Genomic DNA, 57,549 nt, shown 5'->3' with positions numbered 1-57,549 from the left:
CCGGCCGTCCGCGGTCCAGCCGCGGACCTGGGTCTTGATGCTGCCCCAGTGGGTGAGCCGCCGGGTGGGGCCCCCGTCGACGGGCGCGACGTGCACCTCGGGGGCGCCGTCGCGGGTGGAGGTCCAGGCGACGGTGGCGCCGTCCGGGGAGATCCGGGGATGGTTCACCGGGACGTTGTCCGCGCTGACCCGCCAGGCGCGGCCGCCGTCGAGCGGGGCGAGCCACACGTCGTCCTCGGCGGTGAAGGCGACCAACTCGCCGTGCAGGTGCGGGAAACGGAGGTATGCGCTGGATGCGACCGATGCAGGCTGTGTCACCCGATCACCCTATGGGGGGCGCGTGCGGTCCGGCCAGGGGTTCCGATCACTTGCCCTCGACGGGGCGACAGGACGGGTACTGGTCGCACCACACCGTCGTCGTGACGGTCACGGTGACGGTGGGCCGCGGACCGCCGCCCTGCGTCGGTTCGCCCACGCGGGGCGGGCTCTTGGAGTCGCAGTCGCCCAGTCCCTCGACGTGGAACACCTGCCGGCCGTCCACCTTCGCGGTGATGTCCCCGCGCACACAGGCGTTGTTGACGGCATGGGTGACCCGGCCGGTGACGGTGATCTCCTTGCCGCTCTCGGTCTCGCCCTCGCAGTCGACCGAGGCGGCGGTCGCCCGCGAGCGCGGCGAGGCGGAGGAGCCGTCACGGTCGCCGAAGGACGCGTTGCAGGTGAGCCAGCGGACCTTGTCCTTCTGCCGGTTGAGCTCCTTGGTCACGGTCCCGTCGGTGGTGATCGCCACGGCCGCGGACCCGAGACTGCCGCCGTCGCAGGCGGTCACGCCGACGACGGCGGCCACGGCGAAGCCGACGGCGACCACCTGCCGCCGCCGGGCGCGCATCGCGCGCGGGATTCTGTTCAACGCCCCCATGCACGGCAGACTGCCACCGTCGCAGGCGCGACGGTAGAGCGCATACGGCCACTCGCACTACCCTGGCCCGGTGCGCAGCGGACGCGGGGTCAGAAAGCTCGTCATGGACGACGACGCCGTGGGCGGAACGGTCGTCCACCTGTGGTCGGTGCGTCATCGGCACCGGACCGACGGGCCTTGCGCGGAGGTGCTCTCCCTGACCAGGGAGGGGACGACGGCGACGGTCCGTCTGGTGTTCCGGGGCGGCGAGGGGCGCTTCGTCCCCGACGGCTTCCTGCCCTCGGGGGCCGTGGCCCTCGGAGGGAGCGCGGCGCTCAACCTGCACGAGCCCGGCGTCGTACGGGCCTTCGCCGACGAGGCCGGCCGGCGCGGGCTGCTCCACGGACCCGCGGAGCTGGACGGCTGGGACCTGTTCCCGCAGGTCGCCGCCCGCCGTGCGGCGGACGGCTGACCTGGGACGTCAGGACCAGCGGCCCGTGCGGGCCAGGAGTACGGCCGTCGCCGCGGTGCCGGCGGTGGAGGTGCGCAGGACGCTGCGGCCCAGGCGGTAGGGCTTGGCGCCGGCCTGCGCGAAGAGCTCCAACTCGTCCGGGGAGATGCCCCCTTCGGGGCCGACGACCAGCACGATCTCGCCGGAGGCGGGGAGTTCGGCGCTCGCGAGGGGTTCGGTGGCGCTCTCGTGCAGCACCGCCGCGAACTCCGCTTCGGCCAGAAGTGAGGCAACCCCCTTGCTCGTCGCCGCGTCCGCGACGACCGGGAACCGCACCCGGCGCGACTGCTTGCCCGCCTCCCGTGCGGTGGCCCGCCACTTGGCGAGGGACTTGGCGCCCCGCTCACCCTTCCACTGCGTGATGCAGCGCGAGGCGGACCACGGCACGATCGCGTCGACGCCGACCTCGGTCATGGTCTCCACGGCCAGTTCGCCCCGGTCGCCCTTGGGCAGCGCCTGCACGACGGTCAGCCGGGGCGTCTGCGCCGGCTCCTCGACGACCTCGCCGAGCCGGACGATCAGCCGGTCCTTGCCCTCGGTGCCGTCCACCTCGCCGGCGGCCCAGCGGCCCGCGCCGTCGGTGAGGACGACCTCCTCGCCGGCCCGCAGCCGCTTCACGGCGACGGCGTGCCGGCCCTCGGGCCCGTCGAGGACGTGGCGGCCGGTGCCGTGGGTGTCGAAGTGGTCGACGACGAAGACGGGGGCGGTCATCGGGCACCTCCGGCCGACAACGCTGTCCGGGCGGCGGCCAGTTCGGCCATCAGGACCTCCACCAGCTGGCCGGCGGGCAGTTCGCGGGCCATCCGGTGGCCCTGCCCCGCCCACATCGCGAGCCCCTGCGCGTCCCCCGCCTTGGCGGCGGCCTTGCGCAGCGGCGCGGTGAGGTGGTGCACCTCCGGGTAGGCGGCGGGGGCGTACGGGCCGTGCTCGCGCAGGAAGCGGTTGACCAGGGCGCGCGCCGGGCGGCCGGTGAAGGCGCGGGTCAGCTCGGTGCGGGGGTGGAGGGGGCTGGTCAGGGCCTGTTTGTGGAGGGCGTGCGCGCCGGACTCGTGGGCGGCGACGAAGGCGGTGCCGAGCTGGGCCGCGCTCGCGCCGGCCGCGCACACGGCGGCGATCTGGCCGCCGCGCATGATGCCGCCGGCGGCGACGACCGGGATGCCGACGGACTCGCGGACCTGGGCGACCAGGGACAGCAGTCCGACGCCGCCGCCGTCCGTCTCGGGGAGGTCCCGGTGGGTGCCCTGGTGTCCTCCGGCCTCCACACCCTGGGCGATCACCACGTCCGCGCCGGCCCGTTCCACGGCGCGGGCCTCCTCGGCGGTCGTGGCGGTGACGAAGGTGAGGGTGCCGACGCGGTGCAGCGAGTCGATCACCTCGCGGGCGGGCACGCCGAAGTGGAACGACACGACCGGCACGGGGTTGTCGAGCAGCACGGCGAGCTTGGCGTCGTAGCCGTCGTCGCGGCCGCTGTCGGGGTCGCCCAGCTCGGTCTCGTACCAGGAGGCCTCGCCGGCCAGCTGGTGGGCGTAGACGTCGACGGCGGCCGGGTCGGCGGTCTCCGGCTGGGGAAGGAAGAGGTTGACGCCGAAGGGGCGGGAGGTGAGTCCCCGCAGCTGCTTGATCTCCTGGTACATCCCGTCCGCGGTCTTGTACCCGGCGGCCAGGAAACCGAGCCCGCCCGCGTCGGACACGGCGGCGGCGAGCTGCGGCACCGAGACGCCGCCCGCCATGGGCGCCTGCACGATCGGGTGCGGGAAGAGATCGGTCAGTACGGAGGACATGACCGCATGTTGTCACGTCCCCCGACCAACTCCGAATTGGCCCTTCCCCTTGGCATAAGCCACTTTTCGCCGGGCCCGGCGAGCACCCCTCACCGCCCGTTGAACGCGTCCTTCAACCGCGAGAACAGCCCCTGCTGCCCCGGCCGACTGTACCCACCCGGGGGACGACCCCCGGACCCCCAGCAGCAACACCCGGCGCCCGGCAGGCACCCCTCACCGCCCGTTGAACGCGTCCTTCAACCGCGAGAACAGCCCCTGCTGCCCCGGCCGACTGTGCCCACCCGGGGGACGACCCCCGGACCCCCAGCAGCAACACCCAGCGCCCGGCAGGCACCCCTCACCGCCCGTTGAACGCGTCCTTCAACCGCGAGAACAACCCCTGCTGCCCCGGCTGGAACTGCCCCGTGGGCCGTTCCTCGCCGCGGAGCTTGGCCAGCTCGCGGAGCAGGCGTTCCTGCTCCGGGTCCAGCTTGGTCGGGGTCTGCACCTCGACGTGGACGACGAGGTCGCCCCGGCCGCCGCCGCGCAGGTGGGTGACGCCCCGGCCGTGCAGCGGGATCGACTGCCCGGACTGGGTGCCGGGCCGGATGTCGACCTCCTCCATGCCGTCCAGCGTCTCCAGCGGCACCTTGGTGCCGAGCGCCGCCGCGGTCATCGGGAGGGTGACCGTGCAGTGCAGGTCGTCCCCGCGCCGCTGGAACATCGGGTGGGGCAGTTCGTGGATCTCCACGTACAGGTCGCCGGCGGGACCGCCGCCGGGGCCGACCTCGCCCTCGCCGGCCAGCTGGATGCGCGTGCCGTTGTCGACACCGGCCGGGATCTTGACGGTGAGCGTGCGCCGGGAGCGCACCCGGCCGTCGCCCGCGCACTCCGGGCAGGGCGTGGGCACGACCGTGCCGAAGCCCTGGCACTGCGGGCAGGGGCGCGAGGTCATGACCTGGCCCAGGAAGGACCGGGTGACCTGCGAGACCTCACCGCGGCCGCGGCACATGTCGCAGGTCTGCGCGGTCGTGCCGGGCGCGGCGCCCTCGCCGCTGCACGTGGTGCAGACGACCGCCGTGTCGACCTGGATGTCCTTGGTCGTGCCGAACGCGGCCTCGTCCAGCTCCACCTCGATGCGGATCATGGCGTCCTGGCCGCGGCGGGTGCGCGAGCGCGGTCCGCGCTGCGACGCCGTGCCGAAGAACGCGTCCATGATGTCGGAGAAGTTGCCGAAGCCCCCGGCCCCGAAGCCGCCCGCGCCGCCGGCGCCGCCGGACTGCGAGAGGGGGTCGCCGCCGAGGTCGTAGACCTGCTTCTTCTGCGGGTCCGACAGCACCTCGTAGGCGGCGTTGATCTCCTTGAACCGCTCCTGGGTCTTCGGATCCGGATTGACGTCCGGATGCAGCTCGCGGGCGAGCCGCCGGAAGGCCTTCTTGATCTCTTCCTGCGACGCGTCGCGGCGTACGCCGAGTACGGCGTAGTAGTCCGTGGCCACCTATGACTCCGCCAGGATCTGTCCGACGTACCGTGCCACTGCGCGTACCGCTCCCATCGTTCCGGGGTAGTCCATGCGGGTCGGTCCGACCACGCCGAGCTTGGCGACAGCCTCGCCGCCCGAACCGTAGCCGACCGACACGACGGACGTGGAGTTGAGTCCTTCGTGGGCGTTCTCGTGACCGATCCGTACGGTCACACCCGGATCCTTCGCCTCGCCGAGCAGCTTGAGGAGCACGACCTGCTCCTCCAGCGCCTCCAGGACGGGCCGGATCGTGAGGGGGAAGTCGTGGCCGAAGCGGGTGAGGTTGGCGGTACCGCCGATCATCAGCCGCTCCTCGTTCTCCTCGACGAGCGTCTCCAGGAGAGTGGAGAGCACCGTGGAGACCGTACCGCGGTCGTCGGTGTCGAAGGCCTCCGGCAGGTCCTCCACCAGACTCGGCACATCGGCGAACCGGCGGCCCGCGACCCGGCTGTTGAGCCGCGCCCGCAGGTCGGCCAGGGAGGCCTCGCCGAACGGGGCCGGGCAGTCGACCATGCGCTGCTCGACCCGGCCGGTGTCGGTGATCAGCACCAGCATCAGCCGCGCCGGGGCGAGCGACAGCAGCTCCACGTGCCGCACCGTCGAGCGGGTCAGCGAGGGGTACTGCACCACGGCGACCTGCCGGGTGAGCTGCGCGAGCAGCCGCACCGTGCGGGCCACGACGTCGTCGAGGTCGACCGCGCCCTCGAGGAAGTTCTGGATGGCCCGCCGCTCGGGCGGGCTCATCGGCTTGACGCCGGCCAGCTTGTCGACGAACAGCCGGTAGCCCTTGTCGGTGGGGATGCGCCCGGCGCTGGTGTGCGGCTGGGCGATGAAGCCCTCCTCCTCCAGCGCCGCCATGTCGTTGCGCACGGTGGCCGGGGAGACGCCGAGGTTGTGCCGTTCGGTGAGCGCCTTGGAGCCGACGGGCTCCTCGGTGCCCACGTAGTCCTGGACGATCGCGCGCAACACCTGGAGCCTGCGTTCACTGAGCATCGCGCACACCTCCAGCTGTCTTCCGCCCGGTAACGACCCTGGCACTCTTCGCACGCGAGTGCCAGACTTCCCCGGCCCAGTGTACGGCCGGGGGGTACGCCGTCGGCAAGGCCGGTCCGTGCCGTGGTGCCGGGCGCCGTCGTCCCCGCTAGCGTCCCGGTCATGACCGTGACTTGGGAAGAGTCGGGATGGGAGCAACTGGCGCCGGGGGTGGGCCGGCGCCGGCTGCCGGGGTGGGACTGCACGGCGGGGCTCGTGGTGGGCGCGGACGGCGTCCTGGCCGTCGACGCGGGCTCCGGGCTGGCCGAGGGCGCGCGGTTGCGGACCGAGGCGCGGGAGCTGACCGGCCGCCGTGTGACGCATCTCGCGCTCACCCATCCCCACTTCGACCACATCCTCGGGGCGCCGGCGTTCGCGGGCGCGGAGGTGTACGGCGCGGTCGGCCTGGACATGGCGCTCGCCGGGCGGGGGCGGGAGGAACTGCGCGCGGACGCGGTGCGCTGGGGTCTCGACCCGGCGGCGGCCGACGAGGCCGTGGCGGCGCTGGCCCCGCCCCGGCACGCGGTGTCGGGCGAGTGGACGCTGGACCTGGGCGGCGGCCGCCAGGTGCTGCTGGCCAACGTGGGTCCGGGCCACACCGCGTACGACCTGGTGGTGCTGGTGCCCGGCGACCCGGAGGTGGTGTTCTGCGGCGACCTGGTCGAGGAGTCGGACGATCCGCAGGCGGGCCCGGACGCCGTGCCGTCCCGCTGGCCGGACGCGCTGGACCGGCTGCTGCGGCTGGGCGGCGAGGACGCGGTGTACGTCCCCGGTCACGGCGCGGTGGTCGACGCGGCGTTCGTACGGGCCCAACGGGACGCGCTGGCCGCCCGGTTCGGCGTGTCGGAGTGATCACCGCGGGCGCGTTCCTCGTATCGTCGGCAGAATGCGCCAGTACTCCGCCGATCTGACCCCTCCGTGGAAGAAGCCGCAGTCCGTCCCCGAGGTGGCGGCCGAGCCGGGCCTCGTGGTGGAGGAGCCCGGCACCGGTTTCTGCGGCGCCGTGATCCGCTGCGAGGCCGGCACGGTGACCCTGGAGGACCGCTTCGGCAAGCACCGGGTGTTCCCGCTGGAGCCGCGCGGATTCCTGCTGGAGGGCCGCGTGGTCACACTGGTCCGCCCCTCCTCGGGCCCGGCCCGCCCCGCCCGCACGGCGTCCGGCTCGGTCGCCGTCCCCGGCGCGCGGGCCCGGGTCGCCCGCGCGGGGCGCATCTACGTCGAGGGCCGGCACGACGCCGAGCTGGTCGAGAAGGTGTGGGGCGACGACCTGCGCGTCGAGGGCGTGGTGGTGGAGTACCTGGAGGGCGTGGACGACCTCCCGTCGATCGTGGAGTCCTTCGCGCCCGGGCCGGACGCGCGGCTGGGCGTGCTGGTGGACCACCTGGTGCCGGGCACCAAGGAGTGGCGGATCGCGCAGGCGGTGACGAGCGAGCACGCGTTGGTGGTCGGGCATCCGTACATCGACGTCTGGGAGGCCGTGAAGCCGGCGTCGGTGGGGATCGAGGCATGGCCGCGGGTGCCGCGGGGGCGGGACTGGAAGACGGGGGTGTGCGAGGCGCTGGGGTGGCGGGTCGCCAACACGGGGGAGGCGTGGCGGCGGATCCTGGACTCCGTCCACTCGTACAAGGATCTTGAGCCGCAGCTGCTGGGGAGGGTCGAGGAGCTCATCGACTTCGTGACGGCTCCGTCGTAACAGCTGGGGGCTGCGCCCCCAGACCCCCCTTGTCGGCCCTGGCGGGCCTCGTCCTCAAACGCCGGACGGGCTGAAATCAGCCCCTCCGGCGTTTGAGGAGCGGGGTCCGGGGCGGAGCCCCGGGGTCGGGACGGGAAGGGGCGGCGGGGGCGAACCAACTTCCGGTCAGTCGACCAGGTCACGCACGACCGCGTCGGCCAGCAGCCGCCCCCGCAGGGTGAGTGCCGCGCGGCCCTCCGCGAAGGGCTCCGGACGGAGCAACCCGTCCGACAACGCCCGCCGCGCAGCGGCAAGCCCCTCCGCCCGCAGCAACTCCAACGGCACCCCGTCCAGAAGCCGCAGCTCCAGCAGAATCCGCTCGACCCGCCGGTCCTCGTCCGACAGAACCTCCCGCCCCGCCCCCGGCGACCTCCCCTCCGCCAGCGCCCCCGCATACGCCCCCGGATGCTTCACGTTCCACCACCGCACCCCACCCACGTGCGAGTGCGCCCCGGGCCCCGCCCCCCACCAGTCGGCGCCCCGCCAGTACAGCTCGTTGTGCAGACAACGACCCCCCTCCGAGGTCGCCCAGTTGGACACCTCGTACCAGGAGAACCCCGCCTCGGACAGCCGCTCCTCGGCGATCAGGTACCGGTCGGCGTGGACGTCGTCGTCCGTCATCGGCACCTCGCCCCGCCGGATCCGGCGGGCCAGCTGCGTGCCCTCCTCGACGATCAGCGCGTACGCGCTGACATGGTCGGGCCCCGCGCCGATCGCCGCGTCGAGCGAGGCGCGCCAGTCGTCGTCCGACTCCCCCGGCGTGCCGTAGATCAGGTCGAGGTTGACGTGGTCGAAGCCGGCCGCGCGGGCCTCGGCGACGCACGCCTCGGGCCGGCCGGGGGTGTGGGTGCGGTCGAGGACCTTCAGCACGTGCTGCCGGGCGCTCTGCATGCCGAAGGAGATCCGGTTGAAGCCGCCGGCCCGCAGCTCGGCCAGGTAGGCGGGGTCGACGGACTCCGGGTTGGCCTCCGTGGTGACCTCGGCGTCCGGTGCGAGACCGAACTCCTCGCGGATCGCGCCCAGCATCCGCACCAGGTCGCCCGCGGCGAGCAGGGTGGGCGTGCCTCCGCCGACGAACACCGTGCGCACCGGGCGCGGGTCGTCGCCGAGCACCTTGCGGGCCAGCCGGATCTCGTCGACGAGGGTCTCGGCGTAGTTGTCGCGGGAGGCGAGCACGCCTCCGGTGCCGCGCAGCTCGGTCGCGGTGTAGGTGTTGAAGTCGCAGTAGCCGCAGCGGGTGGCGCAGTAGGGGACGTGCAGGTAGAACCCGAGGGGGCGGTCGGCCGCCCCGGCGAGCGCGGACGCGGGCAGCGCGCCGTCGGCGGGGACGGGCTCGCCGTCGGGGAGTGCGGAAGGCATGTGCTCCATTGTCCCGCACGCGGGCCGTATCCCTCCGCGCCGCCCGGGTCCCCGCCGGTTGCCCGTCGGGGGCCCGTCGGCCGCCCCTCGCGTCATTCCGCCTGGAGCACCAGCAGGGCCATGTCGTCCGCCGGGGGCCGTTGATCGAACTCGTGCACGAGCTGCGTGATCCGGTCCGCTATGGCCCCTGCCCCCATCCCGGCGCAGCCCGCCAGCGCCCGGGCCAGCCCGTCACCGTCGTCGAACTGCCGCGACCCGGAGCGCCGCTCGGTGACCCCGTCGGTGACACAGAGCAGGGTGTCGCCGGAGTACATCTCGAAGGTCTCACTGGTGTACCCGGCGTCCTCGACGACCCCCAGCAGCGTCTGCGGCTGGGCGACGGCCCGCACGCCGCCCTCGGGGTCGAGGAGCAGGGGCAGGGGGTGGCCGGCGGAGGCGAGGGTGCAGCGCACGCCGCCCTCGAAGGGCGCCAGCTCGCCGTACAGCAGGGACAGGAAGCGGGTCTGGGGGCCGTCGCCGGGGGCGGTGGGCCGTGCCCCGGCCGCCACCAGCGCGCGGGCCGCCGCGTCCGCCGCCTCGGTGGCGTCGTCGAGGAGGAGCTGGTTGAGCCGGTCGAGGACGTCGGCGACCCGGTGGCCCTCGCGGGCCAGCAGCCGCAGCCAGGGGCGGACCAGGCCGATGACGACGGCCGCCTCGGGGCCCTTGCCCTGGACGTCGCCGATCGCGAAGCACCAGCGTCCGTGGCCGGCCGGGAAGAGGTCGTAGAAGTCGCCGCTGGGGCCGCCCTTGTCGCACGGTTCGTGGACGAGGGCGCTGCGCACGCCGGGGATCTCGGCGACGGCGCTGGGCAGCAGGCCCCGCTGGAGCACGGCGCTGATGGTGGCCTGGCGGGCGTACTGCCGGGCGGCCCCGATGGCGAGCGCGACCCGTCGTCCGAGGTCCTCGACAAGACCGGTGATCTCGTCGGGGAAGTGGTCGATGCCGCCGCGCCCGATCACCAGCGTGCCGAGCGGGCGGCCCCCGGCGACGAGGCGGTACGCGAGCGCGGTCCCGGGCGGTGCGAGGGCGGGCCCGTCCGCCTCCCCGGCCGACGGTGCGCCGGTGTCTCCGGACACGGCGCACGCCTGCCCGTCGACGCCCCCGGACACGGGGTGATCCGACCCGTCGGCGTGCCAGGACACGGCGGCCGCCGTCCCGCCCTCGTCCTCAGCCGAGGTGCCACGCTCGCGCCCAGGCCGGTGCGAGGCGTCCGCGCGCCCCGGCGCATCCGCGCCCTCGCCCTCCGCGCCGATGGCCCGAGGCCACGGATACGGCACCGGCCCGGTGCCGAGCGGGTCGTCGGCCTGGGGCGGCGGGGTGCGTTCGAGCGCCCGGCTCAGGTCCTCCACCAGATGCTCGCTGGCGTGCCAGACGCGGGCGAGACGGCCCCCCGCGCCGGGCCGGCCGCCGTGCGCGGTGGCCTCGTCCTCCAGCCAGACCGCGCACCAGTCGGCGAGCCGCGGCACGATCAGCTGGCCGGTGAGCGAGGCGACGAGGTCCTCGTCCAGCTGTCCGGCGAGCAGGTCGGACGCCTCGGCCAGGAAGGACAGCGCGCCCCGGCCCAGCCAGGCCCCGTCGCGTCCGGGGCGGCGGGCCAGCCAGTCGTCGCCGTAGGAGGCGGCCCGCCAGGCGTCCCGGGGGCCGTCCCGAGGGCCGTCACGGAGACCGGTGCGCGGGGTGAGGGGATCGAGCGGGTCGGACGCGAGGAGGGCGGCGGCGCGCAGGTCCCGCGCCGGGGCGCGCTCCCCCGCGTACGCGGCGGCCGGGTCGGCGGGCGCCTCCCCGCGCGTCGGCAGCCGCGCCCACACGGTCTTGCTGCCGGCGCGGTAGGTGACGCCCCAGGACTCGGCGAGCGCGGCGACCAGGCGCAGGCCGCGCCCGTACTCGGGGGTGTCGTGCGCCGGCGCCTCCGCGGCGTCGTCGCGCGGCGCGCGGGAGGGGTGCCGGTCGGCGACCTCGACGACGAGCGCCCCCGAGTCCTCCTCCAGCCGGCAGGTCAGCCGCACGTCGGTGCCGGCGTGCACGACCGCGTTGGTGACCAGCTCGCTGGCGACCAGGGCGGCGTCGTCGCCGACCCGGCCGGTGAGGAGGTCGGCGCCGTCGGCCGAGGTCTGCGCCCACTCGGTGAGCGTCTTGCGCAGCAGCGCGCGTGCGGAGCCCGGCGCGAGGGGACTTCCGGACAGCGTGGCCTCCACCCGCGTGCTCCCCCGCGGGTCGGGGGCGCACGAGGTGGTCTCCCGTTGGGTCGGAATGGCCCGCATGGGCAGCTCCCCGGGCAGTTCGTACGAATAGAGCCTCGATCGCTTGCCGACAGGGTGACAGAACGAACCCGCCCCTAAGCGTGGAGTCACGAAAGTGGATCGCTTGTCGGGGGAACAGTGCTACAGGTTCGGTCAGGAACCACGTCACAGCCGCTCGTTTTCGGTCATCGCGGGACGCGAAGGGACGGGCCCGCACCGACCCCGGGGCGGGCCCGTCGACAAGCGCCTCAGGAGAAGTCGAGGACCAGCCGCCCGCGCAGACCACCGGCCTCGAGCAGACGGTGCGCCTCGACCGCGTCGGAGGCGGGCAGGACCTTGGCGACGCGCAGGGACAGCACACCCTCCTCGGCCTGCCGCCGCAGGCCGTCCAGCAGGGCGGTGTCGCCCCGGACGCTCGCCACGAAGACCGGGGCCACCGTGACGCCGCCTTCCGCGGGGCCCTGCCAGCCGCGCAGCGCGACGAGGGCGCCGCCGTCCGCGACCGCGGGGACGGCCTCCTCACGCTGGTCGGAGCCGTCCACCAGGCCGGGCACGCCGTCGGGCGCCAGTTCCCGGATGCGGGCGGCCACGTCCGCGCCCCGGTCGACGACGTGATCGGCGCCGAAGCCGCGCACCAGGTCGCGGTCGTGCGGGGCGGCGTCCGCCACGACGGTCAGGCCGTCCGCCTTGGCGAGTTCGACGGTGTAGCCGCCGACGGCGCCCGCCGCGCCGGTCACGGCGACGGTCGCGCCCTTCGGCAGCGCCAGGGTGTCCAGGGCCAGCCGGGCGGTGGCGGCGTTCATCAGGAGGGTGGACGCCTCGGCGTGGCCGGTCCCGGCGGGCGCGGGGACGACGGACTCCGCGGGCACGACGATCTGTTCGGCGTAGGCGCCGCGCGCGCCGGTGGGCACGGCGAGGGCGACGACCCGTTGCCCCACGCTCAGCCGGCCGTCGGCGCCGGGGCCGAGCTGGTCGATCACGCCGGCCGCGTCCATGCCGGGCACGTACGGGGGCGGGACGTCCGTCGTCCGGGCGGCGTAGACGCCGGTGCGGAGCATGGCGTCGGTGGGGTTCACGGCCGCGGCGTGCACCCTGATGCGGACCTCGCCGGGTCCCGCCTCAGGGGTGGGGAGGTCCAGCTCCCGCAGAACGCCGGGACCGCCGTAGGTGCTCAATCCGATTGCCTTCATGGCGGGAGGCAACCGCGCCGGCCCGCGTCCGCATTCCCGGAAACGGCCACGGGAAGCGGAGGGACGGCGTCGGCCGGGGGACGGGGTCTCCCGGCCGACGGGGTGTCACTTCTCGCGCGTGCCCTCGTACATCTCCTCGATGAGGTGCTTGTACTCGCGCTCCACCACCGGGCGCTTGAGCTTCAGGCTCGGGGTGATCTCGCCGTGCTCCACGTCGAGGTCTCGCGGCAGCAGGCGGAACTTCTTGATGGTCTGCCAGCGCTGGAGACCCTCGTTGAGCTGCTTGACGTAGCCGTCGACCATCTCGACCGTGGCGGGCGCGGCGACGATCTCCGCGTACGGCTTGCCCTCCAGGCCGTTCTCGGCCGCCCAGGCGGTGAGGGCGGCCTCGTCGAGGGCGATGAGGGCGGTGCAGTAGTTCCGGTCGGCGCCGTGGACGAGGATGTTGGAGACGTACGGGCAGACCGCCTTGAACTGTCCCTCGACCTCGGCGGGCGCGATGTACTTGCCGCCGGAGGTCTTGATCAGGTCCTTCTTGCGGTCGGTGATGCGCAGGTAGCCGTCGGCGGACAGCTCGCCGATGTCGCCGGTGTGGAACCAGCCGTCCTCCTCCAGGACCTCGGCGGTCTTGTCGGGGAGGTTGTGGTAGCCCTGCATGATGCCGGGGCCGCGCAGCAGGATCTCGCCGTCGTCGGCGATACGGACCTCGGTGCCGGGCAGCGGCTTGCCGACGGTGCCGGTGCGGTAGGCCTCGCCGGGGTTGACGAAGGAGGCCGCGGAGGACTCGGTGAGGCCGTAGCCCTCGAGGATGTGGATGCCGGCGCCGGCGAAGAAGTAGCCGATCTCGGGGGCGAGGGCGGCGGAGCCGGAGACGCAGGCGCGGAGGTTGCCGCCGAAGGCCTCGCGGATCTTGGCGTAGACGAGCTTGTCGGCGAGGGCGTACTTGGTGCGCAGTCCGGCGGGGGCGGTCGCGCTGCCGGTGCGGCGGAAGTTGTCCTGGGTGACCTTGGCGTACTCGCGGGCGACGCCCGCGGCCCACTGGAAGATCTTGTACTTGGCGCCGCCGCCGGCCTTCGCCTTGGCGGCCACGCCGTTGTAGACCTTCTCGAAGATGCGCGGCACGGCGGCCATGTAGGTGGGCCGGACCACCGGCAGATTGTCGATGATCTTGTCGACGCGGCCGTCGACCGCGGTGACGTGGCCGACCTCGATCTGGCCGGAGGTGAGCACCTTGCCGAAGACGTGCGCCAGCGGCAGCCACAGGTACTGCACGTCGTCCCCGCTGACCAGGCCGGTCGCGGCGATCGCCTTGGCCATGTACGACCAGTTGTCGTGCGGCAGGCGCACGCCCTTGGGGCGGCCGGTGGTGCCGGAGGTGTAGATGAGGGTGGCGAGCTGGTCCTTGGTGAGGGCCGCGACCCGCTCCTTGATCAGCTCCGGTTCCTTCAGGAGGCGGGCGGCGCCGCGCATCTCCAGCTCGGCCAGGGTGATGACGAAGTCGTCGGTGTCGACGCCCTCCGCGTCGACCACCACCACGCGGGTCAGCTCGGGCAGCGCGTCACGCTTGGCGACGGCCTTGGCGACCTGCTCGGCGTTCTCCGCGATCAGCACCCGGCTCTGCGAGTCGGAGAGGATGTACGCCGACTCCTCGGCGTTGGTCTGCGGGTAGATCGTGGTGGTGGCGGCGCCTGCGCAGAGGATGCCGAGGTCGGTGAGGATCCACTCGACCCGGGTGGCGGAGGCGAGGGCGACCCGCTCCTCCGGGCGCACGCCCAGTTCGATCAGGCCGGCCGCGATGGAGTGGACGCGCTCGGCGGCCTCGGCCCAGGTCAGCGACTTCCAGTCGTCCGGGCCCTCGCCGGAGGCCGGCGGGACCGGGTAGCGGTAGGCCTCGGCGTCCGGTGTGGCCGCCACACGCTCCAGGAAGAGGCTCGCCACGCTCGGCGGACGGTTCTCGATCAGTGTCTGTGTGTCGCTCACGACATCCTCCGGGGCCCGCGACGGTGCGGCTGGCTCAGTGCGGCTGGGGTTTCCACGCGACGTTGTTTAACTCGCGAGTAACTATCGAGCACGGACAGAGTAAAGGTCGACCGGCCACCGCGTAAGGGGTCACGGCCTGTAACTTCACACAGACGGGCACGTGAGGAACGCGCGAGGCCCGCCGCACACAGGTGCGACGGGCCCCGATTCGCCCGGTTCGCGGAGTGACCCCCGGTAACCTTCGGCTACTTCTTGGCCTTGCCGGAACCCGCGTTCTCGTCGCTGGAGAGGACGGCGATGAAGGCCTCCTGCGGAACCTCCACGGAACCCACCATCTTCATCCGCTTCTTGCCTTCCTTCTGCTTCTCCAGCAGCTTCCGCTTACGGGAGATGTCACCGCCGTAGCACTTGGCGAGGACGTCCTTGCGGATGGCGCGGATGGTCTCGCGGGCGATGACGCGGGAGCCGATGGCCGCCTGGATGGGCACCTCGAAGGCCTGGCGCGGGATGAGTTCGCGCAGCTTGGCGACGAGCCGCACCCCGTACGCGTACGCCGCGTCCTTGTGGGTGATCGCGGAGAACGCGTCCACCTTGTCGCCGTGCAGCAGGATGTCCACCTTGACCAGGCTGGACGTCTGCTCGCCGGTGGGCTCGTAGTCGAGGGAGGCGTAACCGCGGGTCTTGGACTTCAGCTGGTCGAAGAAGTCGAAGACGATCTCGGCGAGCGGCAGGGTGTAGCGGATCTCCACCCGGTCCTCGGAGAGGTAGTCCATGCCGAGCATGACGCCGCGCCGGTTCTGGCACAGCTCCATGATCGAGCCGATGAACTCGCTGGGCGCGAGGATCGTGGCCCGCACGACCGGCTCGTACACCTCGTCGATCTTGCCCTCGGGGAACTCGCTCGGGTTGGTGACGGTGTGCTCGCTGCCGTCCTCCATGACCACGCGGTAGACCACGTTCGGCGCGGTGGCGATCAGGTCGAGCCCGAACTCGCGCTCCAGCCGCTCGCGGATGACGTCCAGGTGCAGCAGGCCGAGGAAGCCGACGCGGAAGCCGAAGCCGAGCGCGGCGGAGGTCTCCGGCTCGTAGACCAGGGCGGCGTCGTTGAGCTGGAGCTTGTCCAGGGCCTCGCGCAGCTCCGGATAGTCCGAGCCGTCCAGCGGGTACAGCCCGGAGAACACCATCGGCTTGGGGTCCTTGTAGCCGCCGAGGGCCTCCGTTGCGCCCTTGGACTGGCTGGTGACCGTGTCGCCGACCTTCGACTGGCGGACGTCCTTCACACCGGTGATCAGGTAGCCCACCTCGCCGACGCCGAGGCCGTCGGCGGAGAGCATCTCCGGCGAGTTGGTGCCGATCTCCAGCAGCTCGTGCGTGGCGCCGGTGGACATCATCCGGATCCGCTCACGCTTGTTGAGCTGCCCGTCGATGACACGGACGTACGTCACGACACCGCGGTAGGAGTCGTAGACCGAGTCGAAGATCATCGCGCGGGCGGGGGCGTCGGCGACGCCGACCGGCGCCGGGATGTCGGCGACCACGCGGTCCAGCAGCGCCTCGACGCCGATACCGGTCTTCGCGGACACCTTCAGCACGTCGTCGGGCTCACAGCCGACCAGGTTCGCCAGCTCCTCGGCGAACTTCTCCGGCTGCGCGGCCGGCAGGTCGATCTTGTTCAGCACCGGGATGATCGTCAGGTCGTTCTCCATCGCCAGGTACAGGTTGGCGAGGGTCTGCGCCTCGATGCCCTGGGCGGCGTCGACGAGGAGGATGGTCCCCTCGCACGCGGCGAGCGACCGGGAGACCTCGTACGTGAAGTCGACGTGCCCCGGGGTGTCGATCATGTTGAGGATGTGCGTCTTGCTCTTGTCGTGGGTCGGGGCCCACGGCAGACGCACCGCCTGGGACTTGATCGTGATGCCGCGCTCGCGCTCGATGTCCATGCGGTCGAGGTACTGAGCGCGCATCTGCCGCTGCTCGACCACACCGGTCAGCTGGAGCATCCGGTCGGCGAGCGTGGACTTGCCGTGGTCGATGTGCGCGATGATGCAGAAATTGCGGATCAGCGCCGGGTCGGTACGGCTCGGCTCGGGCACATGGCTGGGGATCGCGGGCACGCAGGGTCCTGATTCTTGAGGCGTCCGCATACGTGTGCTTGTCCGTCTGCGGTCTCGGGTCGGATCGATACGTAGCCTCCATGGTCCCACGGGTGGCGACCGGGGACGGGTTTGGGCCACGGAATGGCCCGCTGGTAGTGTAGGGGGCTGTGTCTCATGCCCTCTCAGCGCGAGGCACACCCCAAGAAATCACCCGGTGCGAAGCCGTGCGTCAGCGCACGGCCCGTGCCAGAACCTGTAGAGGCTCATTCGTGGCGAACATCAAGTCCCAGATCAAGCGGAACAAGACCAACGAGAAGGCCCGGCTGCGCAACAAGGCCGTCAAGTCCTCTCTGAAGACCGCGATCCGCAAGGCCCGTGAGGCCGCCGCCGCGGGTGACGCCGAGAAGGCCACCGAGTACCAGCGCGCCGCTGCGCGCCAGCTCGACAAGGCCGTCTCGAAGGGCGTCATCCACAAGAACCAGGCCGCCAACAAGAAGTCGGCGCTGGCTCGCAAGGTCGCGGCCGTCAAGGGCTGAACCACCCTGATCTGACCGTCGGCGGGACCCGGGCGGGCCCTCTCTCATCCGCCCCCGGCCGACACACCGGAGCCCGTACGCGGCCTGCGTTCGCCACGCGGGTACGGGCTCGACAGCTTCAACCGAAGGCCCCGTCCTCCTCACCCTTCCCCAGGGTGGGGGGCGGGGCCTTCGCGCACCCGGCGCTACGACCAGAAGTCGTTCACCACGTCGAGGTCCGCGGCGCATTCGTCGAGGTCGGTGATCTTGTCCCCGACGATCCGGAAGACGATGCCTCCGTCCTCGTCCACGTGCCGGCCCCGCCGGTCCGCCGTGAAGTGGTGCAGTGTCACGGCGTGCCCCCTGCCGTCGACGAGGACCTGCCGCAGCTCGACCCTGAACGTCCCGTCGGTCTCCTCACCGAGCCGCCGGTACATGTCGAGGATCGCGTCATGTCCCTTGAAGTCGCCCGACAGGATCCCGGTCCCGGGCACATGGTGCGTGGCGTCGGCCGCCATGAGGCCGCGCAGGGTGTCCATGTCCCCGCGCGTGAAGGCGTCGTACCCCTTGCGGACCAGTTGCGCGTTCGGATGTTCAGCCATGTCGCTCGCCACCTCTCGTACCTGGCGGCCTGGGCTGACAGGTCCGATTGTCCTCTCCGTGCGGCGCGGTGCCACATGGAGCACCGACAGTGGGCGAGCCGATGTCCGGCGGAGGCGGCTGGCGTGCGGCGGGTGGTTACGCCCGTCGTCCGGAGCGGGCCGCGCGGGCGATGGTGACGACCGCCTTCTCCAGGGCGTACTCCGGGTCGTCCCCGCCGCCCTTCACGCCCGCGTCCGCCTCGGCGACCGCGCGCAGCGCCACGGACACGCCGTCCGGGGTCCAGCCGCGCATCTGCTGCCGCACGCGGTCGATCTTCCAGGGCGGCATGCCCAGCTCGCGCGCCAGGTCGGCGGGCCGGCCGCCGCGCGCCGAGGACAGCTTGCCGATGGCCCGCACGCCCTGCGCCAGCGCGCTGGTGATCAGCACCGGGGCCACCCCGGTCGACAGCGACCAGCGCAGCGCCTCCAGGGCCTCCGCCGTACGTCCCTCGACCGCCCGGTCGGCGACCGTGAAGCTCGACGCCTCGGCCCGCCCGGTGTAGTAGCGGCCGACGACGGCCTCGTCGATGGTGCCCTCGACGTCCGCGACGAGCTGCGTCACCGCGGAGGCCAGCTCGCGCAGGTCGGAGCCGATGGCGTCGACGAGCGCCTGGCACGCCTCGGGCGTGGCCGAACGCCCCGCCGTCCGGAACTCGCCCCGCACGAACGCCAGCCGGTCCGCCGGCTTGGTCATCTTCGGGCAGGCCACCTCACGGGCGCCCGCCTTGCGCGCCGCGTCGAGCAGGCCCTTGCCCTTCGCGCCGCCCGCGTGCAGCAGCACGAGGGTGATCTCCTCGGCGGGCGAGGCCAGGTACGCCTTGACGTCCTTGACCGTGTCGGCCGACAGGTCCTGCGCGTTGCGCACGACGACGACCTTGCGCTCGGCGAACAGCGAGGGGCTGACCAGCTCGGCGAGCGTGCCCGGCTGGAGCTGGTCCGGGGTCAGGTCGCGGACGTCCGTGTCGGCGTCGGACGCCTTCGCGGCGACCACCACCTCCCGCACGGCACGGTCGAGCAGCAGCTCCTCCTGGCCCACGGCGAGCGTCACGGGGGCGAGCAGGTCGTCGGATGCGTTCTTCCTGGCCATCGCCGACAAGCATCCCACGGGCCACCGACATCACTCCCCGCCCGGGCTGCGGGGCTACGGCTCCTCGCGCCAGCCGTCCCACCGGGCGACGAACTCGTTCAGCTCGCCGGCGTCCAGCCGGCCCGCCTCGTCCCGCAGAAGGACGAGCCACTGCGCGTCCTCCGCGTCGTCCTCGCCCGCGAGGGCGTCCCGCACGAGCCGCGGCTCCTCGTCCACGCCGAAACGCTCCTCCAGCGCCTCGGCCACCTCCTCGGCCGCGTCCCGGTCGGGCAGCACCAGCACATGTCGCACATCACTCACACGGCTCATTGTCCGGTACCGGCTCAGCCGTCCGTCCGCCCGCCCCGCACCGCCGGCACCGCGTCCAGCGCGATCCCGAACTCGTCCCGGTAGATCGCCAGCACCTCCGCGTCCGACCCGCTCTCGTGCTCCTCCCGCGTGCCGTCCGGGGCGGTGCGGGTCAGCCGGCGGCCGCTCAGCGTGATCCGCCCGCCGTCGGCGGTGACCCGCGAGCACACCAGCGACCGGGTGAAGTGCGAGTGCGGCGAGGTGCGGTGCCACCAGGCCCCGGCCGTGAAGTCGCCGAGCGCCCTGGGCCGCGTCTCCAGCCGGTACACCGGCCGCCCGTCACGCAGCACGTCCAGGTCCGCCGCCTCGTGCCCGCCGCGCACCCCGGCCGCGTCCGCCTCCGCCTCCGCGATCCGGAACACGCCCACCGGATCCCGCTGCTCCCCTCGCTCCGCGAAGACCAGCGGCACATGGAAGTGCGACCCGAACCCGACGTCCGCCAGCCAGTCCCCGCCGTCCTCCGTCCGCACCCGCAGCGCGAGATGGTCGTACGGGATGCCCAGCCGGCCCTCGTCCCCGTACACGCGTGCCGCGAGCAGCGTGACGTCGTAGCCGAGCGCGGTGAGCAACGCCCCGAAGGCGCCGTTGAGTTCGTAGCAGAACCCGCCGCGCCGGGCCGTCACCACCTTGTCCACCAGCCGCTTGCCGTCCAACACGATCTCCTCGCCGAGATGCACGGACAGGTTTTCGAACGGCACGGTCTCCAGATGCCGCAGATGCAGCTCCCGCAGCGCGTCCGGCGTGGGCCGGGCGGGCCGCGACACCCCCAGACGGCGCAGATAGGCGTCGGCGGTCGCGGTGTCGATGGCCTCGGTCATGCCCTCAGTGTCGCGCCACCTCCAGCTCTCCGTCCCCGCCCGCACCGGGCACGACCGCCAGCGCCCCGTCCCGGTCGGTCCGCAGCACCGCCGCTCCCCCGGCCCGCAGGGCGGCGACCGTGCTCGGGGCCGGGTGTCCGTACGTGTTGTCCTCACCGGTGCTGATCAACGCCAGGCGCGGTGCGGCCAGTCGTATGAGGCCGGGGTCCTGGTAGGCCGAACCGTGGTGGGCGACCTTGAGGACGTCGACGCCGGCGAGGCCCCGCGCCGCGGGTGAGCGGGCCAGGGCACGCTGGGCCGGGGGTTCCAGGTCGCCGAGGAGGAGCAGGCGCAGGCCCTCGGTGCGGACCAGCATGGCGACGCTGGCGTCGTTCGGGCCCTCCAAGGCCGGGTGGCCCCCGGGCGGCGGCCACAGCACCTCCCAGGTGAGGTCGCCGGCCCGGCGCCGCTCCCCGGCGACGACCCGGGTCACCGGGACGCCGGCGGCGGCCGCTGCTTTCCGGACGGCCGCCACTTGGTCGGCCGGTTCCTCCAGGGCCGTGGTCCCGATGCCGCCCACCTCGCGCCCGCGCAGCACTCCGGTCAGCCCGGCCACATGGTCGGCGTGGAAGTGGGTCAGGATCACGAGCGGGACCCGGGTGACGCCCAGGGAGCGCAGGCAGTCGTCGACGAGCAGCGGATCGGGTCCGGCGTCCACGACCACGCCGGTGCCCTCGCCCGCGGCCAGCACCAGCGCGTCGCCCTGGCCGACGTCGCACATCACCATGCGCCAGCCGGGCGGCGGCCAGCCCGTGACGGCCCGGGTCAGTGGCCGCGGCTGCACCACCAGCAGTGTCAGCAGCAGCGCGCACGCCGCGCACCACCAGGGGTGCCGCAGCAGCCGGCGTCCCACGAGCAGGACGACCAGGGTGACGGCGCCGAGGGCCGCCGCCCCCGCCCAGCTGCCCGGCCAGTCCACTCCGGAACCGGGCAGCGCCGCCCCGGTTCTGGCGACCTGCGCGATCCACTCCGCGGGCCAGCTCGCGCACCACGCCACCGCCTTGGCCAACGGCATCGCGACCGGCGCGGTGGCCAGGGCGAGGAATCCGAGCACGGTGGCGGGAGCGAGCGCGGCCTCGGCGAGCAGGTTGCAGGGGATCGCCACCAGGCTCACCCGGGCCGACAGCACGGCCACCACCGGGGCGCAGAGCGCCTGCGCGGCACCTGCGGCGGCCAGCGCCTCCGCGAGGCGGGGCGGCACCCCGTGGCGGCGCAGCCCCTCGCTCCAGCGCGGGGCGACGGTGAGCAGCGCACCGGTCGCCAGCACGGAGAGCAGGAAGCCGTAACTGCGGGCCAGCCAGGGGTCGTACAGCACCAGGAGCAGGACCGCCGTCGCCAGCGCCGGGATCAGGGACCTGCGGCGGCCGGTGGCGAGCGCGAGCAGCGCCACGGAGCCGCAGGCGGCGGCCCGCAGCACGCTGGGATCGGGCCGGCAGACGACCACGAATGCCAGGGACAGCGCAGCTCCGAGTACCGCCGTGGTCCGCAGCGAGATGCCGACGCGGGGCGCGAGCCCCCGTCGCTCGGCCCGCTGCGCCAGCCCCGGCGGGCCGAGGAGCAGGGCGAGCAGGATGGTGAAGTTGGACCCGGACACGGCGAGGGTGTGCGTGAGGTCGGTCTCGTGGAACGCCTGGTCCAGCTCCGGCGTCACCCGTGAGATGTCCCCGACGACCAGTCCCGGCAGAAGCGCCCGCGCGTCCTCCGACAGGTCATCGGTCGCCTCCCGCAGCCCGCCCCGCAATTGCCCCGCGAGCCGCTGCGGGGCCGAAGGGCCGCCCACCGCCCGAGGGCCGTCACGCCCGTCCACCCGGAGCACCGCCGCGAACCGGTCGCCGCCCTGCATCGCCGGCGCGAACCTCGCCTCGACCCGCAGCCGGGTGGAGGGGAGCAGGGCCAACCAGGGCGAATCCTGGTGGTCGGCGGACGGGGCCGTGTCCTCCTGGTCGCCGGGGGCGATCATCAGCAGCACGGGTGCCCTGGTCCTGCGGGTCGCCGCACCGGCCCGGTCCACGCGCCGCACATCGGCCTCGATCAGCAAGGACACCGGGGCCATGTGGTTGCCGCTGACCCGGGGCCGGGTGAGCCGTGGATCCGCGGTGACCTCCACCTCCGCGACCGCACGGGCGTACTCCCGGGCCAGCTCGGGGACGGGACCGCGCCGGACGTCCGCGCCGTGCAGGCCCGCCGAGGCGGCGGCAGCAGCGACGCACAGCAGGGTGGCCGCTACGGCATGGGCGGTGATGCGCGCCCGCCCGGTGACGGGCCCCTGCCCGGTGGGGCCGCGGCGAGCCGGGAGCAGGCGGCCGCGTGCCCCGAGCAGGACGGCGGCCAGCAGGGCCGAGGCGATCACGGCGGCCACGGTCCAGCCGGGCGGGGCGTGCAGCATCACCGCCGCCGTGGCCCAGGCGGCGAGGGCGGGCGGGACCAGCCGGAGATCGGTGGGTCCCTCCTGGCGCGGACGGGAGGCGCCCGGACGGTCGGCCGGGACGTCGTGGACGACGGCAGTGCGGGTGCTCATGGCCGCACGAGGTCGCGCAGGTCGGCGAAGCGGCGGTCCCCGATGCCGTTGACCTCCCGCAGCTCGTCCACCGAACGGAAACCGCCGTTGCGGGTGCGGTGGTCGACGATGTGCCGGGCGAGGACGGGACCGACCCCGGGGAGGGTGTCGAGCTGCTCGACGGTGGCGGTGTTGAGGGACACCGGAGCCGTGGGGCCTGCCGCCGTCCCTGCGCCCGCCGGAGCCGCGGGGGCCGCCGCTCCGCCCGGTGCGGGGCCGCCGACCACCAACTGCTCACCGTCGACGAGGAACCGGGCGCGGTTGAGGCCGCCCGTCCTCGTGCCGGGACGTACTCCGCCGGCCGCTTTCAGCGCGTCCTCGACCCGTGAGCCCGCGGGCAGCCGGTGGACGCCCGGGTCCCTCACCTTGCCGCTGACGTCGACCACGATCTCGGGAGCCGCCGGTCCGCCCGCCGGCCCCGGGAAGCCGGACGCGCCAGGAGCGCCCGGCACACTTCCTGGCTCGTCCGCGCTGCTTCCCCGCGCGGCCGGAGCCGCCCGTACCACCTCCGGTGCCTTCACCGGCTGGGTGCGCCCGGTCCAGAAATGCTGCACGGCGAACACCAGGGCGAGCACCAGCAGCGCCGACAACGCCACGACACCGCGCCGCTCCAGCCCGCACCGGGCCTGCACCCACAGCGGCAGCCGCTCCCGCAGCGCGGGGCCCCAACGCCCGGGCGCAGGCCCTGGCGGCGACCACGGCGGCGCCCCCGGCTCGGGCACCCCGTCGGGCGTCTCCCCCTCCGCCGATTCCGGAGGGCCGGCCGCGTCACGGCCATAACGCGACCCAGGCAGGCGTACGGGACAGGTGGCCGGCTCCTCACCCCCCGGCCCGACGCCGAGAAACCGCCCCGGACGGGCCGCGTCCGCGCTCCCGCCCGACCCGGCCGCCGAACGCGTCCCCGTACGGTCCGGCAGCCGCCTCAACTCCAGCGTCCGCTCCACCGTCGCCTCGCGCCGCCGTCCCACACCGACCCGAGGCCTCGTCAGCAGCGCATGCCCCGCCACCCCCTGACGGTCCACCACCACGACCCGGCGACGGGGCAGCGAAGGCACGGAACCCTTCGCACCCGCCAACGCGCCACCCGCCCGCGCCCAACTGGGCGTCCTCCGCGCCGGACGCCCGCCGCGCACCACGGCCTCACCGCCGAACAGCGTCTCGGCGCGACGCCGGATCTCCTCCCCCGGGTCCCGGCGGTCGCCGTCCCGGACCCACGCGCGCGTGCGGCCCGCGCGACCCCGGCGGTGACGGTGGTGACGGTGGCGGTTGTGGGACGTGCGGCCGTCGGACAGCGGCCCGCGCCCCGGACCGCTCGTCGGAACCGCTGTGCGTGTGTGTGATCGAAGTGCCATGCGACGAGGGTCGGGCACAACCCCGCCCCCGCGGTGATCTTGGTCAAAACCCGTGGACGAGCGCCCTCTTGTGGACAACTCCGTCACCCGACCGAGGGAGGGCAGCCCACACCCGGCGGGAGGGCAGCCCACACCCGGGCCCCCACCACCACGCCCCCTACCGCGCCGAGACCACGACCCCCAGCAACCCCGGCCCCGTGTGCGCCCCGATCACCGCGCCCACCTCGCTGACGTGCAGCTCGGACAGTCCCGGCAGCCGCGTGCGGAGCCGGTCCGCCAGCGCCGAGGCGCGTTCCGGGGCGGCGAGATGGTGGACGGCGACGTCCACCTCCGCGCCTCCCGCGCGGTCCGCCGCGATCTCCTCCAGGCGGGCGATCGCCTTGGACGCCGTACGCACCTTCTCCAGCGGCTCGATACGCCCGCCCGCCAGCTGAAGCAGCGGCTTCACGGCGAGGGCGGAGCCCAACAGGGCCTGCGCCGCGCCGATCCGGCCGCCCCGGCGCAGATAGTCGAGCGTGTCGACGTAGAAGTAGGCCGCCGTCCCCGCCGCCCGTTTCTCCGCCGCGGTGACCGCCTCGTCCATGGTGCCGCCCGCCTCCGCGGTCTCCGCGGCGGCCAGCGCGCAGAAGCCCAGGGCCATCGCGATCATGCCGGTGTCGACCACGCGGACCGGCACCGGCGCCTCGCGGGCCGCGAGGACCGCCGCGTCGTAGGTGCCGGACAGCTCGGCGGAGAGGTGGAGCGAGACGATGCCGGTCGCACCGGACTCGGCGACCCTGCGGTAGGTCTCCGCGAACAGTTCGGGGCTGGGGCGGGACGTCGTGACGGGACGCCGCTTCTGCAAAGCCTGGGCGAGACTGCGGGTGGAGATCTCGGTGCCCTCCTCGAGGGCCCGGTCTCCCAGCACCACGGTCAGGGGTACCGCGGTGATGCCGTGCCGCTCCATCGTCCGGGCCGGAAGGTAGGCCGTTGAATCGGTGACGATCGCGACATGGCGGGACATGAGCTGGAGGTTACCTGCCGTGGTGGCCGTGCGGCAGCCCGGGCCCGTGGGGCGTCGTCCGCCGTGGAGTGGTCATCGCCGCTCAGGCGGTCGTCACGTGGTGCTCTCGGGGCGCGGCTTCTTCTGCCAGGGGTAGGTGGGACGCGGGGCGGCCGGTGCGATGGCGGGCCGCTCCCCGTCGCCCTGCTGCGGCTCGGCCTCCTGCCGCGCGGTGTCCGGCCAGGTCTGGCCGGGTCCCGCGGCGTCGGCGGCCGGCGCCTCGGGCCACCTCGGGGGCGTGGGCGCGGCCGGCTGCTGGTCGGAGGTGGTCCAGTGGCGCAGGGCGCCGGCCTCCATGTCGATCTGCGCGCTCAGCGACTCCAGGTCGTCGTCCGCGAAGCGGCGGGCGCGGTCGCGGGTCGCCCAGCGCAGGGAGTCGGCGGAACTGGTGATGCGCTCGGTGCGCTCACGCAGGTCGGGCAGGCGCGCGGACAGCGTGGCGCGGTCCGGCTCGCCCTCCAGGCGGCGCAGTTCCGCGTCGAGCTCGTGGCCGTGCGCGCTGAGGCGCTGGAAGAGCGCGAGGGACTCCTTCACCGAGTCGTCCTCGGCGGCGACCGCCTCCAACGCGTCCTGCGTGGCGCGCATCGAGGTGCGCAGCCTCAGCCGGAGCTGGGCGATCTCGCCGGCCGGGCCGGTCTGCGCGAACGCCTTGGCGCGCAGGGTGTGGTCCTCGACCGTGCGGCGGGCCTGGTGGATGTGGCGGTCCGCGCTGCGCTTGGCGGCGCCGACGACCTTCACCGTGGCGTACACGCCCAGGGCGACGAAGAGCACGAAGAGCAGGGCGATCACTGCGAACACCGCTTCCACGAGGCTCCTCCTTCGGGCACGTACGGCCTGTCCCGGCACCTGTCGTGCCGCTCCTCCACGGTAAACGCAACGGGCAGGCCCGGAGTTCCGCCGGAACCCCGAACCTGCCCGCACACACCGCGCCCGCTACCCGTAAGGGTCAGCCGGGCACCGTCACGCCGGAACGATGTTCACCAGCTTCGGCGCCCGCACGATCACCTTGCGGATCCCCGCGCCGTCCAGCGCCGCGACCACCCGGTCGTCGGCCAGCGCCGTCTTCTCCAGTTCGTCGTCGGAGATGCCGGGCGACACCTCCAGCCGCGCCTTCACCTTGCCCTTGATCTGGACCACGCAGGTGACGGTCTCGTCGACCACGTACGCCGGGTCGGCCACCGGGAAGTCCCGGTGCACCACGGAGTCGGTGTGGCCCAGCTTGCGCCACAGCTCCTCGGCGACGTGCGGGGCCAGCGGCGCCACCAGCAGCACCAGCGACTCCGCGACCGACCGCGGCAGCGGGCCCGTCCGCTTGGTCAGGTGGTTGTTCAGCTCGGTGACCTTGGCGATGGCGGTGTTGAAGCGCATGCCCTCCAGGTCGCCGCGGACGCCGTCGATCGCCTTGTGCAGGGCGCGCAGGGTGTCCTCGTCGACGTCGCCCCCGTCGACGACGGTGACCTCACCGGTCGCCTCGTCGACGATGTTGCGCCACAGCCGCTGCAGCAGGCGGAACTGGCCGACGACCGCGCGGGTGTCCCAGGGGCGGGACACGTCCAGCGGGCCCATGGCCATCTCGTACAGGCGCAGGGTGTCGGCGCCGTACTCGGCGCAGATCTCGTCCGGGGTGACCGCGTTCTTCAGGGACTTGCCCATCTTGCCCAGCAGGCGGGTGACGCGCTCGCCCTGGTACCAGTAGCCGCCGTCGCGCTCCTCCACCTCGGCGGCCGGCACGGCGATGCCCCGGCTGTCGCGGTAGACGTAGGCCTGGATCATGCCCTGGTTGAACAGCTTGTGGAACGGCTCGGCCGAGGAGACGTGGCCCAGGTCGTACAGCACCTTGGACCAGAAGCGGGCGTACAGCAGGTGCAGCACGGCGTGTTCGGCGCCGCCGACGTACAGGTCGACGCCGCCGTGCGGCATGCCCTCGCGCGGGCCCATCCAGTACTGCTCGATCTCCGGGTCGACCAGCTTCTCGGAGTTGTGCGGGTCCAGGTAGCGCAGCTCGTACCAGCAGGAACCGGCCCAGTTGGGCATGGTGTTGGTCTCGCGGCGGTACTTCTTCGGCCCGTCGCCCAGGTCCAGGGTGACGTTCACCCAGTCCTCGTTGCGCGACAGCGGCGTCTCGGGCTGGGTGTCGGCGTCGTCCGGGTCGAAGGTGCGGGGGCTGTAGTCGTCGACCTCGGGCAGCTCCAGCGGCAGCATCGACTCGGGCAGCGCGTGGGCGATGCCGTCCTCGTCGTAGACGATCGGGAAGGGCTCGCCCCAGTAGCGCTGGCGGCTGAACAGCCAGTCGCGCAGGCGGAAGTTGACGGTGCCCTCGCCGTGGCCCTCGCGCTCCAGCCACTCGGTGATGCGTGCCTTGGCCTCGGTGACGCCCAGGCCGTCCAGACTGACGTGCTCGCCGGAGGAGTTGACGATCTTCGCGTCGTGGGAGACGAAGGCGTCGTCCCATGTCGCGGGGTCGGTGCCGCGGCCGTCGGTCGGCTCGACCACGCAGACGACGGGCAGTTCGAAGGCGCGGGCGAACGCGAAGTCGCGGGTGTCGTGGCCGGGGACGGCCATGATCGCGCCGGTGCCGTAGCCCATCAGGACGTAGTCGGCGATGAAGACGGGCACCTGCCGGCCGTTGACCGGGTTGGTCGCGTAGGCGCCGGTGAAGACGCCGGTCTTGTCCTTGGCCTCGGCCTGGCGCTCGACGTCGGACTTGGAGGCGGCCTGGGCGCGGTAGGCGGCGACGGCCTCGGCAGGCGTGGCGTGGCCGCCGGTCCACACCTCGTGGGTGCCCTCGGGCCAGGCGGCGGGGGTGAACTTCTCGACCAGCGGGTGCTCGGGCGCCAGCACCATGTAGGTGGCGCCGAACAGGGTGTCGGGGCGGGTCGTGAAGACGGTGATGTTCTCGCCGTCGATGGGGAAGTCGACGCGGGCGCCCTCGGAGCGGCCGATCCAGTTGCGCTGCTGCAGCTTGATCGCCTCGGGCCAGTCCAGGGCGTCCAGGTCGTCCAGCAGGCGGTCGGCGTAGGCCGTGATGCGCATGTTCCACTGGCGCAGCTTGGCCTTGAAGACGGGGAAGTTGCCGCGCTCGGAGCGGCCGTCGGCGGTGACCTCCTCGTTGGCCAGCACGGTGCCCAGGCCGGGGCACCAGTTGACCGGCGCGTCGGAGGCGTAGGCCAGGCGGAACTCGCCCAGGACGTCGGCGCGCTCGGCCTCGCTCAGCTCGCTCCACGCGCGCGTGTGACCGGGGACGGGGCGCTCACCGGACTCGAACTGCGCGACCAGCTCGGAGATCGGGCGGGCCTTCTTCGCCTCGTCGTCGTACCAGGAGTTGAAGATCTGCAGGAAGATCCACTGGGTCCACTTGTAGTAGTCCGGGTCGATCGTGGCGAACGACCGGCGCTTGTCGTGGCCCAGGCCCAGCCGGCGCAGCTGGACCTGCATGTTCTTGATGTTGGCCTCGGTGGACACGCGCGGGTGCGTGCCGGTCTGCACCGCGTACTGCTCGGCGGGCAGGCCGAAGGCGTCGAAGCCCAGGGTGTGCAGGACGTTGTGCCCGGTCATGCGCTGGAAGCGGGCGTAGACGTCGGTGGCGATGTAGCCCAGCGGGTGTCCGACGTGCAGGCCCGCGCCCGAGGGGTACGGGAACATGTCCATGATGAACTTTTTGGGCCGCGCGACCAGCTCCGCGTCGCCCGCCAGGTCGCCCTTGGGGTTGGGCGCCGCGTACGTGCCCTCGGCGTCCCAGAAGTCCTGCCAGCGTGCCTCGATCTCGGCGGCCAGGGCGGCCGTGTAGCGGTGCGGCGCGGCCTCCGCGGCTGCGGGGTTCGTCTCGCTCATGATCCTCAAAGCTCCATCGATCGTCTCTGCCTGCTGCTGCGACTTCCTGGAAATGAAAAAACCCCTCGCACAGGAGGGGACGCCGCGCCGATTCCGGCCTGCCGGAACATCGGCGGTCGGGACTGATCAGCGCGGCTCGCTAAGCAGAAGGCGTACGGCACGCATGCGGTCAGGGTACCGCAGGGACGGATCTCGCCGCGACGCCCTTCCCCGGCGCTTTGAATCTTGGTCAAAAGTTACTTCGCGTAACGACCCCTAAGGGGACAACACAACGGGCTCATTGTCTTTTGATAACAGCGCAATAACTCAAACCTGGTACTGACGGGTACGACGAGGCTTAGAGTTCGGCAGCGGGACCGCTTTACCGAACCGTTCGGAGTTGCCCCCATGAACCCTCGTCCACTCGGCAGCCCACCCCCCGCTCGGGGCAGGTCGGCTGCGACTCCGTCGTACCCGCTGTGCGTCCGGACGTCCGGAGGTGCGTCGTGAGGCCGGACGACAGCACGGCGGACGACTGGTTCGTCGACTTCCTCAACTTCGGCGTCGGCGTCCTGTCGCTCGTCTGCCTCAGCTGCTCCGTCATCTGGGGGCTCGTGGCGCAGGACCGGATCCTGCTCGGCCCCCGGCAGCGGATCATCGCGCAGGCGGTGCACCGCACCACGGCGGTCGCGTCCGTCGTCTTCCTGCTGATCCACATCGTGATCAAGCTGGCGCTGGACCACACCTCGTGGATCGCCGCCGTGCTGCCCTTCGGGCTTCTGCTCACCGACGACGAGGCCGTCATGGGGCGGAGCTTCCTGATCGGCCTCGGCACCCTGGCCGGCATGCTGATGATCTTCGTCGCGATCACGGGTGTCCTGCGCAACCGCTTCGCCTCCCCGGCGGAGGTCGCCGCCCGCTGGCGCGCGGTGCACATGCTGGCCTATCCGGCCTGGTGCGCGGCGCTGGTGCACGGCCTCTACGCGGGTCGAGCGGCCAAGCCGATCTTCATGATCCTGTACGGCCTGTCGCTGCTCGGCGTGTTCGCGGCCCTGATGCTGCGGGCCTCCCCGCGCCCGGTCAAGCGCAAGGTGGCCGACCGCATCACCTCGATGCTGGGCCTCACCGACCAGCAGCCCGGCAGCCGGCTGGAGGAGGCCAGAGCGCGCAACGAGGGGTCCGCCCTGCCCGGCTACGGCGGCGGGGACGCCCGCGACGACCGGCGGGGACGCTCCGAACGCCCGTCGTTCGACGCCCCCTCCCCCACGCCGGCCCCGGAACCGGCGAACGGCTTCGCGGCCGCGTACCGCGCGGTCTCCACGCCGCCCCGGCAGGCGGCCGGGAACCCCCTGACGGACGCCACCGCCCGCATGGAGATGCCGGACCTCCAGCCCACGGAGGCGATACCCCGGGTGGACGCGCCCTCCAGCACCTCGGGCAGCTGGCCGATCCCGTCCCCGCCGCCGGTCGGCGAGGCCCCGCCGTCGGCGTACGACCCGCTCAACGACACCGGATACACCATCCCGACCTACAACAATTCGGTCGGCTCCGGCTACGGGTCGAGTGATGTGTACGACACCGCTGAGACGAACACCCTCTACGGCACGTACAACCCGGGTGACACGTACAACAGCGGTCCCGCCAATGCACCAACCCCCGGTGTGCCCTCGTCGTCCTACGACTTCGACGCACCGGGGTCGGGCGAACCTTGGAACACGCCTTCCGGAGGCTTTAAGTGAACGAGGCCCTGCCCGACGTTCCCGAAGTCCGCGTCGTAGGGCTTCCCCAGCTCACGTCGGGTTTCGACCTTGTCGACCGGCTCGATCTGCAGATGCACCTCAAGGTGCACGGCCCGCTCGAGCCCCTGGGCGGTGAGCAGCTCGCGCAGCTCGCCGAACGCATCAACCTCAGGGGCCGCGGCGGCGCGGGCTTCCCCTTCCACAAGAAGCTGCGCTCGGTCGCCGAATCGGCGATCAAGCGCGGCGTCCGGCCGGTCGTCGTCGTCAACGGCAGCGAGGACGAACCGGCCTGCCGCAAGGACACGGTGCTCATCAACCGCGCACCGCACCTCATCCTGGACGGCGCGCTGCTGTGCGCCGAGGCCATGGGTGCCCGCACGCTCGTGGTGGGGGTCACCCGTGAGTCCACCCAGCGCTCGATGGAACAGGCGCTCGCCGAGCGCGGCCTGAGCAACGGCCGCCGCTCGGCGCTGCGCGCCCGGGTGCAGCGCAACCCGGTGCGCATGGTGACGGGGGCCGCCGCCTCCCTGATCCGCTCCATCGACGGCGGCCCGGCCATCCCGCCGGGCCGCAAGGTCAGCGCCTCGAAGAACGGCGTCGGCGGCGCGCCCACCCTGCTGTCCAACGCCGAGACGTTCGCCCAGCTCGCCATCGCGGCCCGCATCGGCCCGGAGCGCTACGGCAACACCGGCCTGTACGACGAGCCGGGCACCGTGATGCTCACGGTGTCCGGTGCGGTGGCCCGCCCGATGGTGATCGAGGTGCCCACCGGCGTGCCGCTGCGCTACGTGCTCCAGCTGGCCGGCGCCCCGCCGGTCCCGCAGGGGGTGCTGACCGGCGGCTACCACGGCAAGTGGATCGACGCGGCGACCGTGAACGAGGCCATCGTCTCCCGCAACTCGCTGGACGCGGTGGGCGGTTCGCTGGGCGCGGGCGCGATCCTGCCGATCAGTCAGGACACCTGCCCGCTGGGCGAGTCGCTCATGGTCGCCAAGTGGCTGGCGCAGGAGAGCGCCAACCAGTGCGGCCCCTGCTACCTGGGGCTCCCGGCCGCCGCGCGCGGCCTGGAGGACATCCTGAACGGCGGCGGCCCGGCCGCGGTCGAGGCGGTCCGGCAGGTCGCGAAGAACGTGAAGCGGCGGGGGGCCTGTTCGCACCCGGACGGCTCCGCGATGTTCCTGGAGTCGACGCTCAAGGCGTTCGGCGAGGACATCGCGCTGCACGCCCTCGGCAACGGCTGCGGGCGGCCCGTGGCCGGCGTGCTGCCGCTGTTCGAGGGCGGCGCGACGCCGACGGGCATCCCGGGCGGCGAGGACGAGGAGAAGAACGGCCCCAGCCGTCAGAAGATCTTCGTCGACTGGACCCTGTGCCGGGGCCACGGGCTGTGCGCGGACATCCTCCCGGAGGTGTTCCAGCTCGGCGCGGACGGCTTCCCGACGGTGGCTCAGGCGCAGGTGCCGCGTTACGCGGAGGCGAAGGCGCTGCGCGCGGTGCGGCGCTGCCCGGCACTGGCGCTGCGCATCGAGGACTCGGCCCCGCAGGCGAAGGCGCCCTCCCGGAACCTTCCGGTGCTCTCCCAGGGCCGCGGCAGGCGCGCTCTGGGGCGCTGACGGGGGGATCGGGGGGGACACACACGCAGCCGGCCCTCTCCGGCGGCCTGAGGCCGCCGGAGAGGGCCGTTCTCGTGGCGCGGGCGACACCGACCGTGACGTGCGCGACAACGACATAGGGCGGACCATCCGTTCGGATGGTCCGCCCTCGACTTCTGTGGAGCTAAGGAGAATTGAACTCCTGACCTCCTGCATGCCATGCAGGCGCTCTACCAACTGAGCTATAGCCCCTTGCGGTGTTCCCCCGGGTTTCCCCGGCGGCGACGCCAACTTTACACGGTCCCCCCGGCCCAACACCAAATCGGTTTCGCTTCGCCCGTTCCGTCCGGAACGCCCGCCCCCGACCGTGCGCCCTCAGCCGGTCAGGCCGTCACGCCGTCACGCAGTCACGCCGTCACGAACGAGTAGAAGCGTTTGAGGGTGCAGTGCTCCTCCAGCAGCCGGCCGTAGATCGGCTCGCCCTCGAGTTCCCGGTACGTCTCGATGGGGTCGCCCTTTATGATCAGCGCCCGCGCGCACTCCTCGCACCAGTACTGGTAGTCGGGGTTGATCGGCTCCATGTCGCGGACGATGGGGGTGCCGCTGCCGCACCAGTCGCACTTCCGCCTGTGTGCACCCATCGGTCAGCTCCAGCTGTGGCCGCAGGCCGTGCACACGTAGGAGATCCCGCCGTTGTCGCCGAGCACCTGGGCGACGTGTGCGGAACCGCAGGAGGGGCAGCTGAGACGCGTGGAGGTCCGTCGGGTCGACACCGCTCCGAGGAGGTGGTCGACCTCCTCGAGGATGCTCGCAGGCATCACAACTCCCTCCCGTCGGGCCGCGCCCCCTTCCGGTCGTTTGATTCTGCCACGACCGGGCCAATACGGTCAGCGACGCCGTGGTACCGGTAGGGACACGGCTGTACGCCTCGCAGAGGTATACGTCGGAGAGCGCCGCCGCGCTCACCGGCGGACGACAAAAGATCCCGCCTCCGCGGAGGGAGACGGGATCTTCACCATGTGGAGCTAAGGAGAATTGAACTCCTGACCTCCTGCATGCCATGCAGGCGCTCTACCAACTGAGCTATAGCCCCGGGCTGCCACATGAAGTGGCTTCCTGGTTTCGCCCCGCTCGGCGGGGCGAACAAGAAGAACTTTAGCCTGCGACCTGCCGGAAAGTGAAATCCGGGTCCGGGACGTCGTGAAGTCGCGCGGGGAGCCGGATCGTACGGCCGCCGCCGGAGGCCCCGAGGGGGCACGGCGGCGGGCACGGCCGTCCTCAGTCGTCGTCGCCGAGCACCGGCTCCGGCAGGGTGCCGGCGTTGTGCTCCATCAGCCGCCAGCCCCGGGCGCCCTCGCCGAGGACGGACCAGCAGCAGTTGGTGAGCCCGCCCAGGCTCTCCCAGCTGCGCGGGTCGAGGCCGAGCAGCCGGCCGATGGTGGTGCGGATGGTCCCGCCGTGGCTGACGACCACGAGCGTGCCGTTCTCCGGGAGCTTCTCGGCGTGCCGCAGCACCAGAGGGGCGGCGCGGTCGGCGACCTCGGTCTCCAGTTCGCCGCCGCCGCGGCGGACCGGCTCGCCGCGCTTCCACGCGGCGTACTCCTCGCCGTACCGGGCGATGATCTCGTCGTGCGTCAGCCCCTGCCAGACGCCCGCGTAGGTCTCCCGCAGGGCCTCGTCGTGGACGACGTGCAGACCGGTGAGCGCGGCCAGCTCGGCGGCGGTGGCCGCGGCCCGCTTCAGGTCGGAGGCGACGATGGCGTCGGGCTTCAGGCCCGCGAGCAGGCGCGCGGACCGGCGCGCCTGGGCGACGCCCGTCTCGGTCAGCTCGACGTCCGTGGAGCCCTGGAAGCGGCGCTCCACGTTCCACAGGGTCTGGCCGTGCCGCCACAGGATGATGCGGCGGCCCCGGCGCGCGGAGCCGCTCACCTCACCGGTGGCGCTCACCGCCACTCACCGCCCGGCTCCGCCGCCTCCTCGGCCTCCTGGAGCTTGGCGTGCTCGGCGGCCTTGCCGCGGGTGGCCTTGGCGTCCTCGGGCAGGTCCAGCTCGGGGCAGTCCTTCCACAGCCGCTCCAGGGCGTAGAAGACCCGCTCCTCGCTGTGCTGGACGTGGACGACGATGTCGACGTAGTCGAGCAGCACCCAGCGGGCCTCGCGGTCGCCCTCGCGGCGGACCGGCTTGGCGCCGAGCTCCTTGCTGAGCCGCTCCTCGATCTCGTCGACGATCGACTTGACCTGGCGGTCGTTCGGCGCGGAGGCCAGCAGGAATGCGTCGGTGATGGACAGCACGTCACTGACGTCGTAGGCGACGATGTCGTGCGCGAGCTTGTCGGCGGCCGCCTGGGCGGCGGTGTGGACGAGCTCGATGGAACGGTCGGTTGCGGTCACTGCATGGCTTTCGGTCGGCGGTCGTTTGTCCTCAAGGGTCTCACGGACCGCCGTGCGCACCCCACGCGATGACGCGGGGTGCGCATCTCCTCAGGACGCGGGGTGCGCCTGCCGTGGCTACGAGCCGGGGTCGTAGTCCTGGCCGAGGACGACCGCCACGCGCGCGTTGCCGGAGATCTCGCCCTTGGTGACGGCGTCGGCGGGCAGGCCCAGGGTCTTGGCGACCTCGGTGGCGTTCCCCTTCTCCGCGGGGTCGGCGTAGACGACCTCGGAGGCGGCCTCGGCGGAGCCGGCGGTGCCGCCCTCCAGGAAGGTGAAGCCGCCGTTGAGGAGCACCACGCGGGCCTTCTCGCTGTTGTCCTTGTCGCCGGTGGCGTTGCGCACGGAGACGGTGACCGCGGCGTCCCGGTCGGGGCTCTTGGCGGTGCCGCCGAGGACGTCCTTGACGACGCCGTCGCTCGCCTCGGCGGTGAGCGTGCCGTCCTCCTCGACGGGCAGCAGCGCGGTGCGGTGGTCGCCGCCCTTGGCGAGGTCGGATAGCCCGGCGAGGAAGGCGCCGAGGTCCGCGTCGGTCAGCGGCGGCTCGATGATCTGGCCGAGGGTCTGGACGGTGACCGTGGCGGCGTCCGGGTCGGAGGTCATCTTGCGCAGCACCCCGTGCAGCACCTGCCCGAACCGCTCCAGCTGGGCGTTCTGGTCCTCGCCGGGGGCGCGGTGGGTGGCGTAGGCGACGGCCATCTTGCCGCTGAGGGTCTGGCCCTTGCCCTTGCGCACCAGCGGCGCCTCGCCCTTCTTCTTGGCGTCCGGGTCGGGCACGTCGGCGTCGGTGTCGACCTCGATGTTGCCGACCAGGTCGACGAGGGTGAGCAGGAAGGGGGTGTCCAGCCGCCAGGTGCCCTCGATGTCGGTGCCGAGGACGGTGTCGAGGGCGGTGCGGGTGCCCTCGGAGCCGTCGTCCTCGACGGACTTGGCGAGCGTGGTGGTGGTGCCGTCCTCGGCGGTGAGGGCGAGGGAGTTCGGGAGCAGCACGGTGGTGCCCTGCTTGGTGGTGGCGTTGTCCACGAGCAGGGCGGTGGAGGTGCCGCCGTTCTCGGTGTCGTGCAGATGGACGACGAGCACGTCCCGCTTCTGCGCGCCCGCGGCGGTGGTGGTGCCGGTGTCCGCGTCGGAGCTGGAGAGCCCGGGCAGCTTCCCGGCGTACCAGAGGTAGCCGACGCCGCCGGCGACGAGCAGCGCGAGCACCACGGTCAGGGCGATGACGCGGCTGCGGGCGCGGCGGCGGGCCTCCTCGCGGCGCTCGGTGCGGTTCTCGGTGAACTTGAGCCAGTCGATGACGTCCTCGGAGTCGCCGTCGGGCTCCTCGACGAAGGCGAACTGCTCGGTGCGGTACTCGGGGGCGGAGCCGGCGCCGTCGGTGCCGTCGTCGAACCCGTCGTCGGCCGGGCCGGCCTGCCGGGGGATGTGCGCGGTCCGCTCCGGGGCGGGGGCGGGCTGCTCCGGTATGTAGGCCGTCTGCTCGGTCACCCGGGGCTGCTGTCCGGTGCCGTCGCCCTGCGCGCCCTGCCCGTAGGGGTTCGGGGCCGGCTGCTGCTGCGGGTAGGCGTCGTAGCCGTAGCCGCCGCCGTTCCCGTAGGGGTCGTAGGCGGGCTGCTGGTGGCCGCCCGTGGCGTACGGGTCGTAGCCGTAGCCCTGCTGGTGCTGCTGGCTCTGCTGGTGCTGCTGCCCTTGCTGCCCGTAGGCGTCGTACTGCTGGGCCTGCGTCTGCTGGTCGGCGGCCTGCCGGTAGACCGGCCGGCCGTACTCGTCGTAGCCGACGAGCTCGTACGGCCCCCCGTCGCCGTATCCCGCGTCGTATCCGTCGTTCACCGGTGCCCCTCTCGGCTCACTCGCCGCGATACAGCTGACGCTTGGCGATGTAGCGCACGACACCGTCCGGCACCAGGTACCAGACGGGGTCTCCCTTGGCGACTCTCGCACGGCAGTCCGTGGAGGAGATGGCGAGGGCCGGGACCTCCACGAGCGAGACCCCGCCCTCGGGCAGTCCGGCGTCGGTCAGATGGTGGCCGGGCCGGGTCACGCCGATGAAGTGTGCCAGGGAGAACAGTTCCTCGCTGTCGCGCCAGGTCAGGATCTGGGCGAGGGCGTCGGCGCCGGTGATGAAGAACAGGTCCGTGTCCGGGTTGAGCGCGTCGAGGTCGCGCAGGGTGTCCACGGTGTAGGTGGGGCCGCCGCGGTCGATGTCGATGCGGCTGACCGAGAACTGCGGGTTCTCGGCGGTGGCGATGACCGTCATCAGGTAGCGGTCCTCGGCGGGCGACACCGCGCGGTGGCTCTTCTGCCAGGGCTGGCCGGTGGGGACGAAGACCACCTCGTCGAGATGGAACTGCGCGGCCACCTCGCTGGCCGCCACCAGGTGCCCGTGGTGGATCGGGTCGAAAGTGCCGCCCATGACGCCCAGACGGCGCTTGCCCCGCGGGGCCGGGCCGGTGCCGGGGCCGGTAGGCATGTCCTGCTCTCCCATGCGTGCAGACCCTACCGGCCCGGCCTGTGGACCCCGTCCGCCAGTGCCCTCGGGCCGGGAGGCCCTGCGGCTCAGCGGTCGCGGTTGAAGCGGGTGGTGATCCACAGCAGGAGCAGCAGCGCGAACAGGGCGCCGCCGCCGGTGAGGTAGGGGCTGAGGCTCTCGTGGTTGCCGCCGTGCTCTCCGCCCTCGGCGGCGAGGGTGACCATCTGGGCAGCGGTGCTGGGGAAGCTCATCTTCGGCAGGACCTATCGCGTGTGGGCGGGATAAAGACGTGCGCTCATCGTATGCGGGCGGCTTCGCGGCGATCACGCCGACTCCGCCGTTGCGGGCGTGGGGCGTCCCGGCGGGGCCGTCCTGGCGCGGGGAGGCAACCGTTGCCCGGCGCCCGGTCGTCCTTCCGCGTGGGGCCGCACGGAGCGGCCGCCCTGCTGCCCGCGCACGGGAATCCCGCCTAGGCTGGGTCCCGCCGCGGGGGGAGTGAAGGGCCGCACCAGGGATCACGCAGGTCAACCAGACGCACATGGGGGAAAGATGTCCGACGGCCACCAGCACAACGGGCACGAGAAGGTGCCCGGCAGGCAGCGCAGGCGCTTCCCCGGGATCTCCTCGCGCGCGTACGAGCACCCCGCCGACCGTTCCGCGCTGGTGGCGCTGCGGAAGCTGAGCGGGTTCGACACGGTCTTCAAGGCGCTGAGCGGGCTGCTGCCCGAGCGGAGTCTGCGGCTGCTGTTCCTGTCCGACTCGGTGCGGGTCTCGGACCGGCAGTTCGCGCACCTGAACGACATGCTGCGGGACGCCTGCTACATCCTGGACCTGGAGAAGGTCCCGCCGATGTACGTCAACCAGGACCCGGTTCCCAACGCGATGTGCATCGGTCTCGACGAGCCGATCATCGTGGTGACCACGGGGCTGGTGGAGCTGCTCGACGAGGAGGAGATGCGGGCGGTCGTCGGGCACGAGGTCGGGCACGCGCTGTCCGGTCACTCGGTGTACCGGACGGTCCTGCTGTTCCTGACGTCGCTGGCGGTCCGGGTCGCCTGGATCCCGCTGGGCAACGTGGCGATCATGGCGATCGTGACCGCGCTGCGGGAGTGGTTCCGCAAGTCGGAGCTGTCCGCGGACCGCGCGGGGCTGCTGGTGGGCCAGGACGTCCAGGCGTCGATGCGCGGCCTGATGAAGATCGCGGGCGGCAACCATCTGCACGAGATGAACGTGGACGCGTTCCTGGAGCAGGCCGAGGAGTACGAGTCGGGCGGCGACCTGCGCGACTCGGTGCTGAAGATCCTCAACGTGCTGCCGCGCTCGCACCCGTTCACCACGGTGCGGGCGGCCGAGCTGAAGAAGTGGGCGGCCTCCCGCGACCACCAGCGGATCATGGACGGCCACTACCCGCGCCGCGCGGACGACAAGGACGCGTCGGTGCGGGACTCCTGGCGGGAGTCGGCGAGCACCTACGCCGACGAGGTACGGACCTCGAAGGACCCGCTGATGAAGCTGGTCAGCGACATCGCGGGCGGCGCGGGCGACCTCGGCGACCGGGTCCGCCGAGGCTTCGGCGGCTTCACGGGCCCCAAGCCGGGCCCGTCCCGCCCGTCCCCGGACGCCGGCACCGGCACCGACACCGACACGGACGGGAACCCGCCGCGCGACGGTGCGTGAGCGGGTGACGCGGCGCGCGCGCCCGCCTGGAGCCCCCGCTCACAGCCGCGGCTGGGCCGCCTCCGACAGGGTGCCGCAGAGGGCCTGGGTCGTCGTGTCGGGGGCGTAGGGGTTGGTGCCGGGTGGCGGTGTGCGGGGGGCGCGCTGGCCGGCCAGGAGGGGGTGCAGGTGCGGGGACGGGTCCTGGGCGCAGGACTGGGGGCCCGCCTGGACGTGGGAGGCGACCAGCTCCGCCTGGCGCAGCCGCAGGTCCTCGCGGTCGAAGCGGAACCGCAGCTCGCGGCGGACCGTGAACAGCGACGCCTCCGCGTCCCGTGCCGCGCCGGCCGGGCGCAGCGCGTAGACGACGGTGTGGTCGGTGGTGACCTCCAGCGTCCCGGAGTCGGCCTCGGCGGCCTGGAGGGTGCCCCGGACGCGGATGTGCGGGTCGGCCAGCCGCACGCGGGCGGGGTCGAAGCGGACCAGCCACCCGGTGACCGCGTGCCGTCCGTCGGCGGCGGGCCGGTGCATGCTCTCGTCGAACTGTTCCTGCTGGCCGGAGTCCAGCAGCACCCGCACGGTCCGGGTCTCGCCGCCGGTGACCACGGCCGGGTCCAGGGCGGACCGTACGATGTAGTCCTGGGCGGTGAGCAGGGCGGTCACCACCTGGTCGTCGGAGAAGTTGGCGGTGCGCCGGGTCGGCGGGAGGGGGACGCCCTCGGCGCCGGCGCGGAAGCCGGCGGCGGGGCTGTGCGCGTACAACAGGCCGATGTCCCGGGCGCCGGGCACCGCGCCCTCGGGGGCGAGGGGCACGACGGTCATCCGTAACGGCTCGGCGGGCCGCTCGGCGGCGGGGGTGCGGTAAGGGTGGCGTACGCCCATGTAGACGGCGGTGCCGAAGGCCACGGCGATCAGCAGGACCAGGACGAGCGCCTGCCGGGACAGCCCGCTGCGGCGGGCCGGCGGGAGGCGGCGCACGGCGGGCGTGTGGTCGGTGATGCGCTCCTGCGCGGAGAACTCCTGGAGCCGGGCAGCGCGCACGAAGGTCTCGTCGAAGACGACGGACCGGTACTCGTCGTCGCCGCCTCCGGGGGCTCCCTCGGGCGTCCCCTCGGGCGGGTCCGAAGGCTCTCCCATACCTTCAGGGTAGGTCCGGCGGGGTGCCGGTAAACGCCCGCCGGGGACCCAACTTCTGACAGGTTCTCACCAAGCCGCGGGCGGCCTCACGGGCCTGCGGTGGGCAGCACCGGGACGGTCGGCCGGGAGTAGTCGGCGGACGCGGAGGGCGCGGCGCCGGCGCCCTGGCCGACCCCGGTGGTGGCGGGCGGCGGGGCGGGGTCCTGGCGCTGGGCGGAGCCGCCCCGGTAGACCGCCGAGAAGGCGAGGGCGACCATGCCGATGCCCATCACCAGGGCGAGCATCCAGGCGACCGGCCGGTGCCAGCGCACCTGTCTGCCGTAGGGGAAGCCGTGGTCGGCCTCCAGGGCGTCGCCGTCCTCGTCGTCGGGGTCGCGGCCGCCGGCGCCGCGGTAGCCGCCGTAGCCGTCGTCGCGCCGCCGGGCGCGGGCACGGTGGGCCTCGGCCTCGGAGGCCTCGGCTCTGGCCTGCGCGGCGGCCAGGAGGCGCTCGACGGCGGTCGGCTCGTGCACCGCGGCCGCCTGTACGAAGGCCTCGTCGAAGACCACGGAGGCGAACTCTTCGTCCGACACCCCGCGGTCGTGGTCGTCGTCGGGCTTCCAGCCGTCAGGGAACGGCGTGCCCCCCACGTCCTCCGGCACGCGTCCAGAGTAGACCTGGGGGGTCAATTTGGGCAGACGGTACGGAAATTCGTCCGCCCACCGGACACACCGCCCCGCGAAGGGCCCCGCGGGACGCGCAGCTCAGCGCCGGGTGTGGCCGTCGCCGGTGACGATGTACTTCGTGCTGGTCAGCTCGGGCAGGCCCATCGGGCCGCGGGCGTGCAGCTTCTGCGTGGAGATGCCGATCTCCGCGCCGAAGCCGAACTGGCCGCCGTCGGTGAACCGGGTGGAGGCGTTCACGGCGACCGTGGTGGAGTCCACCAGCTGGGTGAAGCGGCGGGCGGCCTGCTGCGAGGTGGTGACGATGGCCTCGGTGTGGCCGGAGGTCCACAGCCGGATGTGCTCGACCGCCCGGTCCAGGGAGTCGACCACGGCGGCGGCGATGTCGTGCGAGAGGTACTCGGTCTCCCAGTCCTCCGTGGTCGCCTCCACGACGGTGGCCCGGGAGTCCTTGGCGTACGCGATCACGCGCTCGTCGGCGTGCACGGTGACCCCGGCGTCCGCGAGGGCGTCCAGCGCGCGGGGCAGGAACTCGGCGGCGATGTCCTGGTGCACCAGCAGCGTCTCGGCGGCGTTGCAGACGCCGACGCGCTGCGCCTTGGAGTTGACCAGGATGTCGACGGCCATGTCGAGGTCGGCCTGGGCGTCGACGTAGACGTGGCAGTTGCCGGTGCCGGTCTCGATGACGGGGACGGTGGACTCCTGCACGACCGTGTTGATCAGTGAGGCGCCGCCGCGCGGGATCAGCACGTCGACCAGGCCGCGGGCGCGCATCAGCTCCCGCACGCTGTCCCGGCCCTCGCCGGGGACCATCTGGACGGCGTCGGCGGGCAGGCCCGCGCCGTGCACGGCGTCGCGCAGCACCCGGACCAGCGCGGTGTTGGAGCGGTAGGCGGAGGAGGAGCCGCGCAGCAGGACCGCGTTGCCCGACTTCAGGCAGAGGGCGGCGGCGTCGACCGTCACGTTGGGCCGGCCCTCGTAGATGATCCCGACGACGCCGAGCGGCACCCGGACCTGGCGCAGGTCGATGCCGTTGGGCAGGGTCGAGCCGCGGACGACCTCGCCGACCGGGTCGGGCAGCGCGGCCACGTCACGGACGTCGGCGGCGATGGCGCGGACCCGCTCGGGGGTGAGCGTGAGCCGGTCGATCATGCCCTCGCTGGTGCCGGCCTCGCGGGCCCTGGCCACGTCCTGGGCGTTGGCCTCGACGATCTCGCTCGTGCGGACCTCCAGCGCGTCCGCGATGGCGAGCAGCGCGTCGTCCTTGGCGGCGCGCGGCAGCGGCGCGAGGGTGGCGGCGGCGCCCTTGGCGCGGTAGGCGGCCTGGCTGACCGGGGACATCGAGTCGAACGGCGAGAGCGTGGTCATGGGGGAAGAGTAGTGCGCGCGGCGCGCCGCGGACGCGTTCGTCCCACGACCCGAGACACGGACATTCGCCGTCAAAACGGGTGGGACCGGTGGGGTACCGGTCGCTGCCGGTGGGACGCCGGGCGCCACGGGTGGGTCAGCGCACGCCACGGGTGGGGCGCCGGACCCTACGGGAAGGGGTGCACGCCGACCGGGGTGGCCGGCACCGGACCGTGCCCGGCGGCGACGCGGCTGCGGTAGGTGGCCCGGTCGATGACCTCCAGGCCCACGATCTCCCACGGCGGCAGCCCCGCGGTCCGCCGGTGCTCGCCCCACAGGCGCAGCGCCACCGCCGCCGCGTCGTGCAGGTCGCGGGCCTCCTCCCAGTAGCGGATCTCCGCGTGGTCGTCGGCGTAGCGGCTGGTCAGCAGGAAGGGGTGGTCGTGGGCGAGCTGTTCCAGCGCCCGCCGGACCTCCGCGACCGGCGCGGGCTCGCCGGAGACGCTGAGGGTGACGTGCCACAGGCGGGGCAGGTCGCGCGCCTCGCCGCCCCGGTGCCGGTCCCCGGCCGCGACGCTGGTCAGCGCCCGCTCCTCGCCCGCCGCCCGGGAGCCGCGGCCACCGTGAGACACCGTCGTCCCAGGGCGCACTCGTCTCACGACGGCCTCCTTCACACGCGGACCGCCCGGGGGCCGGGCGGAATTTGTCCCTGCGACAAAGTTGAGCAGGCCGTCGCGGATCGCGGGGCGGTTTCGCAATACGTCCACCACCGAGGGCCGACGTTTCGGGTCATTACGGATGCAGGACCACGAGATCGTCCCTGTGTACGACCTCGCGTTCGTACCCGGGGCCGAGCTCCCGCGCGAGTTCGCGGGTGGAGCGGCCCACCAGAAGGGGGATCTCCTTGGCGTCGAAGTTGACCAGCCCGCGCGCCACCGCGTGTCCCTCCCGGTCCCGCAGCTCCACCGGGTCGCCCGCGTTGAAGTCGCCCTCGACGCCCGCGATGCCGGCCGGGAGCAGCGACTTGCGCCCCTCCACGACCGCGCGCACCGCGCCGTCGTCCAGGGTGAGCGAGCCCTGCGGGGTGGAGGCGTGCTGGAGCCACAGCAGCCGGTCGGCGGAGCGGCGCCCGGTGGGGTGGAAGTAGGTGCCGGTGTCGCCGCCGCCGAGCGCCTCGGCCGCGTGGACCGCGCTGGTGAGCACCACCTGGATGCCCGCGGCGGCGGCGATCCGGGCGGCCTCCACCTTGGTGACCATGCCGCCGGTGCCGACGCCCGCCTTGCCGGCGCTGCCGATCTCCACGTGCGCGAGGTCCTCGGGGCCCCTGACCTCCGCTATCCGCGAGGTGCCGGGGCGGGACGGGTCGCCGTCGTAGACGCCGTCCACGTCGGACAGCAGCACCAGCAGGTCGGCGCGGACCAGGTGGGCGACGAGGGCGGCGAGGCGGTCGTTGTCGCCGAAGCGGATCTCGTCGGTGGCGACCGTGTCGTTCTCGTTGACGATCGGGAACGCGCCCATCGCCAGCAGCTTGTCGAGGGTGCGGGAGGCGTTGCGGTGGTGGGCGCGGCGGCTCATGTCGTCGCTGGTCAGCAGCACCTGGCCGACCCGGACGCCGTAGCGGGCGAAGGAGGCGGTGTAGCGGGCGACGAGCAGTCCCTGGCCGACGCTGGCGGCGGCCTGCTGGCGGGCCAGGTCGCGGGGGCGGCGGCGCAGCCCCAGCGGGGCCAGCCCGGCGGCGATGGCGCCGGAGGAGACGAGAACGATCTCCCGCTCGCCCCCGCTCCTGGTCTTGGCCAGGACGTCCACGAGCGCGTCCACACGGTCGGCGTCCAGTCCGCCCGCCGCGGTGGTCAGCGACGAGGAGCCGACCTTGACGACGATCCTGCGCGCCTCGCCCACGGCCTGCCGTGCCCCTGCCACCTTGCCGTCGCTCCCTCACGTCGATCTCGTCGATCACGTCGATCTTTCGCCCGGCAGGCAATCTACGCGAAGCGGATCGAAGGACGCTCGGCATTTCAGTGTCCGGACACCGCGACGGACACGGCGACGGACACCGCGACGGACACGGCGCCGGCACGGCCCCGGACGGGGGACCCCGGTCCGCGGTCCGCCGTACTCCGTCCGTGCGACCCGGCGTGTGGACACCTGTGCGACGACACCTGGCCTGCGGACGCGCGACACGCGCGTGTCGTCCGGAGGCCGACGGCCGTTAACCCCAGCGCACGTCCCTCACGACCCTGGAGTGACCGCAGTGCCCCTACCCACGTCCCGTCGGCGGTTCGGGGCCGGAATCCGCCGGCCCCGCCTCCCGCTGCTCCGCCCGCCCGGCCGCCCCGCGCTCGCCACGCTCCTCACGGCGTCCGTCCTGGCCGGCGCCTACGCGGTGCAGGCCGTGGCGGCGCTCGCCCCGCACGTGCCGCTGCTGCTGGCCGCCACCGCCCTCTCGCTGGCCGTCGAGGGCGTGCTGTACCGCTGGCAGCGGGGGGTGCCGGCGCTGTTCGCCAAGGCGCACGCGGACGTCACCGTCCGCCATGTGCTGCGCGACCTGCTGCTGGTGGTGGGCCTGCTGCGGCTCGGCGAGCAGCACCGCGAGACGCAGTACGCGCCGCTGCTCGCCGGTCTGCTGCTGTGCTACGCCCTGCACTGCGCCATCCAGGCGGTGTCCGTCCTGGTGCGCCGCACCCGCACGCTGCCCGTGGTGACCCGCAACATCGACGCCTCCGCGCTGCGCCTGTCCCCCGCCCCGCCCGCGCTGCTGCGCCGCCCCGGGCACCGGCTCCTGGTGTTCGGGCTGCCCGCCACGGCCGGTCTGACGGCGACCGCGGTGACACAGGACCCGCGGTGCGCGGCGGCCGGGATCGCGCTGTCGCTGGCGCTCGCGCTGGGCGGCCTGGCCGCGCTGTCGCTGCGGCTGCTGCCGGGGCGGCGGCCGGCCGGCGAGCAGGAGGTGCTCGCCTGGTTCGACGCGTGGCTGGCCGAGTACCGGCCGACGGTGGGGCTGTACTTCTCCGGCGGGCCGTCCTCCGTCTACCAGGCGGGGATGTGGCTGGAGCCGCTGGCCCGGCTGGACGGCCGGCCGCTGATCGTGCTGCGCGAGCGGTTCATGGTGTCGCGGATCCCGGCGACCGACATCCCGATCGTGTGCCTGCCGAAGGTGCCGACGCTGATGCGGCTCGAGCACTCCACGCTCCAGGTGCTCATCCACCCGTCCAACTCGGGCAAGACATCGCAGGTGCTGCGCATCCCCACGATCAAGCACGCCTTCGTCAACCACGGGGAGAGCGACAAGCTGTCCTCCTGCAACCCCTACGCGAAGGCGTACGACGAGGTGTGGGTCGCGGGCCCGGCGGCGCGCGAGCGGTACGCGCTGGCCGAGGTCGGGGTCGAGGACAAGGACGTGGTGGAGATCGGCCGCCCGCAGCTGGACGCGGTACGGCCGTACGCGGGGCCGCCCACGGGCGCGTACACCACGGTGCTGTACGCGCCGACCTGGGAGGGCTGGGACGGCAACCCGGGCAACACCTCGGTGATCGCGGCCGGCGAGAACCTGGTGCGGGCGCTGCTCGCGGACCCGGGGGTGCGGCTGCTGTACAAGCCGCACCCGCTGACCGGCTCGGTGGACCCGCGGGCGGGCGCCGCGGACCGCCGTATCCGGGAGCTGATCCGCGCGGCCAACCGGGCCCGCTCCGGTGCGCGCCCCGCGCGGTCGAAGGAGCTGGCCGCCCGCGCCGCCGAGCTGGACCGCCTGACCGCCGCGGAGTTCCGGGAGGGCGCCGACCAGGCGGAGCGGATGCTCGTCCAGTCCGCTCCCCCGCCGGGCCGCGCGGAGGCGGTGGCGCGGGCCGCCCGGGCCTGGGAGGCGGCGTACTGGGCGTCGCTGCCGGAGGGCGAGCACCAGGTCGTCGTGGACGCGCGGCCTTCGCTGTACTCCTGCTTCGACGTGGCCGACCTGCTGATCAGCGACGTGTCGAGCGTGATCAGCGACTTCCTGGCGAGCGGCAAGCCGTACGCGGTGGCCAACACGGGCGGGACGTCCGAGGCGGAGTTCCGCGCGGCCTTCCCGACCGTGGCGGCGGCGGTGATCCTGGCGCCGGACGCGGCTGGGGTGCCGGCCCTGCTGGCGACGGTCCGTCACCCGGAGAAGGACGAACTGGCCGAGGCGCGGGCCGCGTTGAAGGCCCGGCTGCTGGGCCCGGCGGAGCCTTCGTCGCAGGAGCGGTTCGCCGCGGCGGTGCGGGCCCTGGGCGCGGCGGCGCTGGAACACCGGCTGCGGGCGCCGGGCCGACGTCCGGCGGAACTGCCGGGGCAGCGGCGCGAGCCCGTGCCGCATCCCGTGTCCCCTGCCGCCGGGACCCGGTCCGGGACGCCGACGCGGGCGTGACCGTCCGGATCCGACGACGCCCGGGCCTCGACACGGCCCGGGCGTGGTGTCCGGCGAGGTGGCGTCCGGCGGGCGTCGATCAGCGGCGCTCGAAGGAGCTCGGGTAGGGGAAGTACCACTCCAGGAAGTCGTGCACGTAGGAGCGCACGTACTCCCGCCGCTCGGGGGCGGTGTCCACGTCGTTCAGGCAGAAGAAGTCGTAGCCGCGGCGCGCCCTGAGGGACTCGACCCGCTCCTCCAGATGGGGCTTGCCGACGTCGACGTAGCGGTAGGTGAACTTCGCGGGGACGGCCCGGCCGGTGAGCAGCGCCAGGTGGTGGTGGAAGGAGGTGGCGGGCGCCACGTCCTCGATCGACCGGAACCGGGACCGCATGGTCCGCTCGATCGCGTCGGGGTAGTCCCGCTCCAGGTCGTTCAGCACGTCCCGGCGCTGGGGGTGCGGGGTGTGCAGGAACTTGTGGGTGATGGACACCCCGTAGGTCTCCTCCAGCAGCCGGCGCACGTTCCGCCCGGCCGAGTTGGGGGCGGAGGCCTGCGGGTGCGGGGCGCCGACCCCGATCTGGTACGTCGAGAAGGGCAGCCGGGCGATGCCGTTGGCGTGGAAGAAGTGCTGCGGGGTGACGCCGCGGCCGACGAACACGTCGTCGTTGAAGTACAGGTAGTGGTCCGACAGGCCCGGGATGTGGTGCAGCCGCGTCTCGATGGCGTGCGAGTTGAACACCGGCAGGACGCCCTCGGGGAAGATGTCCTTGTGGTCCACCACGGTCACGCCCGGCGCCTCCGGGTCGAGCCACTGCGGGGTCTGGCCGTCGGTGACGATGTACACGTGCCGCACGAAGCCGGCGTACATCTGAAGGGACCGCAGCGAGTACCTCAGCTCGTCGTGGCTCGTGTAACGGGACTCGCCGACCTCGCGCGCCGCGATCCCGGCGTCCCCGTCGCCCCGGTACTTCTGGCGCTTGGCGCGCAGTTCGGGGTCCTGGCCGTCGACCCAGGTGTAGACGACGTCGATGGGGAACGTCACGTCCTCCACCGTGGTCATGGTGAACGGCGCGAAGGTGGGGTGGTCCCGCCCGCCGACGGTGACCTTCGCGGGCGTCTGCTCCGCGGTCGGCAGCACGTCGGAGATGCGGTTGCGGCGCGGCGCCACGAGGGAGTCGGCCAGTACGGCCGCGGAGGCCTGCGGCGACACACGCGCCAGCTCCGCCTCCGCCTGCGGACCCGCCAGCACCTCGGCGCCGTCCCGCCAGAACTCCACGTCACAGCCCAGCTGCGGACCGCCCAGCATCTGACCGGCGGGGCCCAGACGCACCACGCCGAACCGCATCACCGGGGCCGACGACAGCGACTTCGGCCACACCTCGTCCGCGAACAGCGAGAAGTCCGACACACCACCCGGACGCGGACGCGCCGCGAACACGACCGTCCCCGCGTACAGGTCCCGCATCGACCGCAGGAACGCGGCACGGTCCGACTCCCGCACACCCAGCGCCCACGCCGTCCGCGACACACCCGGGACGACGAAGTACGAGATCCCCGCGCGCTCCAGCGCGTCCGCGACCAGACCCAGGTTGTCCGCCGCCGTACCGGCCGCCGTGAACCCGTCGACCACCCGGCCCCACAGCGACAGGCCGTCGAACGACACCGGGCGCACACCCGCGTCGGCCCCCAGCAGCCCCTGCCGCTGCCGGGCGAGGCGTGCCGCCGACGCCCGGTCGCGCACCTTGCGGCCGACGCCGAGTCCTCTGCGCGCCAGCCGGCGGACGCGCCGCGAGGCGGGTGCCATCAACGCTTCCCGGAAGCGGTGCCTTCAGGTGCCTTCTCGAAGGAGCTCGGGAAGGGGAAGTACTCCTCCAGGAAGGAGAACATGCGGGCCGTGACCTCTTCGCGCTGCTCCGGCGGCACGTCGACGTCGTTGAGACAGAAGAAGTCGTAGTTGCGCTTGGCGCGGATGCCCTCGAGACGGCGGTCCGCGTCGTCCCGGCTGATGTTGACGTACCGGAAGCGGAACTTGCCGGGGACGCCCTTGCCGGTGATGTACGCGTGGTTGTAGTGCATCGACGCGGTCATCGCGATGTCGTCGGGCGACCGGAAGCGCGAGCGCATGGTCTGGCCGACCTCCTCGGGGAACATCTCCTCGAGCTCCTGGAGCACCGACCGCACCTGCGGCAGCGGGGTGTGCATGAAGTTGTGCGTGATGAAGCGGTCGTGGGCCTTCATCAGCAGCTGGCGCACGTTCTTGCCGGCCGAGTTGGTCGCGGTCTCGCCGCCGTGCGGCTGGCCGACGCCGACCTTGAGCGGGGAGAACGGGATACGGGCGATGCCGTTGGCGTGGAAGAAGTGCTGCGGGGTGACGCTGCGGCCGACGAACACGTCGTCGTTGAAGTACAGGTAGTGGTCCGACAGGCCCGGGATGTGGTGCAGCCGCGTCTCGATGGCGTGCGAGTTGAACACCGGCAGGACGCCCTCGGGGAAGATGTCCTTGTGGTCCACGACCGTGATGCCGGGCGCGTCGGCGTCCAGCCACTCCGGCTTCTGGCCGTCGGTGACGATGTAGATGTGCCGGATGAAGTCGGCGTACATCTCCAGCGACCGCAGCGAGTACTTCAGCTCGTCGTGGCTGGTGTAGCGGGACTCGTTGGTCTCCTTGTCGAGGATCGCCGGGACGCCCTCGCTCTTGTACCTCTGCCGCTTGGCGCGCAGCTCCGGGTCCTCGCCGTCGACCCAGGTGTAGACGACGTCGATGGGGAACGTGACGTCCTCCACCGTGGTCACGGTGAACGGCGCGAACGTCGGGAAGTCACGGCCTTGGACCGTGATCTTCGCGGACTTCTGCTCCGCGGTCGGCATGACGTCCGATATCCGGTTGCGCCGGGGGGCGACCAGGGAGTCGGCGAGCACGTCCGCGGAGGCCTGCGGCGACACACGCGCCAGCTCCGCCTCCGCCTGCGGACCCGCCAGCACCTCGGCGCCGTCCCGCCAGAACTCCACGTCACAGCCCAGCTGCGGACCGCCCAGCATCTGACCGGCGGGGCCCAGACGCACCACGCCGAACCGCATCACCGGGGCCGACGACAGCGACTTCGGCCACACCTCGTCCGCGAACAGCGAGAAGTCCGACACACCACCCGGACGCGGACGCGCCGCGAACACGACCGTCCCCGCGTACAGGTCCCGCATCGACCGCAGGAAAGCGGCACGGTCCGACTCCCGCACACCCAGCGCCCACGCCGTCCGCGACACACCCGGGACGACGAAGTACGAGATCCCCGCGCGCTCCAGCGCGTCCGCGACCAGACCCAGGTTGTCCGCCGCCGTACCGGCCGCCGTGAACCCGTCGACCACCCGGCCCCACAGCGGCTCGCCGTCGAACGAGACCTGGCGCACACCCGCGTCGGAACGCGACAGGCCCTGCCGCTGCCGCGCGACCCGCAACAACCACGCCCGGCGCTTCTGCGCCTGCATCGCGCTCTTGGTGCGCGACTTCAGACTGCTTCCGATGCGGGTACGCACACTCACTTCAATCCCAAACCTTTCGGCGAGTCCCGACGTGGCCTACATGATGGGGGTGTCAAGGCGACCAGCGGCAACGAGCGCTGCACCCCCATACGGCGCCACACGCGGAGCGCTCGGGGCTCCTCCAGGGTCAAGCCGCAGGGGGGAAGTTTACAGCAACGCTGTCACATTCCTGTTCGATGACATGCGCCGCCACGACGGGCGGAGTTCACACCTTCGTCGCCTCCGTTTGCCATCGTCAATTCCGGGCCTTACATCTCCCGTATGGGTATTCTTCGGACTTATCCATCCCTCTTGAGATTCCGACCGTTCCCGGTCGGCGGGAGATCATATTCGTGACGTAGCACACACTCGCGTTTGAGAGCAGAGTGTTCGGGCGAGCATGCAGACTTACGGTCATGCGTGTACCTCCACTCCCCGAAGTCCGCCGCCTCACGGAGAAACAGCGAGACGCCTGGTGGACCGTTCTCCTGGTCGATCCCGTCGCCACCCCGCTCGTCCGCTGGACCGCCATGTGGACCCGGGTGACCCCGAACCAGATCACCTGGGCCGCCCTGGTCCTCGGGATCGGGGCAGCGGCCTGCTTCGCCCAGGGTGACTGGCAGTGGCTGGTGGCCGGAGCCGTCGTCTACCACGTCAGCTTCATCCTGGACTGCATGGACGGGAAGCTCGCCCGTCTGACGGGGAAGGGCTCGGCGTTCGGCGCCTGGCTCGACTACATCTTCGACCGCGTCCGCGTGCTGATCTGCGCCGTCGCCCTGATGGGCGGGCAGTACCAGCGCACGGAGGACGTCACCTACATATGGCTCGCCCTGGCCGTGGTCTTCCTCGACATGCTCCGCTACATGGACGCGCTGGAGATATGGAAGGTCCGCCTGAACATGCGGCGGCGCCAGCGTGAGCGCGCCGAGGAGCTGGGCCTGATCGACGCGTCCCAGGACAACGGCTCGGACGACGACCCCGAGAACGACGACACGCCGGTGAAGGGCGCCCCCCGGGTTCCCGCCCAGCCGACGGGCAGCGAGGTCTCCGCGGCCGCCTCCGCCGAGCCGGCCCCCGCGCACGTCGTGCCCCCGGCCAAGACGTTCATCACACGCCTGCCCGGGTACGTGCCGCTGCGCGACTTCCTGGTCAGCCACCGGATCCGCATCCATCTGTTCAGCGGCATCGAGTTCCAGATGACGATCTTCATCGTCGCGCCGCTGCTCAACTCGATCCTCTGGCCGACGGTCGCCGCGGGCGCCCTGCTCCTCGCCTTCGAGGTGCTCGTCGTCTACCGCCTGCTCCTGGCCACCCGCGCCTTCCAGCGCACGATGGCCCGGTACGACCGCATGGAGGCCGAGATGCGGTCCGAGACGGCCGGTCCGTCGGAGAGGGCCACGCTGGTCTGAGCGGAGGAAGACGCCCGGCGGAAAGGACGAGTGCAGAACCCCGGCAGAGAGTGTGCAGATCCCGATGAGTGAGACCCTTCCGGCGCTGTCCCCGAACTACGCGACGCTGCGGCGCCACGTCTTCACCGAGGCCACCGAGGTGCACGGGAAGTGGCCTGTCGAGTTCCAGTTCCGCCCGGCCCGCGGGGACCACCGCAATCTGCTCGTGGTCTTCTCGTCCGTGGGGAGCAGATACGGATTCGGCAACGCCCTCGACAGTGTCCAGTGCCACATTCTGCGGATCCGCGACCACTTCGACGGCGGGGCGTCGTACTACGTCGCCCGGGACATGGACTTCTCGGTGTCGGAGTCCGTCCAGTCGCTCATCGTGAGTTTCATGGAGCGACTGGGCGTGTCCCGGGACGGGGTGACCCTGCTGGGCGCGTCGAAGGGCGGCAGCGCCGCCCTCTACTACGGCATCAGATACGACTACAAGAACATCGTCGCGTCGACTCCCCAGTACTTCCTGGGCAGCTACTCGCACGGTCACGGGCAGCTCGGCGACGCGGTTCTCGGCGAGGGCCAGCCGGCCGAGAACGTCGAGATCATGGATTCCGTGATGAGGGATCTCCTCGAGAAGGACACGGAATTCGACCGGAACATCTACGTGATCTCTTCTCCGGGCGATTACCAGTACGAGCAGGAGGTGAAGCACTACCTGCCCGCGCTGCGGTCGTACGAGAACTTCAACTTCCTGTTCGTGGACTCACCCACCGTGCGGCGCCACGACGAGGTGGTCCGCCAGGCCATGCCCTCGATCCTGAGCATCGTGTACGCGCTCACCGAGGGCGTGGCCCCGCGCTGGGGCGACGTCCGGATCGGCCCAGGGCCCGAGGACGAGGAGAAGGCCGCCGAGCACCTCGACCGGCTCCGCCGCTCCGACACCGCGCTCGCGGTCCTCACCCGCGCGGCGGCGGCCGACGGGCGGCTCCGGCTCAGTGGGCACGCCTTCCTCCCCGGCGTCTCCCGCGAGGGCGCGAAGGACGAGGTGAAGCGGCTCGTCCTGGAGCGGCGCGGCCGGAGCTGGACGTTCCCGCTGACGTCCACCAAGGAGATACGCCTGTACCGCGAGTACTTCGACGAGTACGTCTGCGCGTACGAGCAGGGCGGGTTCGCCACCCCCGACGACCTGGACCTCACCGCGCTGCCCCGGGGCACGTACGAGGCCTCCGTGGTCGTGTCGAGCCCCGACGAGGGGATCGAGCGGCGCACCCGCCTGATCGCCTCCCGGCCGGTCGACGCGCGCCAGGCCCTCGGCGACTGCGAACTCCTCGTCCGGGGCGGCGGGAACGGCGTCAAGGTGACCAAGCGGCGCATCCTGGGCGACGACACGGACGGCGTGCGCTTCTCCCTGGAGAAGTCCTGGCAGCGGGACCGCACGGTGCACGCCGAGGGCGTCTTCTTCCTCCCCGGCAGGAACGCCGACAAGAAGGGCCACGCCCACTACTACCTGGTCCTCCAGGGCCGGCGCGGCTGCTTCTCCTTCCCCCTCGAGGCGAGGAAGAACACCGCGGCCGTGCACGCGCACCGACGCCGCGGAGACATCGGCGCCTACCCCTTCGGGTACTTCACCACGCCCGGGGACGAAGGCGTCGACGTGTCCGCGCTGCCGGCCGGCCGGTACCGGATGTACGTCTCGATGAGCACGGGCGGCGCCCTGTTCACCCGGAAGGCCGGCCGCGTCGCCCTCCGCACGGTGCGCTGACCGGGCGGAAGACCCGGCTCGGGCAACTGTTACGGGTGTTCCCGAGTCACTTGTTACGACAATGCGACAGAAGATGTGACGGAGCACGGTCCGGGCGGAGATACGCTCGAGCGTCTGACTCCGCGTCGATCACCGGCGTCAGCTGGTCCCGGCGGTGTCTGCCCCCGGACCGTGTCGCAGACTTCTCATGTCTCGCAGACGCTCCACGAACAAGGAGAATCCCCAACGTGTCCGCCCGCGATCTCGCGTCCCCACCGCGGCCGTCAGCAGATGGTGCCCCGTCCGTCCCCCGCACGCGGGGCGACTCCCCCGCACCGCCGTCCGGAGACAGGCCCGCCCCCGCGGCGGGCGGCGCCGGCCTGAGGCTCGACATCCAGGGACTGCGCGCGGTCGCGGTCACGCTGGTGGTGGTCGCCCACGCGGGTGTGTCGTCCCTGGCCGGCGGCTTCGTCGGCGTGGACGTCTTCTTCGTCATCTCCGGCTTCCTCATCACCTCGCTGATGCTCCGCGAATGGAAGCGTGAGGGCCGGATCTCGCTGGGCCGCTTCTACGCCCGCCGGGCCATGCGCCTGCTGCCCGCCTCCACGCTGGTCGTCATGGCGACGCTGGCCGGGTCGTGGCTGTTCCTGGGCCCGCTGCGGTTCGCGGAGTACGCCAAGGACGCCATCGCCTCCGCCTGGTACGTCGTCAACTTCCGGCTGGCCGACACGGGCACCGACTACTTCAACACGGACGTGCCGCCGTCGCCGTTCCAGCACTTCTGGTCGCTGGCGGTGGAGGAGCAGTTCTACCTGATCTGGCCCGTCCTGCTGATCGTGGCGCTGAAGATCTTCCGGCGCCGCGCCCTGCTGGCGATCCCGCTGCTGGCCCTGGCCGCCGCGTCCTTCGCCGTCAACCTGCACCTCACCGAGACCTCCCCGTCCTGGGCCTACTTCGGCTCGCAGGGCCGCATCTGGGAGCTGGCGGTCGGCGCCCTGCTGGCGCTGGTGGCGCACCGGCTGAACGACATCCCGCGCCCGGTCGCCGCGGCCTTGAGCTGGGCGGGCCTCGCCGCCATCGCCTACGCGGCGGTCGCCTTCGACGACCACACCGTCTTCCCCGGGCACAACGCCGTGGTCCCCGTGCTGGGCGCGGCCGCCGTGCTGGCCGGCGGCGCGGCGGGCGGCCGGTACGGCGCGGGCCTGGTGCTGTCGCTGCGGCCCGCCGTGTGGGTCGGCGGCGTCTCGTACGCCTGGTACCTGTGGCACTGGCCGCTGATCGTCATCGTGCCCGCGGCCGCCGGGTTCGGCGAGCACGAGGGCCCGCTGCGGCTGATCGCCGCCCTGGGCGGTCTGGTGCTGGCCTGGCTGACGCTGAAGTTCGTCGAGGACCCGATGCGCTTCCACCGGGCGTTCAAGGCGCACGCGGCCCGCGGCCTGTCGCTGGGTCTGGGGCTGTCGGCGGTCGCGGCGGCGGCGGCGCTGGTCGCCGCGCAGTTCCCGCCGAGCCTGTCGTCGGGCGGGGCGCAGCAGAACACCAAGGAGGCGATCGCCCAGGCGCCCGACCCGCAGGCCGCGCTGACCCGGCTGCTGCAGAACCCGGCGGACAAGATGCCGTCCAACCTCTCGCCGAGCGTGCACGACGTGGCGTACAAGCGGACGGCGGTCTACAACGACGACTGCGCGCTGACCATGTCGGACGAGAAGCAGACGCAGCCGTGTCTGTACGGCGACAAGAACGGCGACCGCAGCGTCGTGCTGTTCGGCGACTCGCACGTCGCCCAGTGGTTCCCGGCGTTCGACGCGATCGCCCGCAAGCACCACTGGAAGCTGTACTCGTTCACCAAGAACGCCTGCAAGGTCTCCCAGATCACCATCGCCTACAACAACGGCCCCTACTCGTCCTGCGACGACTGGCGTGAGGTGACCATCGACAAGATCAAGGAGATGGAGCCCGAGCTGGTCGTCACCTCCAGCTCCAACTCGGCGAAGCTGTGGGGCGAGGGCGACACCGCCACCGAGTGGGGCAAGGGCCAGGCCGAGACGTACCGGATCCTCCAGCGGGGCCGCACCCGGGTGCTCACGCTGCTGGACAACCCCTGGCCGAAGAACAACACCGTGGACTGCGCGGTCGCCCACCCGGACGACCTCTCCGCGTGCGCCAACACGCTGTCCGAGTCCGACAAGCAGCCCTCGGTGACCAAGGCGATCCGCGAGGCGGCGGCCGCCGAGGACGTGACGGTCATCGACCCGTCCCCCTGGATCTGCGCGCCCTCCGGCAACTGCCCGGTCGTGGTGGGCAACACCCTGGTGTACCGGGACTACGGCCACCTGGCGGACGCCTACGTCGAGGCCCTGACCCCGGTGGTGGAGGAGCGGCTGCTGCGGCTCTTCGGGGCGGACCTGAGCCGGACGCCCGGCAACTGAACATGACGAAGGGCCCGCTCCGAACGGAGCGGGCCCTTCGTCATGTGCGCGGGTCCTCGTGCGCGCGGGGCGCGGTGCGTCAGAACGGCTCGAAGCCGTCGAACTCCTGCTCCGCCTCGTCGCGCTGGGCGTCGCGGTCGCGGCGCCGCTGGGCGGCCGGGCGGGGCGCCTCGAAGCGGTGGTCCTCGCCACGGCGGCCGAGCATCTCCGCGCCGGCGCTGACGGACGGCTCCCAGTCGAAGACCACGGCGTTGTCCTCGGGGCCGATGGCGACGGCGTCGCCGGAGCGGGCGCCCGTCTTCATCAGCTTCTCCTCGACGCCGAGGCGGTTGAGCCGGTCGGCGAGGTAGCCGACGGCCTCGTCGTTGTTGAAGTCGGTCTGCCGCACCCAGCGTTCGGGCTTCTCGCCGCGCACCCGGAACACCAGCTCGCCGCCGGCCTCCTCGCGGGTGACGGTGAAGCCGGTGTCGTCGACCGCCTTGGGACGGATGACGATGCGGGTCGCCTCCTCCTTCGGCCTGGCCGCGCGCGCCGTGGCCACCAGGTCGGCGAGCGCGAAGGACAGCTCGCGCAGGCCGGTGTGGGCCACGGCGGACACCTCGAAGACGCGGTAGCCGCGCTCCTCCAGGTCGGGGCGGACCATGTCGGCGAGGTCCTTGCCGTCGGGCACGTCGATCTTGTTGAGGACGACGAGCCGCGGCCGGTTGTCCAGGCCGCCGTACTGGCGCAGCTCCTCCTCGATGACGTCGAGGTCGGAGACGGGGTCGCGGTCGGACTCCAGGGTGGCGGTGTCCAGCACGTGCACCAGGACGCTGCACCGCTCGACGTGGCGCAGGAACTCCAGGCCCAGTCCCTTGCCCTGGCTGGCGCCGGGGATCAGGCCGGGGACGTCGGCGATGGTGTAGACGGTCGAACCGGCCGTGACCACGCCGAGGTTGGGCACCAGCGTGGTGAACGGGTAGTCGGCGATCTTCGGCTTGGCGGCGCTGAGCACGGAGATCAGCGACGACTTGCCGGCGCTGGGGTAGCCCACGAGGGCCACGTCGGCGACGGTCTTGAGCTCCAGGACGACGTCGCGCAGGTCGCCCGGCTCGCCGAGCAGCGCGAATCCGGGGGCCTTGCGCCGCGCCGAGGCGAGGGCGGCGTTGCCGAGCCCGCCGCGCCCGCCCTGGGCGGCGACGAAGGAGGTGCCGTGGCCGACGAGGTCGGCGAGCACGTTGCCCGCCTTGTCGAGCACCACGGTGCCGTCCGGCACGGGCAGGACCAGGTCCTGGCCGTCCTTGCCGGAGCGGTTGCCGCCCTCGCCGGGCTTGCCGTTGGTGGCCTTGCGGTGCGGCGAGTGGTGGTAGTCGAGCAGGGTGGTCACGGACTGGTCGACGGTGAGGATCACATCGCCGCCGCGTCCGCCGTTGCCCCCGTCGGGGCCGCCGAGCGGCTTGAACTTCTCGCGATGGACGGAGGCACAGCCGTGACCTCCGTTACCCGCGGCGACATGCAGCTCGACGCGGTCCACGAAGGTGGTCATGGAAAGTGCCTCCAGTTACTACGGGGTTGTCTCTTGGGTAACACGCGAAAGGCGGACCCGCTTCCCGTCGGGGAAGTGAGGTCCGCCTCGCGAAAGTGTCCGGTCAGGCGACCGGGACGATGTTCACGACCTTGCGGCCACGGCTGGTGCCGAACTGCACCGAACCGGCCTGCAGCGCGAACAGCGTGTCGTCGCCGCCGCGGCCGACGCCGGCGCCCGGGTGGAAGTGGGTGCCGCGCTGGCGGACCAGGATCTCGCCCGCGTTGACGACCTGACCGCCGAAGCGCTTCACGCCGAGGCGCTGAGCGTTGGAGTCACGACCGTTGCGGGTGGACGATGCGCCCTTCTTGTGTGCCATCTCTCCTCAGTCCCTTACTTCGCAGCCGCGGGGATCTCAGTGACCTTGATCGCCGTGTACTGCTGGCGGTGGCCCTGACGACGGCGGTAGCCGGTCTTGTTCTTGTAGCGCAGAATGTCGATCTTCTGGCCCTTGTGGTGGTCCACGACCTCGGCCTGGACCTTGATCCCGGCCAGCACCCACGGGTCGCTGGTCACGGAGTCGCCGTCCACGACGAGCAGGGTCGAGAGCTCGACCGTGTCGCCGACCTTGGCGGTGGAAATCTTGTCAACCTCGACGATGTCGCCGACAGCAACCTTGTGCTGGCGACCACCGCTGCGCACGATGGCGTACACGCGGATCTCACTCTCACTCGAAGAACGGCACCCCCGCAGGCCAGTCGCCCACGCACATACGCGGGCGACCTCTCCCGGTCGCGGCCCGCGCGGGTCCGTATCCAGGAGGAAAGAGGTTTACGGGGATGTGGCGGTCCCGATGGACACGCCGACGGTCAAGGTTACGGGGCCGGAGCCACGGGGGTCAAACCGGACCCCCGTGGGCTCGCGCCGCTCGCGCCGCTCAGTGACCGGCGACGATCTCCCGTCCGCGGGCGAGGTCGTCGTGGTTGTCGATCTCGACCCACCGGACGTCGCCGATCG

Annotated in this window: 48 protein-coding genes and 2 tRNA genes (1 of these 50 only partly in view); 11 read left to right on the top strand and 39 right to left on the bottom strand. The window is 72.6% G+C overall.

The window, feature by feature from the left end; genetic code table 11:
- Together ACFOSY_RS18230 and ACFOSY_RS18225 are read right to left on the bottom strand one after the other, a co-directional pair.
- Positions 1-255, bottom strand: the 5' end (the start) of a protein-coding gene (locus ACFOSY_RS18230; RefSeq protein WP_394308960.1) for a S41 family peptidase. Its footprint begins 2,889 nt before the window's first position; only the first 255 of its 3,144 coding nucleotides appear in the window; its start codon is at positions 253-255; the stop codon falls past the left edge of the window.
- Between the two features lie 109 nt (positions 256-364).
- Positions 365-916 (bottom strand): hypothetical protein, encoded by a 552-nt coding sequence (locus ACFOSY_RS18225; RefSeq protein ID WP_394308045.1) that lies wholly within the window; start codon positions 914-916, stop codon positions 365-367.
- Positions 917-986: 70 nt separating this feature from the next.
- Here ACFOSY_RS18225 and ACFOSY_RS18220 point away from each other — a divergent pair, with 70 nt between their 5' ends.
- On the top strand, positions 987-1,367 hold the full coding sequence (locus ACFOSY_RS18220) for a hypothetical protein (protein ID WP_394308042.1): 381 nt from the start codon (positions 987-989) through the stop codon (positions 1,365-1,367).
- Between the two features lie 9 nt (positions 1,368-1,376).
- Here ACFOSY_RS18220 and ACFOSY_RS18215 read toward each other — a convergent pair whose 3' ends face one another.
- From ACFOSY_RS18215 to hrcA, 4 genes are all read right to left on the bottom strand, one after another.
- Entirely contained in the window at positions 1,377-2,117 is a 741-nt protein-coding gene (locus tag ACFOSY_RS18215; RefSeq protein ID WP_394308041.1) for a 16S rRNA (uracil(1498)-N(3))-methyltransferase, read from the bottom strand.
- Positions 2,114-3,187, bottom strand: coding sequence for a nitronate monooxygenase (locus tag ACFOSY_RS18210; protein ID WP_394308038.1), 1,074 nt, complete (start codon positions 3,185-3,187; stop codon positions 2,114-2,116). Before ACFOSY_RS18210 ends, ACFOSY_RS18215 begins: the two co-directional genes overlap by 4 nt.
- 337 nt (positions 3,188-3,524) lie before the next feature.
- Positions 3,525-4,664: a molecular chaperone DnaJ gene (gene dnaJ / locus ACFOSY_RS18205; protein ID WP_006136053.1), complete on the bottom strand. Its 1,140-nt coding sequence runs from the start codon at positions 4,662-4,664 to the stop codon at positions 3,525-3,527.
- Positions 4,665-5,681, bottom strand: coding sequence for a heat-inducible transcriptional repressor HrcA (gene hrcA, locus ACFOSY_RS18200; protein ID WP_006136054.1), 1,017 nt, complete (start codon positions 5,679-5,681; stop codon positions 4,665-4,667).
- A 162-nt stretch (positions 5,682-5,843) separates the two neighbouring features.
- Here hrcA and ACFOSY_RS18195 point away from each other — a divergent pair, with 162 nt between their 5' ends.
- Positions 5,844-6,572: an MBL fold metallo-hydrolase gene (locus tag ACFOSY_RS18195; protein WP_394308030.1), complete on the top strand. Its 729-nt coding sequence runs from the start codon at positions 5,844-5,846 to the stop codon at positions 6,570-6,572.
- A gap of 34 nt (positions 6,573-6,606) precedes the next feature.
- On the top strand, positions 6,607-7,413 hold the full coding sequence (locus tag ACFOSY_RS18190) for a DUF3097 domain-containing protein (RefSeq protein WP_394308028.1): 807 nt from the start codon (positions 6,607-6,609) through the stop codon (positions 7,411-7,413).
- A 165-nt stretch (positions 7,414-7,578) separates the two neighbouring features.
- On the opposite strand, the gene hemW is transcribed toward ACFOSY_RS18190, so the two are convergent.
- The 5 genes from hemW to lepA all read right to left on the bottom strand — a co-directional run bounded on the left by hemW (position 7,579) and on the right by lepA (position 16,374).
- Entirely contained in the window at positions 7,579-8,811 is a 1,233-nt protein-coding gene (gene hemW, locus ACFOSY_RS18185; RefSeq protein WP_394308026.1) for a radical SAM family heme chaperone HemW, read from the bottom strand.
- A gap of 92 nt (positions 8,812-8,903) precedes the next feature.
- Positions 8,904-11,111, bottom strand: coding sequence for a SpoIIE family protein phosphatase (locus ACFOSY_RS18180; RefSeq protein ID WP_394308024.1), 2,208 nt, complete (start codon positions 11,109-11,111; stop codon positions 8,904-8,906).
- A 227-nt stretch (positions 11,112-11,338) separates the two neighbouring features.
- Complete coding sequence (locus ACFOSY_RS18175) at positions 11,339-12,280, bottom strand: NADP-dependent oxidoreductase (protein WP_394308022.1); 942 nt, start codon at positions 12,278-12,280, stop codon at positions 11,339-11,341.
- Between the two features lie 105 nt (positions 12,281-12,385).
- Positions 12,386-14,260 carry an AMP-dependent synthetase/ligase gene (locus ACFOSY_RS18170; protein ID WP_394308020.1) on the bottom strand — a complete coding sequence of 625 codons (1,875 nt, stop codon included), beginning with the start codon at positions 14,258-14,260 and terminating at the stop codon, positions 12,386-12,388.
- 245 nt (positions 14,261-14,505) lie between these two features.
- Complete coding sequence (gene lepA, locus ACFOSY_RS18165) at positions 14,506-16,374, bottom strand: translation elongation factor 4 (RefSeq protein WP_394308018.1); 1,869 nt, start codon at positions 16,372-16,374, stop codon at positions 14,506-14,508.
- Between the two features lie 251 nt (positions 16,375-16,625).
- On the opposite strand from lepA, the gene rpsT reads away from it, so the two are divergent.
- A complete protein-coding gene (rpsT, locus tag ACFOSY_RS18160) occupies positions 16,626-16,892 on the top strand; it encodes a 30S ribosomal protein S20 (RefSeq protein WP_006136062.1) in 267 nt (88 codons plus the stop codon).
- A 185-nt stretch (positions 16,893-17,077) separates the two neighbouring features.
- On the opposite strand, the gene ACFOSY_RS18155 is transcribed toward rpsT, so the two are convergent.
- The 9 genes from ACFOSY_RS18155 to leuS form a co-directional block, all read right to left on the bottom strand.
- Positions 17,078-17,473 carry a nuclear transport factor 2 family protein gene (locus tag ACFOSY_RS18155; RefSeq protein WP_394308015.1) on the bottom strand — a complete coding sequence of 132 codons (396 nt, stop codon included), beginning with the start codon at positions 17,471-17,473 and terminating at the stop codon, positions 17,078-17,080.
- Positions 17,474-17,609: 136 nt separating this feature from the next.
- Positions 17,610-18,599 carry a DNA polymerase III subunit delta gene (holA, locus tag ACFOSY_RS18150; RefSeq protein ID WP_394308012.1) on the bottom strand — a complete coding sequence of 330 codons (990 nt, stop codon included), beginning with the start codon at positions 18,597-18,599 and terminating at the stop codon, positions 17,610-17,612.
- Positions 18,600-18,653: 54 nt separating this feature from the next.
- Positions 18,654-18,899, bottom strand: coding sequence for a hypothetical protein (locus ACFOSY_RS18145; RefSeq protein WP_037723888.1), 246 nt, complete (start codon positions 18,897-18,899; stop codon positions 18,654-18,656).
- 23 nt (positions 18,900-18,922) lie between these two features.
- Positions 18,923-19,765: an arylamine N-acetyltransferase family protein gene (locus tag ACFOSY_RS18140; RefSeq protein WP_394308009.1), complete on the bottom strand. Its 843-nt coding sequence runs from the start codon at positions 19,763-19,765 to the stop codon at positions 18,923-18,925.
- Positions 19,766-19,769: 4 nt separating this feature from the next.
- Positions 19,770-22,322, bottom strand: a complete 2,553-nt coding sequence (locus tag ACFOSY_RS18135) for a ComEC/Rec2 family competence protein (protein WP_394308006.1) — start codon at positions 22,320-22,322, stop codon at positions 19,770-19,772.
- Entirely contained in the window at positions 22,319-23,083 is a 765-nt protein-coding gene (locus ACFOSY_RS18130; RefSeq protein ID WP_394308004.1) for a helix-hairpin-helix domain-containing protein, read from the bottom strand. The genes ACFOSY_RS18135 and ACFOSY_RS18130 overlap by 4 nt, the downstream gene beginning before the upstream one ends.
- 787 nt (positions 23,084-23,870) lie before the next feature.
- Positions 23,871-24,716 (bottom strand): DegV family protein, encoded by an 846-nt coding sequence (locus ACFOSY_RS18125; protein WP_394308002.1) that lies wholly within the window; start codon positions 24,714-24,716, stop codon positions 23,871-23,873.
- 93 nt (positions 24,717-24,809) lie between these two features.
- Positions 24,810-25,562 (bottom strand): hypothetical protein, encoded by a 753-nt coding sequence (locus ACFOSY_RS18120; RefSeq protein WP_394308001.1) that lies wholly within the window; start codon positions 25,560-25,562, stop codon positions 24,810-24,812.
- 153 nt (positions 25,563-25,715) lie between these two features.
- Complete coding sequence (gene leuS / locus ACFOSY_RS18115; RefSeq protein WP_394307999.1) at positions 25,716-28,586, bottom strand: leucine--tRNA ligase; 2,871 nt, start codon at positions 28,584-28,586, stop codon at positions 25,716-25,718.
- A gap of 485 nt (positions 28,587-29,071) precedes the next feature.
- Between leuS and ACFOSY_RS18110 the strand changes: the two genes are divergently transcribed.
- Together ACFOSY_RS18110 and ACFOSY_RS18105 are read left to right on the top strand one after the other, a co-directional pair.
- Positions 29,072-30,304 carry a cytochrome b/b6 domain-containing protein gene (locus ACFOSY_RS18110; protein WP_394307997.1) on the top strand — a complete coding sequence of 411 codons (1,233 nt, stop codon included), beginning with the start codon at positions 29,072-29,074 and terminating at the stop codon, positions 30,302-30,304.
- The gene (locus ACFOSY_RS18105; RefSeq protein WP_006136073.1) at positions 30,301-31,914 is read left to right on the top strand and encodes an NADH-quinone oxidoreductase subunit NuoF family protein; all 1,614 of its coding nucleotides are present in this window, start codon (positions 30,301-30,303) and stop codon (positions 31,912-31,914) included. The genes ACFOSY_RS18110 and ACFOSY_RS18105 overlap by 4 nt, the downstream gene beginning before the upstream one ends.
- A gap of 158 nt (positions 31,915-32,072) precedes the next feature.
- On the opposite strand, the gene ACFOSY_RS18100 is transcribed toward ACFOSY_RS18105, so the two are convergent.
- The 9 genes from ACFOSY_RS18100 to ACFOSY_RS18060 form a co-directional block, all read right to left on the bottom strand.
- Positions 32,073-32,145, bottom strand: a tRNA-Ala gene (locus ACFOSY_RS18100).
- A 155-nt stretch (positions 32,146-32,300) separates the two neighbouring features.
- Positions 32,301-32,534, bottom strand: coding sequence for a hypothetical protein (locus tag ACFOSY_RS18095; RefSeq protein WP_006136074.1), 234 nt, complete (start codon positions 32,532-32,534; stop codon positions 32,301-32,303).
- 3 nt (positions 32,535-32,537) lie between these two features.
- Complete coding sequence (locus ACFOSY_RS18090; protein WP_006136075.1) at positions 32,538-32,711, bottom strand: hypothetical protein; 174 nt, start codon at positions 32,709-32,711, stop codon at positions 32,538-32,540.
- Positions 32,712-32,913: 202 nt separating this feature from the next.
- Positions 32,914-32,986: transfer RNA gene (locus ACFOSY_RS18085), tRNA-Ala, on the bottom strand.
- A 185-nt stretch (positions 32,987-33,171) separates the two neighbouring features.
- Positions 33,172-33,846 carry a histidine phosphatase family protein gene (locus ACFOSY_RS18080; protein WP_394307992.1) on the bottom strand — a complete coding sequence of 225 codons (675 nt, stop codon included), beginning with the start codon at positions 33,844-33,846 and terminating at the stop codon, positions 33,172-33,174.
- A complete protein-coding gene (rsfS, locus tag ACFOSY_RS18075; protein ID WP_006136077.1) occupies positions 33,837-34,283 on the bottom strand; it encodes a ribosome silencing factor in 447 nt (148 codons plus the stop codon). Before rsfS ends, ACFOSY_RS18080 begins: the two co-directional genes overlap by 10 nt.
- 117 nt (positions 34,284-34,400) lie before the next feature.
- Complete coding sequence (locus ACFOSY_RS18070; RefSeq protein ID WP_394307988.1) at positions 34,401-36,149, bottom strand: LCP family protein; 1,749 nt, start codon at positions 36,147-36,149, stop codon at positions 34,401-34,403.
- Positions 36,150-36,165: 16 nt separating this feature from the next.
- A complete protein-coding gene (gene nadD, locus ACFOSY_RS18065) occupies positions 36,166-36,804 on the bottom strand; it encodes a nicotinate-nucleotide adenylyltransferase (protein WP_394307986.1) in 639 nt (212 codons plus the stop codon).
- 71 nt (positions 36,805-36,875) lie between these two features.
- On the bottom strand, positions 36,876-37,040 hold the full coding sequence (locus tag ACFOSY_RS18060) for a hypothetical protein (RefSeq protein ID WP_167534615.1): 165 nt from the start codon (positions 37,038-37,040) through the stop codon (positions 36,876-36,878).
- A 298-nt stretch (positions 37,041-37,338) separates the two neighbouring features.
- On the opposite strand from ACFOSY_RS18060, the gene ACFOSY_RS18055 reads away from it, so the two are divergent.
- Positions 37,339-38,466 carry a M48 family metallopeptidase gene (locus ACFOSY_RS18055; protein WP_394307982.1) on the top strand — a complete coding sequence of 376 codons (1,128 nt, stop codon included), beginning with the start codon at positions 37,339-37,341 and terminating at the stop codon, positions 38,464-38,466.
- Between the two features lie 39 nt (positions 38,467-38,505).
- On the opposite strand, the gene ACFOSY_RS18050 is transcribed toward ACFOSY_RS18055, so the two are convergent.
- From ACFOSY_RS18050 to proB, 5 genes are all read right to left on the bottom strand, one after another.
- On the bottom strand, positions 38,506-39,582 hold the full coding sequence (locus tag ACFOSY_RS18050) for an SCO2583 family membrane protein (protein ID WP_394307980.1): 1,077 nt from the start codon (positions 39,580-39,582) through the stop codon (positions 38,506-38,508).
- Between the two features lie 86 nt (positions 39,583-39,668).
- Positions 39,669-40,223, bottom strand: a complete 555-nt coding sequence (locus tag ACFOSY_RS18045) for an SCO2584 family spore wall biosynthesis protein (RefSeq protein ID WP_449343584.1) — start codon at positions 40,221-40,223, stop codon at positions 39,669-39,671.
- A gap of 102 nt (positions 40,224-40,325) precedes the next feature.
- Positions 40,326-41,612, bottom strand: a complete 1,287-nt coding sequence (locus ACFOSY_RS18040; protein WP_394307975.1) for a glutamate-5-semialdehyde dehydrogenase — start codon at positions 41,610-41,612, stop codon at positions 40,326-40,328.
- A 167-nt stretch (positions 41,613-41,779) separates the two neighbouring features.
- Positions 41,780-42,250, bottom strand: coding sequence for a hypothetical protein (locus ACFOSY_RS18035; RefSeq protein WP_093550912.1), 471 nt, complete (start codon positions 42,248-42,250; stop codon positions 41,780-41,782).
- 133 nt (positions 42,251-42,383) lie between these two features.
- Positions 42,384-43,490 (bottom strand): glutamate 5-kinase, encoded by a 1,107-nt coding sequence (proB, locus tag ACFOSY_RS18030; RefSeq protein WP_394308958.1) that lies wholly within the window; start codon positions 43,488-43,490, stop codon positions 42,384-42,386.
- A 352-nt stretch (positions 43,491-43,842) separates the two neighbouring features.
- On the opposite strand from proB, the gene ACFOSY_RS18025 reads away from it, so the two are divergent.
- The gene (locus tag ACFOSY_RS18025; protein ID WP_394307972.1) at positions 43,843-45,972 is read left to right on the top strand and encodes a hypothetical protein; all 2,130 of its coding nucleotides are present in this window, start codon (positions 43,843-43,845) and stop codon (positions 45,970-45,972) included.
- Between the two features lie 79 nt (positions 45,973-46,051).
- On the opposite strand, the gene ACFOSY_RS18020 is transcribed toward ACFOSY_RS18025, so the two are convergent.
- Positions 46,052-47,758 carry a stealth family protein gene (locus tag ACFOSY_RS18020; RefSeq protein WP_394307970.1) on the bottom strand — a complete coding sequence of 569 codons (1,707 nt, stop codon included), beginning with the start codon at positions 47,756-47,758 and terminating at the stop codon, positions 46,052-46,054.
- Positions 47,758-49,437, bottom strand: coding sequence for a stealth family protein (locus tag ACFOSY_RS18015; protein WP_394308956.1), 1,680 nt, complete (start codon positions 49,435-49,437; stop codon positions 47,758-47,760). Before ACFOSY_RS18015 ends, ACFOSY_RS18020 begins: the two co-directional genes overlap by 1 nt.
- A gap of 449 nt (positions 49,438-49,886) precedes the next feature.
- Here ACFOSY_RS18015 and ACFOSY_RS18010 point away from each other — a divergent pair, with 449 nt between their 5' ends.
- The 3 genes from ACFOSY_RS18010 to ACFOSY_RS18000 all read left to right on the top strand — a co-directional run bounded on the left by ACFOSY_RS18010 (position 49,887) and on the right by ACFOSY_RS18000 (position 55,028).
- The gene (locus ACFOSY_RS18010) at positions 49,887-50,879 is read left to right on the top strand and encodes a CDP-alcohol phosphatidyltransferase family protein (protein ID WP_394307968.1); all 993 of its coding nucleotides are present in this window, start codon (positions 49,887-49,889) and stop codon (positions 50,877-50,879) included.
- 64 nt (positions 50,880-50,943) lie between these two features.
- Entirely contained in the window at positions 50,944-52,623 is a 1,680-nt protein-coding gene (locus ACFOSY_RS18005; protein WP_394307966.1) for a hypothetical protein, read from the top strand.
- Between the two features lie 227 nt (positions 52,624-52,850).
- A complete protein-coding gene (locus ACFOSY_RS18000) occupies positions 52,851-55,028 on the top strand; it encodes an acyltransferase family protein (RefSeq protein WP_394307964.1) in 2,178 nt (725 codons plus the stop codon).
- A gap of 79 nt (positions 55,029-55,107) precedes the next feature.
- On the opposite strand, the gene obgE is transcribed toward ACFOSY_RS18000, so the two are convergent.
- The 3 genes from obgE to rplU all read right to left on the bottom strand — a co-directional run bounded on the left by obgE (position 55,108) and on the right by rplU (position 57,246).
- Positions 55,108-56,553, bottom strand: a complete 1,446-nt coding sequence (gene obgE / locus ACFOSY_RS17995; RefSeq protein WP_394307962.1) for a GTPase ObgE — start codon at positions 56,551-56,553, stop codon at positions 55,108-55,110.
- A gap of 103 nt (positions 56,554-56,656) precedes the next feature.
- Positions 56,657-56,911 (bottom strand): 50S ribosomal protein L27, encoded by a 255-nt coding sequence (gene rpmA, locus ACFOSY_RS17990; protein ID WP_006132816.1) that lies wholly within the window; start codon positions 56,909-56,911, stop codon positions 56,657-56,659.
- A 14-nt stretch (positions 56,912-56,925) separates the two neighbouring features.
- Entirely contained in the window at positions 56,926-57,246 is a 321-nt protein-coding gene (gene rplU / locus ACFOSY_RS17985; RefSeq protein WP_006132815.1) for a 50S ribosomal protein L21, read from the bottom strand.
- Positions 57,247-57,549 lie beyond the last annotated feature (303 nt).

This window comes from Streptomyces lusitanus, assembly GCF_042647945.1.
Taxonomy (GTDB): Bacteria; Actinomycetota; Actinomycetes; order Streptomycetales; family Streptomycetaceae; genus Streptomyces; species Streptomyces pseudogriseolus.
Note: the sequence above shows the minus strand (reverse complement) of the source record. Positions and strands in the feature narration are given on the sequence as shown.

Bases quoted from the DNA above. Each gene is read 5' to 3' on its own strand.
- ACFOSY_RS18225 (WP_394308045.1), bottom strand. From the start codon at position 916: ATGGGGGCGTTGAACAGAATCCCGCGCGCGATGCGCGCCCGGCGGCGG.
- ACFOSY_RS18215 (WP_394308041.1), bottom strand. From the start codon at position 2,117: ATGACCGCCCCCGTCTTCGTCGTCGACCACTTCGACACCCACGGCACC.
- ACFOSY_RS18210 (WP_394308038.1), bottom strand. From the start codon at position 3,187: ATGTCCTCCGTACTGACCGATCTCTTCCCGCACCCGATCGTGCAGGCG.
- hrcA (WP_006136054.1), bottom strand. From the start codon at position 5,681: ATGCTCAGTGAACGCAGGCTCCAGGTGTTGCGCGCGATCGTCCAGGAC.
- ACFOSY_RS18195 (WP_394308030.1), top strand. From the start codon at position 5,844: ATGACCGTGACTTGGGAAGAGTCGGGATGGGAGCAACTGGCGCCGGGG.
- ACFOSY_RS18190 (WP_394308028.1), top strand. From the start codon at position 6,607: ATGCGCCAGTACTCCGCCGATCTGACCCCTCCGTGGAAGAAGCCGCAG.
- hemW (WP_394308026.1), bottom strand. From the start codon at position 8,811: ATGCCTTCCGCACTCCCCGACGGCGAGCCCGTCCCCGCCGACGGCGCG.
- ACFOSY_RS18180 (WP_394308024.1), bottom strand. From the start codon at position 11,111: ATGCGGGCCATTCCGACCCAACGGGAGACCACCTCGTGCGCCCCCGAC.
- ACFOSY_RS18175 (WP_394308022.1), bottom strand. From the start codon at position 12,280: ATGAAGGCAATCGGATTGAGCACCTACGGCGGTCCCGGCGTTCTGCGG.
- ACFOSY_RS18155 (WP_394308015.1), bottom strand. From the start codon at position 17,473: ATGGCTGAACATCCGAACGCGCAACTGGTCCGCAAGGGGTACGACGCC.
- holA (WP_394308012.1), bottom strand. From the start codon at position 18,599: ATGGCCAGGAAGAACGCATCCGACGACCTGCTCGCCCCCGTGACGCTC.
- ACFOSY_RS18140 (WP_394308009.1), bottom strand. From the start codon at position 19,765: ATGACCGAGGCCATCGACACCGCGACCGCCGACGCCTATCTGCGCCGT.
- ACFOSY_RS18135 (WP_394308006.1), bottom strand. From the start codon at position 22,322: ATGAGCACCCGCACTGCCGTCGTCCACGACGTCCCGGCCGACCGTCCG.
- ACFOSY_RS18125 (WP_394308002.1), bottom strand. From the start codon at position 24,716: ATGTCCCGCCATGTCGCGATCGTCACCGATTCAACGGCCTACCTTCCG.
- leuS (WP_394307999.1), bottom strand. From the start codon at position 28,586: ATGAGCGAGACGAACCCCGCAGCCGCGGAGGCCGCGCCGCACCGCTAC.
- ACFOSY_RS18095 (WP_006136074.1), bottom strand. From the start codon at position 32,534: ATGGGTGCACACAGGCGGAAGTGCGACTGGTGCGGCAGCGGCACCCCC.
- ACFOSY_RS18090 (WP_006136075.1), bottom strand. From the start codon at position 32,711: ATGCCTGCGAGCATCCTCGAGGAGGTCGACCACCTCCTCGGAGCGGTG.
- nadD (WP_394307986.1), bottom strand. From the start codon at position 36,804: ATGGGAGAGCAGGACATGCCTACCGGCCCCGGCACCGGCCCGGCCCCG.
- ACFOSY_RS18060 (WP_167534615.1), bottom strand. From the start codon at position 37,040: ATGAGCTTCCCCAGCACCGCTGCCCAGATGGTCACCCTCGCCGCCGAG.
- ACFOSY_RS18055 (WP_394307982.1), top strand. From the start codon at position 37,339: ATGTCCGACGGCCACCAGCACAACGGGCACGAGAAGGTGCCCGGCAGG.
- ACFOSY_RS18050 (WP_394307980.1), bottom strand. From the start codon at position 39,582: ATGGGAGAGCCTTCGGACCCGCCCGAGGGGACGCCCGAGGGAGCCCCC.
- ACFOSY_RS18040 (WP_394307975.1), bottom strand. From the start codon at position 41,612: ATGACCACGCTCTCGCCGTTCGACTCGATGTCCCCGGTCAGCCAGGCC.
- ACFOSY_RS18020 (WP_394307970.1), bottom strand. From the start codon at position 47,758: ATGGCACCCGCCTCGCGGCGCGTCCGCCGGCTGGCGCGCAGAGGACTC.
- ACFOSY_RS18015 (WP_394308956.1), bottom strand. From the start codon at position 49,437: ATGCAGGCGCAGAAGCGCCGGGCGTGGTTGTTGCGGGTCGCGCGGCAG.
- ACFOSY_RS18010 (WP_394307968.1), top strand. From the start codon at position 49,887: ATGCGTGTACCTCCACTCCCCGAAGTCCGCCGCCTCACGGAGAAACAG.
- ACFOSY_RS18005 (WP_394307966.1), top strand. From the start codon at position 50,944: ATGAGTGAGACCCTTCCGGCGCTGTCCCCGAACTACGCGACGCTGCGG.
- obgE (WP_394307962.1), bottom strand. From the start codon at position 56,553: ATGACCACCTTCGTGGACCGCGTCGAGCTGCATGTCGCCGCGGGTAAC.
- rpmA (WP_006132816.1), bottom strand. From the start codon at position 56,911: ATGGCACACAAGAAGGGCGCATCGTCCACCCGCAACGGTCGTGACTCC.